The organism is Ruegeria sp. CDSC042, from assembly GCF_059610745.1.
In genome coordinates this window covers 1-54,204 of record NZ_JBXWOF010000009.1, presented here as the reverse complement: position 1 = coordinate 54,204, position 54,204 = coordinate 1, and the positions used below count along the sequence as shown (strand labels likewise).

The following is a 54,204-nucleotide window of genomic DNA, read 5'->3' as shown; positions in this document are numbered from 1 at the left end:
GATTGTAGAAGACACCCTGTCGTAGCAGGTCGAACATCGACCGCATCATATGCAGCATGACCACGTTGTGACTGGCCTCAATGATGGCCATGTGGAACTGCGCATCCAGATGGGCCTCTTCCTCGGCCGCATTGCGGGCATGGGCGGCTTCCATCTTGTCAAAGATCGCCTGTACGACTTTCAGGTCGCTTTCCGACCCCAGTCTTGCCGCGCGTTCTGCTGCAAGCCCTTCCATGTCCCGGCGGAAGGACAGATAGTCGAAAACCGCCTCGTCATGGCTGCTGAACAACCGGATCAGAGCCGGTGAAAAAGCCGAGCCTAAGACTTCGGCAACATAGATTCCTGACCCCGCCTTGGCTGTCAGCAAACCCTGATGCTGAAGATCAGAAATCGCTTCGCGCAGTGAGGGGCGTGAAACGCCCAGACGGTCGGCCAGTTCCCGTTCTGCAGGCAAACGTTCTCCGGGGCGCAGGATCCCGCGCAGAATCAGCAACTCGATTTGTTTGACCACCGCAATGGACAGCTTTTCAGTTTGGATCTTTTGGAAGGGCATGGCGGCGCGTTTTCGAAATTGGTCAATTCATATGACCACGTATCCGGGCCTGGTTCAAGCAGGGGGTGGAGTTGAATTTAGGTCAGCAATATTGACATTATAAAATTTGCACCTAGGGTGGGTCGCAACAGGGCAGGAGGAGGCCAAGGATGACCCAGAATCTGTTTGCAACGCGGGCGTCCCGGATGAAAGCATCGGAAATCCGCGAGTTGTTGAAACTTCTTGATAAGCCGGGCATCATCTCCTTCGCGGGCGGCATCCCAGACCCAAACTTGTTTCCCACCGAGGCCTTTGCCCAAGCGTGTCAGGCCGCTTTGAGTGCTGGGCCGCAGGCGCTGCAATATTCAGTCAGCGAGGGCTATGTTCCATTGCGCGAATGGCTTGTGCAGCATATGCGCGAGATCGGCGTCGATTGTAGTGCCGATAACATCCTGATCACCTCGGGATCGCAACAGGCCTTGGATTATCTGGGCAAGCTCTATTTGTCGCCGGGGGATACTGCGTTGATCGGCTGGCCGACCTATCTGGGGGCGATCAACGCCTTTGATGCCTACGAGCCCCGGTTCGACCGTCTTATGCTTAATGGCAATAGAGGTGCCTCCGAATATTCCGAAGCCGCAGGCGAGGGCGCGGTCAAATTCGCTTATCTGTCGCCTGATTTCGCAAATCCAACCGGTGAGACCGTTGACCTGCGTGGTCGAGAATACCTGCTGGATCTTGCCGATGATCTGAATATAGCGGTGATCGAGGACGGCGCCTATCAGGCTCTGCGCTATGAAGGAGATGCCATCCCTCCGGTTTTGGCGTTAGAACAGGCGCGAAAAGGGTCGATCGAGGCCTGCCGTACGATCTATTGCGGTAGCTTCTCGAAAACGCTGTCTCCCGGTTTGCGCGTTGGCTGGGTGGTGGCCGCCAAGCCCATTATCTCGCAACTGGTATTGGTCAAGCAGGCGGCGGATTTGCATTCGCCCACGTTGAACCAGATGGCGGTTGAGCAGGTTGCCCGCGCGCATTTTGACACGCACATCCCGCTTTTGCGCCAGACTTATGGTGCCAGGCGCGATGCTATGCTGGATGCGTTACAACAGAACATGCCCGATGGCGTTCAGTGGACGCATCCCCAGGGTGGTATGTTCATCTGGGTGACTCTGCCTACTGGTATGAACGGGGCAGACCTGCTGGCCCGTGCGCTCGACACAGTGAAACTGGCCTTTGTACCGGGTCGGGCCTTTTTCGCAGATGGCTCGGGCGCCAATACGATCCGGTTGAGTTTCTCGAACTCGGATGAGGATACGATCCGCGAAGGTATTCGCCGCTTGGGAATCGTACTTAGGGCCTGAGCGAAGGAAAGGTTCTGTTAACCAGTTTTGGCAATGATGCGGATATGATCCGGATTTTGTCTTTTCTGATGCTGGCTGCATGTTCGGCCGGGACCCCCCACTTTCGCGATGTTCATGCGACGCGTATCGCTGTGAATGGCAGCGTATTTGATGTTCGCTTGCGCGGAGATCTGGCTGAAGCCGTTCGGGTCAATTCGCAATACGCTCCGCGTCTTGGCCCGATCCGCGAACGAGCGGCCATGGCGATGGCTCAGGTCTCGGGGTGCCCGATACTGGATGTCCTGGGCGACGCGGCCGTGACCGTTGGGGTTTTGGGTTGTGACCGCGCAATGGGCAAGCGGTTGCTGCTGACGGCGGTTTCGGTCCCGAATTACGAATGCATTGATACCGGGCTGTTTCATGACCTTGGTGACGGTGACGGCTATCAGGTCTTTGAGTGTACAGCCTACTGAATCGCGCTTTTTCTTGCGGATTTAGGCAAGATGTTGTGGATAAGTGGGCCATATATCCCATATCCTGCGCGACTCCGTTGACTCACCCCCAATCCGTTGCGCAGACTTCAAAGGTATAGGAATCACGGGACCCATTGCCTTTGCGCTTTAGCAAACTCAAACTCACCGGCTTCAAAAGCTTTGTTGATCCGACCGATCTGATTATCGCGGATGGGTTGACCGGTGTTGTGGGCCCTAATGGTTGTGGCAAATCCAATCTGCTGGAAGCTCTGCGTTGGGTGATGGGGGAAAACCGACCCAAATCCATGCGCGGTGGCGCGATGGAAGATGTGATTTTCGCCGGGGCCGCCACGCGGCCGGCCCGCAATTTTGCCGAAGTTGTGCTGACCATGGACAACTCCGAGCGGCTCGCGCCCTCGGGTTTCAATGACAGCGACCAGCTTGAGATTGTCCGCCGCATCACCCGAGATGTCGGCAGCGCCTATAAGACCAATGGCAAGGATGTGCGGGCGCGTGATGTGCAGATGTTGTTCGCCGACGCGTCAACGGGTGCACATTCTCCGGCGCTGGTCGGACAGAACCGCATTGCCGAACTGATTAACGCCAAACCCCGCTCTCGCCGCCGCATTCTGGAAGAGGCGGCCGGAATTTCGGGCCTCTATCAGCGCCGACACGAGGCCGAGTTGAAGCTGAAGGGTACCGAGGCCAACCTGACCCGTGTGGATGACGTGCTGGAACAACTGGGCGGACAGCTGGCGCAGCTGGCCCGTCAGGCGCGTCAGGCCGCCCGCTATCGCGAAATCGGAGAGCAGCTGCGCCAAGCCGAAGGCATGTTGCTCTATCGTCGCTGGAAAGAGGCCGACATGGCCCGCCAGCAGGCCGAGGAAAAGCTGCGCGAACGCCTGACCGAGGCGTCGCGCGCCGAAGCTGATGCACGCTCTGCCGTCGCAAGTCGGGCGGAAATCGAAGAAACCCTGCCACCCCTGCGCGAGGAAGAGGCCATTGCCGCCGCCGTCCTGCAGCGCCAACAGGTGCAGCGGGATCAGTTGTCGGATCAGGAAACCCGCGCCCGTCAGACGATTGAGACATTGACCAATCGCATTCAGCAGCTTGGCAACGATATCGAGCGCGAGGCCGGGCTGAACCGCGATGCGGGACAGATGATCGAACGGCTGGAATGGGAAGCTCGTGAATTGGCCAAGGCTGCCGATGGCCACGACGAAAAAGTCGCCGAGGCCGCCGAGGTCGCGCGCGAAGCGGCCTCTGTCCTGCAAGACCGCGAAGACCACTTGTCACAAGAGACTGAGGATATGGCGCGTCTGGTTGCGCGCCACCAGTCCGGCCAGCGATTGGTCGACGACAGCCGCAAAACGCTGGCCAGGTCGGAAGGTGAAGAGGAAAAGGCCCGCGCAGCGGTGGATGAGGCGAAAACAGCCCTGACCCGCGCCGCCGAGGCATTTGAGGCCGCGCAAGAAGGTGAAGAAGAGGCTCGCGAGGCCTCTGAAGCCGCCGAAGAGGCACTGGCCGCCGCTGACGAGTTACGCAATGAAACCCAGGGCCGCGAGGCCGAGGCGCGTGCGAAAAGATCCGAAGCTGAAGGTGAGCTGGGTGCGATCCGCGCCGAGACCACAGCTCTGGCCAAGCTGGTTGAACGGGATACCGCAGAAGGCGGGCAGGTGCTCGACATGCTGCGCGTGGAACCGGGCTATGAAAAGGCGTTGGGTGCTGCGCTTGCCGATGATCTGAGGGCGCCGTTGGTCGAGGGCGACGGGCCATCAGGCTGGGTTCCGGTGGCGGGTTACGATGCCGATCAATCGCTGCCCGATGGGGCCGAACCACTGGCCTTGCATGTATCCGGTCCTGATCGCCTCAGCCGCCGGATCGCGCAGATTGGTTTGGTCGATGCGGATCAGGGCGCGCGGTTGCAGGCATCGTTGAAGCCGGGCCAAAGGTTGGTGTCGCGTTCCGGCGATCTGTGGCGGTGGGACGGGTTCCGTGCCTGGGCCGAGGATGCGCCAAGTGCGGCCGCCCTGCGGCTTGAACAGCTCAACAAACTTGAGGCACTGAAACAGGAACTGGCCCGGACCGAGGCGCAGGCCGACGGGGCCCGCGCCGCGCACGAGACGCTGTCGCAACAACTGGCCGACGTGACCGAGGCTGACCGCCGCGCCCGCGAGGCACGCCGCGCCGCCGATCAGCGCATGGCTGAAACCGCGCGTCTGCTCAGCAGGGCCGAGGCCGATCGCAATCTGGCGCAGGGCAGGCTGGAAACGCTGGCGCTTGCCGTTGATCGCCACAAAGAGGATGCGATGTCCGCCCGCGCCCAACTGCGCGAGGCCGAGGGCGCCTTAACCGGTCTGGGCAATCTCGACAATGCCCGCGCGCAGGTCGAAGACATCAAACAGACGGTCGAGGCGGCGCGGATCACGATGCTGACTCACCGCTCGTCCCATGACGAGCTGCGCCGCGAGGGCGAGGCCCGTACCCGCCGTACACAAGAGGTCACCAAAGACCTCAGCGGTTGGCGGCACCGCCTGGACAGCGCCGAAAAGCGGATCTCGGAACTGGCCGAGCGCAAGGAAAGTTCCGAGGAAGAGCTATCCGAAGCGATGGCTGCTCCGGGCGAAATCGCCGAGGCGCGTGAAGAGTTGAACGAATTGATCGAAACTGCCGAAGCCCGCCGGGCCGAGGCCGCCGACAAGCTGGCTGCCGCCGAGTCCCGCCAGCGAGAGATTGTGCTGGCTGAGCGCGAAGCGGAACGTCTGGCTTCGGAGGCGCGCGAAAGCCGCGCCGCCGCTGAGGCGCGCTGTGATGCAGCCAAAGAGGCCGTATCGGCAGCGGCCGAGCGTATCGCTGAGGATCAACAGCTAACCCCGAACCAGTTGCTGAATCAGCTGGATGTGAATCCCGACCAGATGCCGGCTGCCGATGCTCTTGAGGCCGAGGTCAACCGCCACAAACGCCAGCGAGATGCGATGGGCGCGGTAAACCTGCGTGCCGAAGAGGACAGCAAAGAGGTTCAGGAAGAATTCGACACGCTGAACGGCGAAAAGGCCGATCTCGAAGAGGCGATCAAAGCGCTGCGCAGCGGCATCTCCAGCCTCAACCGCGAAGGACGCGAACGGCTACTGACCGCGTTTGAACAGGTGAATTCGAACTTCGCCATGTTGTTCAAGCATCTCTTTGGCGGTGGCGAGGCCAATCTGGTCATGGTCGAAAGCGACGACCCGCTGGATGCCGGCCTTGAAATCATGTGCCAGCCGCCGGGCAAGAAATTGTCGACGCTCAGCCTGCTTTCGGGTGGTGAACAGACCCTGACCGCGACGGCCCTGATCTTTGGCGTCTTTCTGGCGAACCCGGCTCCGATCTGTGTTCTGGACGAGGTCGATGCTCCGCTGGATGATGCCAACGTGACCCGGTTCTGCGACCTTCTGGACGAGATGTGCCGCCAGACCGACACACGGTTCCTGATCATTACCCACCACGCGGTGACCATGGCGCGGATGGATCGTCTGTTCGGCGTCACCATGCAAGAACAGGGTGTCAGCCAGCTGGTCTCGGTTGATCTGAAGAAAGCCGAACAGATGGTCGCCTGACCTCTCACTGCAACGTTATGAGCGGTTTCGTAAGAATTGGGTTAGGCTGCTGCCATGACCCGTTTCCTGATCATCGCCCTACTGACTGCTACCCCTTTAGGGGCCGCGGAATGGACGACCAAGCCCGATGACGTCCCTCTGACCCAACAAGAGTTGACGGCGCTGGCGGGTCGGACGCTGACCTTTTATGATGACGGGCAGTCGCGATACTCGGCTGGCGGGGCCTATTCCTATACCTATGCCAGCGGAGAATCCGCGTTCGGAACCTATTCCATCGCGGAGGATGGCAGTATCTGCGTGCAATACAGAAACGGGTTCGGTCGATGTGATCTTTATGTCCTGAGTGCTGGACGCCTGATCCTGATCACGGAAAAGGGAGAGCGTTTCCCGGTACGGCCCGAGTGACATTCAAGAAACCGGGCAACTGTTGAAATTGATCTGAATATTTGGATTTTTGGTGGTCATTTAATCGTAATATTTCAAAATTAGATGGAGATCAGGGGCGAATTCTCACCCCGCGTTGTTGTAATTTCCCGTATCAACAACGGATCAAAAGAGGCGGGTCGATGTGCAGATTTCTGGCTTGGGCGGGTGCGAAACGGTTTCTGGACGAACTTGTTATGGACCAGGAACAGTCGCTGGTGCATCAAAGCAGAAATGCCCTGATTGGCAAAACGCCGATCAACGCGGATGGTTTTGGGTTGGCCTGGTATTCCGGGCGCGAAACGCCTTGTTTTTACAAAGACACCAACCCGGCTTGGTCGGATGCCAACCTGAAACAGTTGACCCATCACACGAAATCGCACCTGTTCCTGGCGCATGTACGTGCCTCAACAGGGACTGCCACGTCGCGGAACAACTGCCATCCCTTTGGCTGTGGTAAGTGGAGCTTTATGCATAACGGGCAGGCCGGCGGCCATGACCGTATCCGCCAACAGCTTGACGGGATGATACCTAGCCACCTGTACGATCATCGCCTTGGCGCAACTGAAAGCGAGGCGATTTTTCTGATTGCCCATGGCGAAGGGTTGGACGCCGAACCCATCGCCGCGATGGAGCGTGCGGTGCACCGTGTCGAGGTGCTTGCCCGCGCTAAAGGAAGCCTACCCCATATGCGCTTTGCCGCCTGCTGGTCCGATGGAGATCGCCTGTTTGCTGCGCGCTATGCCTCGGACCGTTTCGCACCCAGCCTGCATTACAGGCCCTGCGATGATGGGATCATTATCGCGTCTGAGCCGCTGGATGCGAAGAATGGCGATTGGGCCGAGATCCCGGCAAATACCGCCATCGAAACACGCGGCGATAGGCTGCAGATGCATGTGTTTGAGCCGAACGGGCGATCTTTGGACGCCGAAGTCGCCTAGATCGCCGTATCGAAGAGCGACTAGAGCCGGTTCAACAACTCAGCCGTTGGCCAGGCATCCGCAGGCAGGCCTAGTCGTGCTTGCTCTGACTGTACAGCCGCGCGGGTCCCTGCGCCCAGAATCCCGTCGATCTTGCCCACATTATGGCCGCGCGCCTGCAGCTTGCTTTGCAGCTGCTTCATCTGTGCACCCGATAAGCCTTGGGCCGCGTTGCCCGCGTCATAGACCTGTGCCCCTTCAAGCCGGGTGCCGAAATAGGCTGCGGTCAGCACATAGACAAAGCTCTGGTTCCATTCGAAATACACATCAAAATTTGGATAGGCCAGAAAGGCAGGCCCGTTATGCCCTTGCGGTAGGATCAGCGAGGCGGGCAGGTTGGTGAGGGACCCGTTGCGTGCCTGAACGCCCATCGCCTGCCAGTCAGAAACCGAACGCGGTTTGCCCGGGCCCGATAGCGACCAATCCATCCGTGCGGGTACGGTGACCTCTTGCAGCCAAGGCTGCCCCGGTTGCCAGCCCAGATGCGACAGCATCTTGGCGCCCGACATAAGCGCATCGGGCGCAGAGGTCTTTAGCGAAACCTTGCCGTCACCATCGCCATCGACCCCGTTTTCCAGAATGTCTCGGGGCAGCATCTGCACCATTCCAATCTCGCCAGCCCAAGCACCTGACGTGCGGGCCGGGTCGAAATTTCCCCGGCTGTACAGCTCAATCGCAGCGAACACCTGAGGCCGGAACAATTCTGGACGACGGCAATCATGCGCCAGCGTCACCAGCGCGTTGCGGGTGTTGAAATCCCCCTGAAACGCCCCGTAATCCGTTTCGAACGCCCAAAATGCCAACAGCACCCCGCGCGAGACACCATATTGTTGCTCGATCCGGTCAAACACCGCGTCGTATTTGCGCGACATGGCCTGACCCCGGTCGATCCGGTTTTGAGAAATCAGGTGTCGCGAAAAATCAATGAACGGTTTCTGGAACACGCCCTGTGCCCGGTCGGCTTTCAATACCGCGTTGTCTTGTTGCACACCTTTGAAGAAGGCATTGACGGTGGATTTGTCAAAGCCTTGCTGAACGGCCTCGGCCTTCAACCCCTTCACGAAGGAATTGAAACCCCCGCCACATTGGGCAAGCGCAGGTGAAGCAAACAAGGCGGCGGCAACAAGGCCGGAAAGAAAACGCATGGACAGGTCCGTCAGATTATGAAGCTGACCCCAACCCACACTGACACGAGGCCAAGCGCAAGCCCCCATATCCTCCAAAGCATGTCACATGCGCGGAAAACCTCTGGCGCGCCGATGTCGCGTGGGGCCTCGCCGTTGACCCAGGCCAGATCACGGAGCTTTCCGTCATAACTGCGCGGCCCGGCAAGGGCCACGCTCAGCGCGCGTGCCATTGCCGCCTCGGGCCAGCCAGCGTTGGGAGAGATATGGCGGCGCGCATCGCCGACCATCTCGCCCCATCTGGCCCATTGGTTTGACAAGATGACGATCAACAGAAAGGTCAGTCGCGCGGGGATCAGGTTGAGGACATCATCCAACCGCGCAGCTGCCCATCCGAAATCACGGTATTTATCCGTGCGATAGCCGACCATGCTGTCGGCGGTATTGATCGCCTTGTAGACCAGAAGCCCTGGCAGGCCACCCACCAGAAACCAGAAGGCCGGCGCGATGACTCCGTCGCTGAGGTTTTCAGCCGCGCTCTCGATCGCGGATCGGGCGACCTGTGCTTCAGTCATGTCCTTGGTGTCACGTGACACGATCATGGCGACCTTCGCGCGCCCATCGACCAACGAGGTCTGCAAACCCTCGCCAACAGCGCGGACATGTTCCACCAGCGATTTTTGTGCCAACAGCACAGCGCAGATGATGGTGCCGATGATCGGGCCAAGCAAAGACAGAAGCCCCCCAAGCCCAGCGGCACCTGCGACCAGCAGCGCGGCAACAGCTATGCCCTTGAGGCGACGGTACGAGCCATGGTTCAGGCGGTCGTCAAGCCACCCGATGAGTTTACCAATCATAACGGCGGGGTGCCGGACGCGCGACCACAGCCAATCCGGCTCGCCCAGTGCAGCATCCAGACACATGGCGCAGACTAAGATAAAGGCGGTGCTCACAGGGCCGCCTCAAGCCGCGCCCAGCCATCTGCCGGTGGCAGGCCAAGGCGTAGATAGGTTTGCGAATAGGGGAATACACGACTCCAGATATGAGCGCGGGCCAGACGGTCTTGCCAGGCGCTGGCGTCGTCGACCTGATAGAGCCGGAACAGGCTGGTGCCGCCAATCAGCTGCGCGCCTTTCTGCGTTACCATCCGATCCATCCGGGCGGCATCGGCCGCCAAAAGCAGGCGGGTCTCGTCAGCCCAGGCCGTGTCGTGCAGCGCTTGCTCTCCGATCCGCAAGGCGGGACCTGAGACCGCCCAAGGCCCGGTCAGATCGTTCAAACGTGCGATCAGACCGGAGCGTGCGATGGCAAATCCCAGCCGAACCCCCGCCAGCCCCCAGAACTTGCCAAAGCTTTTTAGCACGATAACACCGGGCCGGTCGGCAAGATGGATCAGCGAGGCATCGGGCGTGACGTCGCAAAAGCTCTCGTCGATAATCGTCAGGGGGGCATCCACATCGTTCACGCTCCAGATGCGCCCATCTGGGTTGTTGGGGTGCACGATCACGCGCGCCTCGACTGTGCCGGAGTTCTGTAGCGTCCAGCCCTGCGCGGCAAAGGCGGCGGCATGTTCGTTATAGGTCGGAGTGGTAATCTGAACCCGGCCGGTTGCAGCCAGCGCAGGAATGCGGGCGATCAGAGCAGATGCGCCGGGTGCAGGCAGGATCTCTGCTCCCTCGGGAACTGACCAGAAACTGCGGGCCGCATCGGCCAGCCGTTCAAATGCGCCATGGTCGGGCAATTCCATCCAATCCGATGGGGTGAGCCCGGCAACCTCGTATGGAACCGGATTGATTCCGGTGGATAGGTCGATCCAATCGGTTCGCTTACCGCCATAGACAGACATGGCCCCATCCAGCCCACCGCCATGGTCCCGGGCGGCCCGCGGATTCAAATCTCTGTTTTCGCGCGCCATCGGGCCCCTCGCCGGAATCACCAAAATTTGCTTGTTTCAAGCGGATTTCTGCCGGTTTTACAAGCAAATCCGCGTGATCAGAGGTGTGCTCAGGCCTGGTTAACACTTTGTTAATGAATTCGCGTGAACACAAACCTTAGGGGTCGGCACCACTCACCAATATAAGTGCCGAGGTTGTTGATGATGAATGTACTGATTGTTGAGAGTAACCCTGATTTAGGTCGGGTCTGGAAAAGGCATCTTGAGCGACAGGGTGCCGAGGTCACGCTTGTGACCGGGCAAGAGGATGCGATCCTTGCCCTTTATGGTGCCGAATTTGAGATCATCGTGATGGATCTGGTGCTGGAAACCGGTAGCGCCTTGGCCGTGGCTGACTTTGCCAGCTATCGCAGGCCCGAGGCCCGGGTGATCTTCGTGACCAACACCACTTTCTTTTCGGATGGCTCGATCTTTGCCCATAGCCCGAATGCCTGCGCTTATGTGCAAAGCGGCACGCCGCCAGAGGATCTGGCGGCGATGGTTGAGCATTACGCCGCGGGGCGCTGATCGCGCCCATGGGGCTCCAGATAGTTCAGGATCGGGTTCGTCGGGATGATCCGGTGCGGGTTAATGCTCTCATGGCTGTAGTGATAGTGGCGCACGATATGGTTTAAATTCACGGTCCGCGCAACACCCGGCCACTGGTACAGCTCGCGGGTATAGGCCCACAGGTTGGGATAGTCGATCAGACGCCGCCGGTTGCATTTGAAATGCAGATGGTAGACCGGGTCGAACCGGATCAGCGTGGTGAACAACCGCCAGTCGGCCTCGGTGATGCGGTCGCCCATCAGATAGCGGCTGGTGGACAGCCGGTCTTCGAGCCAGTCCAGCGTGTCAAAGAGCGGGCCAACGGCTGCGTCATATGCCGCCTGGCTGGTGGCAAAGCCGGATTTGTAGACTCCGTTATTGATGTCGGAATAGATGCGGGCATTGACCTGTTCGATTTCGTCACGCATTGCCTCGGGCCAGTAATCATCGGTGTTCCCGGTGATCCCGTCAAAGGCCGAGTTGAACATCCGAATGATTTCCGAACTTTCGTTCGAGACGATGGTTTCCTGTTCCTTGTCCCACAGGATTGGAACGGTTACGCGCCCCGAATAGGTCGGGTCAGCCTTGGTATAGATTTGGTGGGCATAGTCCATTCCGTACAGTACGTCGCCCGCCGCCCCGTGTTCGTCGGTTGCAAATGTCCATCCCTTGGTCAGCATGTCTGGGTGTACGACCGAAACCGGGATCAGATCGGACAGCTCTTTCAGTTCGCGGAAAATCAGTGTCCTGTGGGCCCAGGGGCAGGCATGGCTGACATAAAGGTGATACCGGTCGGGCTCGGCATTGAAACCATCTTTGCCAGAGGGGCCGGCACTGCCATCGGCGGTCAACCAGTTGCGAAACTGCGCCGCGCTACGCTTGAAGGCGCCGCCTGTGGATTTGGTATCATACCACGTGTCATGCCATTTGCCGTCGACCAATAGGCCCATGCTTGGATCCTCCGTAATGCGGTTTCCCGGAACATACGCTTTGAAGGGGACCGATCCTATGCGAGCCGCCGCGCATTGTGCCTGCGTTTTCGCACAGGTTGGAATGGGATTTCCGTGCAACAGGTTTGGATTCGACCGCGTTGAGTGATCGGCTTCACTGGATTTTTACAGTCTACGTTCCAAAATAGAGTCCGCTGCGGGGGAGTTTTGATATGAGTACCTATGTTTCCAAAGAAATCAGCGCCGAATTGGATGCTGCGCGAATCGCGAGTCTGAAGAAAACCAGCCGACTTCGTGTCGAATTGGGTGACAATACCTACAAAATTCTCCGATTGTGGAAGGATGGCTTCACCGTAGAGGCCGCGACCACGCCTCGATTGCGCGGTTTGGTCGATATCTACGATGGCGCGCGTCACTTATATCAATGCCTGATCATTGCCGATGAATGTGAGGCAGGCGAAATGCGTTATGAATTCAAGCGCAGCACGGCCGCCTCCGACAAGGCCCCATTGGATTTCTATCGATCTCCGGACGCGCCCATCGCGCTGCTTGGAAACAAGGACTAGGCTTTTGCCCATCGGGTCTGCCGATGGGCATCCCGCTATTGCAGATCGGAAAACGCGTGTTTCAGCCGTTTGCTGGCCTCTTCAACACGCCCGCGTTGCGTCGCAAGATTGAACCGCTCGAATGTCTCTCCGCCCGCACCAAAGCCGGGGCCGGGCGAGGTGGCGATTTTTGCATCCTCGCGCAGACGCCGGGTAAATTCTGCGTGGTCCATTCCGGTGCCCGAGAAATCAATCCAAGCCAGATAGGTTGCCTGTAAGGGCATTGACCACAGGCCAGGGATTTCTGCGATTGCAGCGTCAAAGATTTTTCGGTTGCTATCAAGATGGGCGATCTGTTCATCCACCCAAGCGGCCCCTTCAGGCGAATAGGCAGCGGTGATCATTGCGACTCCCAATGCGCTGGGATCATAATCCAGTGTCTGGATTCGGCGACGCATCGCGGCGCGCAGGTGCGGGTCGGGAATGATCATATTCCCCGTCCGTTGACCTGCGATGTTGAAGGTCTTGGACGCTGCCGTCAGTGTCACCGTCCAAGGCCGCGCAACCGGCGCGGCGACATCCATCGGAACAAAGGTCGTGCCGGGATAGACCAGATCGTGGTGAATCTCGTCCGATACCAGAATAAGGCTGTTCCGTTCCGCAAATGCCGCGACTGCGCGCAATTCTTCTGGCGTCCAGACCCGGCCCGAGGGGTTCTGAGGCGAGCACCACAAAAGCATCTTCTCGGTTCCGTCCAGCCGCGATTGCGCGTCTTCCAGATCAAGGCCATAGCCGTCGCCGTCGCGCATCAAGGGGCATTCCACCACGCGCCGACCCGACTTGTTCACCTTATGTGCAAACTCATGGTAGACGGGTGTAAAGATGACCACTCCGTCGCCCGGACTGGTCCAGACATCGAGGCAGAGGGCAATCGCATTTCCCAGACCCTGCGACGTCAGAATCCAATCAGAATCGATCTCCCACCCGTGGCGGTTCTTCATCCACCATTGGATGGAATTCAGGTAGTCCGGGTGCATCCAGGAATATCCGAAAACACCGTGATCCGCCGCGTTACGCACAGCGTCGATCACACAAGGCGCCGTAGAATAGTCGGAATCGGCCGTCCACATTGCCAGACTGTCATCTGGCGAAAGGCCATACAGCTTTTCAAGCTTGTCCCATTTCGAACTGTTAGTGCCGCGGCGGTCGATCAGGTCGTTGAATGTCATATCTGCTCCATCTGTCCGGATGAAAGCTAGCCGCAAATTCGGCAGGTGCAAGGGGGGCGTTGCGGCTTAGGGCGTGATGGCCTAAATCAACCTCATGAAACGCAATATACTGATCCATCCCGACCCCCGCCTGAAAAAGATCTGCTCTCCCGTAGTGGATCTGACGGACGAATTGCGCCAGCTGGCTGATGACATGCTTGAGACGATGTATGATGCGCCTGGTATCGGGCTGGCAGCGCCTCAGATTGGGATGCTGGACCGGCTGATCGTTATGGACTGTGTCAAGGAAGAGGGCGAGGCTCCACGCCCGCTGATTATGTTCAACCCCGAAGTGGTCGCATCGTCGGACGAGACGAATGTCTATGAAGAAGGTTGTCTTTCGATCCCCGAACAATTCGCCGAAGTCACGCGCCCAAAGGTCGTGGACGTGGCTTGGATCGATCGTGATGGTAACGCGCAGCGGGAAACATTCGATGGCCTTTGGGCAACCTGTGTCCAGCATGAGATTGACCACCTGAACGGGAAGCTGTTCATCGATTATCTTAAGCCTATGAAACGCCAGATGATCACCCGAAAAATGCAAAAGCTGAAACGCGAGCAGGCGCGCGAATGACCGTTCGTACCTGCCTGCCATGGCCTGATAAGCGTCTGCGGACTAAAGCCGAAGATATCACCGAAATTACTGACGAGGTTCGTGCCATCTGGGATGACATGATCGACACAATGGAGGCGATGCCCGGCGTCGGCCTTGCCGCACCGCAGATCGGCGTGATGCTCCGGCTGGCGGTGGTCGATGGCTCGACCGAGAGGGGGCGGGCTGTGCGGCTGGCAAACCCTGAGATCCTGCACAGATCCGTCGAATTGCGCGAGCATGAAGAAGCCAGCCCAAACTTGCCTGGCGTGTCGGCCAATGTGAAACGTCCCCGGGCTGTGACGGTAAAGTTTCTCAACGAAAAAGGCATCATCGACCGCCGTGACTTTGTCGGGATCGAAGCCACCAGCGTGCAGCACCAGATCGACCATCTAAACGGGCAGATGTATTTCGACAGGCTCAGCAAGGTCAAACGAGACATACTGCTGCGCAAAGCTAAAAAGCTGGGGTAGGCATGCGGCTGATCTTTTTGGGGACACCCGATTTCTCGGTTCCGGTGCTGGACGCGCTGATTGATGCGGGGCATGAGGTTGCCGCCGTCTACTGCCAGCCTCCGCGCCCAGCGGGCAGAGGCAAAAAGGATCGTCCAACCCCCGTTCATGCTCGGGCCGAGGCATTGGGACTGACCGTTCGGCATCCGGTCTCATTGAAATCAGCGGAAGAACAGGACGCCTTTGCCGCGTTGAATGCGGATGTGGCTGTCGTCGTGGCCTATGGTCTGTTGTTGCCACAACCGATTCTGGATTCGCCTACGCAGGGATGTCTGAACATTCATGCAAGCCTGTTGCCGCGCTGGCGGGGGGCTGCGCCGATCCATCGGGCGATCATGGCGGGTGATGCGCAAACCGGTATTTGCATCATGCAGATGGAGGCTGGTCTGGATACCGGGCCAGTCCTGTTGCGGCGGGCCACCGACATTGGTGCGCAGGAGACCACAGGGCAGTTGCATGACCGGCTGTCTGAAATGGGCGCTTCTCTGATCGTCGAGGCACTGTCCAAACTGCCGAACCTGACGCCCGAGCCTCAACCCGACGTCGGCGTGACCTATGCCGCCAAGATCGACAAGGCTGAGGCGCGTGTTGACTGGGCCAGACCCGCGGTCGAAATTGACCGTCAGATCCGTGGCCTGTCCCCCTTTCCCGGCGCCTGGACCGAGATGAATGGCGAGCGGATCAAGCTGCTTGGTTCCAAATTGGCCGAGGGGCAGGGTGTTGCAGGAGAGGTTCTTGACGACCAACTGAAGGTTGCCTGTGACGATGACGCGATTGAGCTACTGCGCTTGCAACGGGCGGGTAAAGGGGCGCAGGATAGGGAAACTTTTCTGCGGGGGTGGCCGATTGCCGTTGGTACCCGCCTGTCATCGGAGTAGGCCACCATGTTCATGATCCTGATGGGGACTGTCGTTATTGCTGGGATTGTCGGCTATCTGTCCGAGAAATCCGGCTTTACCCATAATGGCATTCTGCAGTCGATCATCATCTGCGTAGGCGGTGCATTCCTGTTCTATTTCGTGCGCATCATGTTTGGGATCAGCTTTGGCCCGCCCGGTCTGGATGCAGTGCTGTCCTCGATCGGGGCGCTGATCATCGTTCCGACCCATTGGAGGAAGTGACATGCCCGTCATCGCCCTGATCGTCATCGGCGCCGCTGCGGGTTTTCTGGCCACCCGCCTGATGCGGATCGAGGCGGATATTCCCACCACCATGCTGATCGGTATCATTGGTGCCTTGGTTGGTGGGTTTCTTCTGCGGGCATTGGTCACGATGATGGGCTGGCTGTCCGGGTTTGTCGGCGCTGTGCTGGGGGCGCTTCTGGTGATCTGGATCTGGCAGACCTATAAGCGCCGCTAAGCCTTGGTCAAGGGCGACTGCGTGGCGGGCGGCTTTTGTAGACCGGCAGTCTCCAGCCGAACAGCAGCGATCCTGCCCGCAATGCCCAGCAGATCAGGGCGCATGCGGCAAGCACGGTCAGCTCCTCGAACCCCATCCGGTTGGCAATAACGGCCGCTACCGAGCCTGCAAGGGCGCAGGACACATAAAGCTCACCCTGTTTCAGCACCAGCGGAACCTCGTTGCAGACCACGTCCCGCATCAGGCCGCCAAAGCATCCGGTGGTGACACCCATCAACACCACGATCGTGCCGGATTGGTCCAAGGATAATGCGACGCCCGTGCCGGCAGCGACCGCGATGGACAGGGCGAAACTGTCCAACCAAACCAGCCAGTTATATCGGCTTTCGACCAGATGGGCTGTAAAGAACACAAGCACCGCCGCACTGCAGGCCATCAGGACATAGCTGGGCTGGCCAACCCAGAACACCGGATTCCGATCCAACAGCAGGTCACGCACCGTGCCGCCGCCAACGGCAGTCAGGCAGGCGATAAAGGCAAACCCTACAAGATCAAGCTGCGCGCGACTGGCGACCAATGCGCCGGTCAGCGCAAAAACCAGAACCGAGGCATAATCGAGCAGGTCCAAACCGTTCATGGCTGCGTCTTCTTGGGCTTGAACGGGGCCATGCCTGCACGGGCCAGTTCGTCGGCTTTTTCGTTTTCCGGGTGACCCGCGTGGCCCTTGACCCATTCCCAGGTCACATCATGACGCACCTGCGCCTCATCCAGCCGTTGCCACAGGTCGACATTCTTGACCGGTTTTTTGTTCGAGGTTTTCCAGCCGTTCTTTTTCCAACCGAATATCCAGCCGGTGACGCCGTTTTTCACATAGGCGCTGTCAGTGATTACGGTGATTTTCGAGGCACGTTCGAGCGTTTCAAGCGCGCTGATTGCGGCCAGAAGTTCCATTCGGTTGTTGGTGGTTTCAGCTTCGCCGCCGCTCAGTTCACGCTGTTTCAGGACGGTGTCGCCGTCCATTGCACGTAGCAACACACCCCAGCCACCCGGGCCTGGATTACCGGAACAAGCACCGTCAGTATAGGCAAACAGCTCAGGCATGGGCCAGCACCAGAATGAAGCCATCGTAAGAACCCGCCAGACCTTTGCCGATCCCGGTCCTAATCCCGTCGATGGTAAAGCCGGCATCTGCCAGGGCCTCCTCGATCTCGGTCTGCGAGAAGTAGCTATAATAGCGATCCAGATGATCGCGATGTTCGCCCGTGCCCAGTTTGAGGCCCAGGAAAAAAACGCCCTGCGGTTTCAGCGCCCGGTGGATGGCCGCCAAATGGCGTGGGAAATCCTTGCGGGGCGCGTGCAGCAGCGAGAAGCTGGCGTAGATGCCGTCATATGCGGCCACTTCGGTCACGTCGTCGAAAGTACCCAGATGCGCGTCCACGCCATTGGCGCGCGCATAGTCAACAAAAGCGGGCGTCGCATCCAGCGCATGCACGCTCAGGCCCTGGCGTAGAAAGAACGCGCTGTCTGACCCGGGGCCCGAGCCCAGATCCAACACATGCCCCTTACCGACGGCATCGACAAATTCCTGACGCGATGTCAGCTGCTCCGGTGGTAGAGGAACCTTGAGGTATTCGGCCACGTTGTTGGTATAGGCGTTGATGGTTTTGGGATCGCTCACAGATAGACTCCGACGGCAAGGCAGGCCAATACGACTGCGGTCAGCAAAATGCGCAACCGCATCCACCAGACCGGTGTTAGCCGCCAATACGAAAAGATGGCATCCAACACCAGTAGCCCGCCAAACCCCCACATTAGATTTGTGCCAGTGCTGACAGGCCCGCTGCCGGTTTTCAGAAAGGCCCACAGGGCGGGTAATGTGGACAGCGCATAACAGGTCGCGGCCTTGCTGCCAGAGGTTTTACTGGAAAACCCCCACAGCACGCCGGACATGAAGCTGAGGATGATCGCCCCATAATACAACTGGATATACGGACCGACAAAACGTGCGCCCAGTGCCTGTCGGCCCCAGTCGTTCAGATCGTCGTTCAGATAGGTCAGAGCGCCCCAGATGAAGGGGATCAGCCCGGCCAACCCCAGAAACAGCGGCGCCCTTGGTATGCCGCTCATGCGGGTTGGCGCAGGACGCGCGGGACTTTGAATTCGACATTCTCGGTCGCTGTTTCGACCATCTCGACCGTCACATCATAATGCTGGCGGAACGCATCGATAACTTCGTTGATCAGAACCTCGGGGGCAGAAGCGCCTGCTGTCAGAGCGACCGAAGAGATACCTTCGAGGGCGCGCCAATCGATATCGGTCGCGCGCTGCACCAGTTGGGCATAGCTGCATCCCGCGCGTGCCGCGACCTCGACCAAACGGCGCGAGTTAGATGAATTCGGCGCCCCCACAACCAGCAGGGCATCGGACTTCCGGGCCACAACCTTGACTGCTTCTTGCCGGTTGGTTGTGGCGTAACAGATATCTTCTTTGTGAGGGCCGACGATAGATGGAAACCGGGTCCGAAGCGCTGCAATGATATCCTTTGTATCGTCAACCGACAGGGTCGTCTGAGTGACAAAGGCCAGTTTGTCAGGGTCGCGGACCTGGACGTCTGCAACGTCTGCAACCGTTTCGACCAGCAAAACCTCTCCTTCCGGTAGCTGTCCCATCGTTCCGATAGTTTCGGGATGGCCCTTATGTCCGATCATGATCATCTGCAGCCCGGCTTCGGCGTGGCGCTGTGCTTCGACATGGACTTTGGAGACCAGCGGGCAGGTGGCGTCGACATAGACCATCTGGCGCTGCGCCGCCGTCGCGGGTACCGATTTGGGAACCCCGTGCGCCGAGAATATCACTGGCCGATCGTCGGGGCAGTCTTCCAGTTCATCGACAAAGATCGCACCTTTGGCACGCAGTCCATCGACCACGAATTTGTTATGGACAATCTCGTGCCGAACATAGACCGGGGCACCCCATTTCTGCAGCGCCATCTCGACAATCTTTATGGCCCTGTCGACACCAGCACAGAACCCGCGCGGGGCGGCGAGATAGAGGGTCAGGGGGGGCTTGGTCATGTCGCGTTCTCCTTACCGACACAGGTAAGTCTTTTCACGGCCATGGTCCAGTCAGGACAATGTCATTGATCCGACATGGTTCAATGCTAGCCAATAGGTGTTTTCAGCACCTGATCTTTGTTTAAAAAGCGCGGCCAGGGTTTCCCCTGACCGCGCTAATTTTCAACCGAGTTTGCTTTGGGGCCAGTTACTACCCGCCTGCGGCAACGGTGCGCGGTTCCATCGGCATTTCGCGCGGCGGACGACCGATCACGTCGCGGAGATCTTCCAGCTCGATGAAGTTGTCGGCCTGGCGGCGCAATTCGTCCGAGATCATGGGTGGCTGGCTGCGGATGGTCGACACCACAGAAACGCGTACCCCCTGACGTTGCAGGCTTGCGATCAGCGGGCGGAAATCTCCGTCGCCGGAAAACAGCACGATATGGTCTACACGTGGTGCAAGCTCCATGGCATCGACGGTCAGTTCGATATCCATGTTACCTTTGACTTTCCGACGCCCCATGCTGTCGGTGTATTCTTTTGCCGGTTTCGTAACCATGGTGAAGCCATTGTAATGCAGCCAATCAACCAGTGGACGGATGGGCGAATACTCGTCATTTTCAAGTAGCGCTGTGTAATAGAAAGCTCTGAGCATCTTACCGCGGCGCATGAATTCCTGGCGCAGCAGTTTATAGTCAATGTCAAACCCCAGTGCTTTTGCGGCTGCATAAAGATTCGAGCCGTCGATGAACAGCGCTAGCCGTTCGTCTTTATAAAACATAAATAGGTCCTTCCGGTACAAATCAGCGCGCTGCGTGTTACGTGAGTGAGTCTTGGGAAAATACAGCGCATTGATATCTCCATAATTAGGGGTTTTATGGTGTATCGCAAGTATGCAATTCGCCGAATATAGGGAGTAGGATGCGCAAAACCACCTCAAAAGCAGTGCTTGCCCTCGGTGCAAATCTCAAAGTGAGAGGTTTTGAGCCCCATCTGACGCTACGGCATGCCATTGACGCGATTTTGCGCCAGGGGCTGTTGATTCGGGCAGAAAGCCGCTTTTATGCGACCCCTTGTTTTCCTGCAGGCGCGGGGCCGGACTATGTGAATGCGGCCGTGTTGATCGAGACTGAAAGGTCACCCTTTGAGTTGCTGCAAATATTGCATGGAATTGAACATGATTACGGGCGCGAGAGGATTCAGCGCTGGGGAATGCGGACGTTGGATCTGGACCTGGTCTGTTACGATGATCTGGTTCTGCCCGACCGCGAGGTTTTTCAAAGCTGGTTATCGCTGCCGCCCGAAGATCAGAAACAGCAGGCGCCGGATCAGTTGATCCTGCCGCACCCAAGGGTACAGGATCGTGCGTTTGTGCTTGTTCCCATGGCGGATGTTGCCCCGAACTGGAGGCATCCAATACTGGATCAGACCGTCAGGGAAATGCTTGCGGGGCTTCCTTCAGGCGATATTGCGGCAGTTACCCCGTTATGATTGGTGCATTTGCAGCATTTCCTGCTTGTCAAGGCAGGGATTCGCCCTTAGATAAACCTCTTCCTGACATGGATTCAGTAACGGAGAGCGCCCCATGGCCCGCGTGACGGTTGAAGATTGCGTAGACAAGGTTCCGAACCGGTTTGAACTGGTGATGCTTGCCGCCCATCGTGCGCGCGAGATTTCCGCCGGTGGTCCGATCACCGTTGACCGTGACAACGACAAAAACCCGGTTGTTTCTCTGCGTGAGATCGCTGACGAGACTCAAAGCGCTGACGAGCTGCGCGAGCGGCTGATCGAGGCCAACCAGACCCAAATCGAGGTCGACGAGCCCGAAGAAGACCAGATGGCGCTGCTGATGGGTGCGGAAACAGACAAGCCTGCGGATGACGACATGTCCGAAGAAAAGCTGCTGCGCGCTCTGATGGAGGCTCAAGGCCAGGGGTAATCCCCACAAATGAAGGTGCGGACCGGATGATTTCTGCTGAAGACCTGATTGCGCTGGTCCGCAACTACAATCCAAAAACGAATGCAGACCGCATTGCCAAGGCGTATGAGTTCGGCAAGCAGATGCATGATGGGCAATTCCGCCATTCTGGCGAGCCCTATTTCACCCACCCTGTTGCCGTTGCCGCCATCCTGACCGAACAGCGTCTGGATGATGCGACTATTATCACGGCGCTGCTGCACGATACGATCGAAGACACCAAGGCCAATTACGGCAAAGTGTCTGAGCTGTTTGGCGAAGAAGTCGCCAAGCTGGTTGATGGGGTCACCAAACTGACAAACCTTCAGCTGTCCAGCCGCGAAACCAAACAGGCCGAGAACTTCCGCAAGCTGTTTATGGCGATGTCCAAGGATTTGCGGGTCATTCTGGTCAAGCTGGCAGACCGTCTGCACAATATGCGCACAATCAAGGCGATGCGGCCCGAAAAGCAGATCGTCAAAGCGCGCGAGACGATGGATATCTACGCGCCGCTTGCAGGCCGTATGGGTATGCAATGGATGCGGGAAGAGCTGGAAGACCTCGCCTTCCGCGTTCTCAACTCTGAAGGCCGACAGTCCATCATCCGCCGCTTCATCACGCTGCAGCGCGAAACGGGTGACGTGATCCACCGGATCACCGGCGACATGCGGCACGAACTTGAAAAGGCCGGGATTGAAGCCGAGGTTTTTGGCCGTGCCAAGAAACCCTATTCGATTTGGCGTAAGATGCAGGAAAAGGACCAGGGGTTCTCGCGTCTGTCCGACATTTACGGGTTCCGCATCATTACGCAAAGCGAAGAAGACTGCTATCGAACCCTTGGCGCGATCCACCAGCGTTGGCGCGCCGTGCCGGGGCGGTTCAAGGATTATATCAGTCAGCCGAAATCGAACGGTTATCGGTCGATCCACACCACCGTTTCAGGCCGTGACGGCAAGCGGGTCGAGGTTCAGATCCGCACCCGTCAGATGCATGATGTCGCCGAAACCGGCGTGGCCGCGCACTGGTCCTATCGGGATGGCGTGCGTTCGGAAAACCCCTTTGCCGTCGACCCGGCTAAGTGGATCGCCAACCTGACTGAACAATTCGACAGCGAAGAGGATCACGAGGATTTCCTCGAGGCAGTCAAGCTCGAGATGTATTCGGACCAGGTCTTTTGTTTCACGCCTAAGGGGGACGTGGTGAAACTGCCGCGTGGTGCGACGCCGATTGACTTTGCCTATGCCATCCACACGCGCATCGGGCACGCCTGTGTAGGGGCCAAGGTTGATGGTATTCGCGTGCCACTTTGGACCCGGATCAAAAACGGTCAGTCGGTGGATATCATAACAGCTGACGGTCAGACTCCCCAAGTCACGTGGTTGGAAATTGCCGTCACCGGCAAAGCCCGTACAGCCATTCGTCGCGCCCTGCGCGAGGTTGACCGAGAGCGGTTCATCAAGCTGGGCAAAGAACTCGCGCGATCGGGATTTGAACATGTCGGGCGCAAAGCGACCGACAAGGCGCTGGACACTGCTGCCAAGCATCTGCGCCTGAAAGACCGGCATGAGCTGCTGGCGCGCCTGGGCAGTGCAGAACTAACTGCCCATGATGTGGTCAGCGCCGTCTACCCGGAACTGACGCAGGATGATGGTGATGCCATTCCGATGCGCCGGGCCGTGATCGGTCTTGAGCCGGGGCAGAAGTTTGACCGCGCCCCTTGCTGCCAGCCATTGCCGGGTGAACGGATCGTCGGGATCACTTATCGCGGCAAAGGTGTTGTCGTGCATGCAATCGACTGCGATCGCCTGAGCGAATACGAGAGTGAGCCCAAACGCTGGGTCGATCTGCACTGGCACTCGGGAACTCACCCGGCTGTTTACGGGGCAACGATTGATGTTACGATTGGCAATGACGCAGGTGTGCTGGGTCGCATTTGTACATTGATCGGCGAGAAAAAGGCCAATATCTCGAACCTAGAATTTGTGGATCGCAAACCGGATTTTTACCGCCTGCTGGTCAACGTAGAACTGCGCGACCTTGAGCAGTTGCATTCGTTGATGTTGATGCTTGAGGCCGAAAGCGATGTCGCAGCGGTTGAACGTTTCAGAGACAGAGCTAAATCCGCAGTTGCGGCTGGCTGAGAAGGGGTGATCAGGAGTGGTATTCAAGCGCCGAGATCGACGCTCGCCTGTCCAGATCGCATCGGAATTCGTCTATCCTCGTGGTGGCTGGACCCGGGCCTTTCACTATGTGAAACACCGCGTCCGGCGATTGCCGGATTCACCTGAACGCATCGCCCGCGGGGTAGGGTTTGGAGTGTTTGCGGCCTTTACACCTTTTTACGGGCTGCATTTTGGCATTGCCGCCCTGGCTGCGCGATTGTTCAACGGCAATATGCTGGCTGCACTCAGCGGTACGTTTTTCGGAAACCCATTGACCTATGTGCCCATCGGGGTGGTTTGCCTTCAGACCGGGCATTTCCTGTTGGGCACCGAGTTTGAAGAGGGCGACACCCATGGGCTTATGGGGAAGTTTGCCAATGCGATCGGTGATCTCAAAGACAATCTGATTGCAGTATTCACCGACCGGGTGGCTGACTGGCACGGGCTGGGAATTTTCTACGACGAGGTTTTCTTTCCGTACCTGATTGGCGGCATTCTTCCCGGATTGCTGGCTGGGGTGGTTTGCTACTATCTCAGCCTGCCGCTGGTCCACACCTATCAGCAACGGCGTCGCGACAGGATCAAAAAGAAGTTTGAAGAAATCAAACGTCTGGCTGAATCCGAGGCTGCCGTTCCAGAGTCAAACCAACTAGGCTCGAGCCAGGATTTGGGAAAGGAATCAAAGGATGTCTGAGAACCGTTTGCGTCTCGGTGTGAATATCGACCATGTGGCCACAGTGCGGAATGCACGTGGTGGGGTCTATCCCGACCCTTTGCGCGCGGCCACGCTGGCCGAGCAAGCCGGTGCAGATGGCATTACTGCCCATCTGCGCGAAGATCGCAGGCATATTTCGGACGCAGATATTGACGGGTTGATGGAGGTTCTTTCGGTACCTCTGAATTTTGAAATGGCAGCCACGCCCGAGATGCAACAAATCGCTTTGCGCCATAAGCCGCACGCGGTCTGCATCGTCCCCGAAAAGCGCGAGGAACGGACTACCGAAGGCGGGCTGGAAGTCGCGCGCGAGGAAAACAAACTGGCCCATTTCATTGCACCTTTGCGTGATGCGGGCTGTCGCGTGTCGATCTTTATCGCCGCCGACCGTCGCCAGATCGAGGCCGCGCATCGCATCGGCGCCGAAGTGATCGAACTGCACACAGGCGCCTATTGTGACGCCCATGCCGAAGGCAAACTGGATGAGGCAGCGCAAGAGCTGGAAGGCCTGCGCGACATGTCCGCCTTTGCCCATTCGCTTGGCCTCGAAGTGCATGCCGGACATGGTCTGACATACGACACGGTCAAACCTGTCGCCGCTTTCCCCGAGGTGCGCGAGTTGAACATTGGTCACTTTCTGATTGGCGAATCGATCTTTTTGGGCATGACCCCCGCCATTCAGGAAATGCGCCGCCTGATGGATGAGGCGCGGGGATGATAACCGCGGGTTTCATAGCAATCTGGATCGCCTGGCTGATGGCCGGAGGCTCACCCGGTCCGGCAACCATGGGCATCGCCGGAACTGCAATGAACGAAGGCCGCCGCGCCGGTCTGGTCTTTGCACTGGGCATCTGTGCGGGGTCCGCTGCCTGGGGCATCGCCGCCGCGCTGGGCCTGTCGGCGATCATGCTGGCCAATGTCTGGGTGTTCGAAGTAATCCGCTATGTCGGTGTAGCCTATCTGGGCTGGCTGGCGCTCAAGGCCCTGAAACGGGCGCTGTCGTCGGATGAGATGGCGTTGGGCAACCCGGTCACCGGCTCGCTACGCACCATCTTTGCCAAAGGTGCGGCGATCCACCTGACCAACCCCAAGGCGATCCTCAGCTGGGGCTCGATCTATGCCATCGTTGCCCCGAATGACGCCAGCTTGTCGATGCTGCTTGGCTATTTCGGCCTACTTTACGCGGGCTCGCTGCTCATTTTCATCAGCTATGCATTCCTTTTCTCTTCCGAACGCACAGTCCGCGCCTACCGTCGCGCCCGCCGCTGGTTCGATTTTGCCTTTGCCGGGTTCTTTGGGGTGGCAAGTTACAAGATTTTGACGGTGCGGTTGTCGTAAACGTTAGCTCTTAGTTCACAAGCCGACGCTTCGGGCGTTGAATATGTATCTGGAACACAAAATCAGGATATCAGAGTTACCATGAAGAAGACCAATCTGGCGCTCTACACAGTATTGCTTTTCGGAATTCGAATGGCTTTCCCGGCTTTAGCGATCCTTATCGCGATGTTTCTAAATTACGAAATCGGATCATCCGGAATCTCGATAATCGCTCCAATGATTGCGGCAATGATTGTAGGCCAGCAATACGGAAACAGGTATGGTGAGTTGATACCGCAATCAGAAGTGACCAGATTTGCACGCAGGGCGATCTTTGTTGCAATTGCAGCAGAAGCTATCACGTCACTAGTGTGGGGATACTTGTTGATGGGTGCTGAGTTTATTCAGTTTCTTTCATCGGTTGCACAAGCTGACGGCAAAATCTTGATGGTCGCGGTAATTCTCTTTCTTTTTGTTCTCACTTATTTCGTGAATCGGTGGTGTGTGCAGATGGGCGCGAAGGGGGCGTTAAAGTCCAGATTAAGAAAAACACAACTCGGGAAATAACCTTTGATCCTAGGCATCGGCACAGACCTCGCAAACATAGACCGCATTCAAGGCACGCTCGACCGGTTTGGTGACCGGTTTCGCAACCGTGTTTTTACCGACATCGAACAGCGCAAGGCCGAACGCCGCCACGACACCGCGGGCACCTATGCCAAGCGCTGGGCCGCGAAAGAGGCGTGCTCCAAGGCGCTGGGCACCGGGCTTCGTATGGGGATTTCCTGGAAGGACATGGCTGTCACCAACCTTAAAACCGGCCAGCCAGTGATGCATGTGACCGGTTGGGCGGCGGAACGGCTCAACGATATGACCCCCGAGGGTCACGCGGCGATCATCCACGTCACCCTAACCGATGACCACCCCTGGGCGCAGGCCTTCGTGGTGATCGAGGCGCGCCCAATTCGCGAACGCAGCGCTCTGTCTTGACTAACCCCGCCGCGCCGCGCATGTAGCACCCCAACAAACCAAGGACCGGAGAGCAGTATGGCCGAGGACGTCAAAACCGGAAATCCCGTGTGGGAGACGATCAAAACCATCGTCTATGCGCTGTTGATCGCGGGCGTTTTCCGTACCCTGTTCTTTCAGCCGTTCTGGATTCCGTCAGGTTCGATGAAACAGACCTTATTGATCGGGGATTTCCTGTTCGTCAACAAAATGGCCTATGGATATTCCTATGCCTCTTGCCCCAGTCTGATTATTCCAAGCGTCGGCCTCAATATCGACGCCGAGGATGTTTGTGGCTGGATGCAAAGTGATGACAACACCCGTATTTGGGCCGGCGATCCCGAGCGCGGGGATGTGATCGTATTCCGTCATCCGGTAACGGGCCGCGATTATATCAAACGCCTGATTGGCCTGCCCGGCGATCGTATCCAGATCATCGAGGGCCAGATCATCCTGAACGGTACTCCGGTTCCGCAGCAACCCGATGGCGTCTTCACCGAGGTCGCGGCGCCGCAAGGTCCGCAAGGGTTGCGCCCGCGCTGTGAAAACGGCCCGGTTGGCCGTGGTGGCGTGTGTGAGAAATCCCGCATGATCGAAACCCTGCCCAACGGGGTGTCCTATGATGTGCTCAATATCGGTAATCAGGGGTCGGACAATACCGGCGTCTATACAGTGCCCGAAGGCGAATACTTCTTTATGGGCGATAACCGCGACAATTCCAGCGACAGCCGCCTGCCGCAATCGGCCGGGGGTGTCGGATATGTACCCTATGAAAACTTGATTGGTCGTGCAGATCGTATCATGTTCTCATCCGCTGGCCGGTCGATGCTGTTCTTCTGGACCTGGCGCGGAGACCGCTTCTTTAAGGCTGTGAATTGAAGCTTTCCGCCGAAATAAAGGCGTTTCAAAAACGTCTGGGGCATGAATTTGCCAACCCCGAGCTGCTGGTGCGTTCGCTGACCCATGGATCGGTTTCGTCCGCCACACGCCCGGACAACCAGCGGCTCGAATTTCTGGGTGATCGGGTGCTGGGTCTGGTGATGGCGACGGCCTTGCTGGAGGCGGACAAAAAAGCGAGCGAAGGTCAGCTTGCACCCCGGTTCAATGCGCTTGTACGCAAAGAGGCCTGTGCAGATGTGGCGCTGCAGATTGATTTGGGTGCTGTACTGAAACTGGGCCGATCTGAAATGCTGTCCGGAGGGCGGCGCAAACAAGCTTTGCTTGGCGACGCGATGGAGGCAGTCATTGCTGCGGTTTATCGCGACGCCGGGTTCGAGGTCGCCAGCGCCGTTATCCTAAAGCTCTGGGGTGATCGCATCCACGATGTCGAGGCCGACGCCCGTGACGCCAAAACGGCGCTTCAGGAATGGGCGCAGGCACGGGGCCAGAAACCGCCCAGCTATGTCGAAGTCAGACGCTCTGGCCCGGACCATGCGCCGGTCTTCACCATCGCTGCGCGTCTTCAGGACGGGGCAGAAGAGCAGGCAACAGCAGGGTCAAAGCGTCAGGCCGAACAGGCGGCCGCCAAGTCGTTGCTGGACCGTTTGCAGAATTAGTCTACCGGGTAAAAACAGTCTGTCTCCTGAGGGCTGGCCGGAAATGCCTATCGGTCGAACACGGGTCCTATCCGGTGATGGGTCGCCCACCATACCCCACCCAATGCCATCCAGATCGCATGTGCCAAAGCTGCAAATCGCTCTGGTCCGCTGCCTCTTTCTGCGATAGGGAGGCCCATCTGCAAACAGGATCAAACCCCAGATGACGACACGCGCCGGATTTATCGCCCTGATCGGAGAGCCCAACGCAGGCAAATCCACCCTTCTGAATCGCATGGTCGGGGCCAAGGTCTCGATCGTGACACATAAGGTTCAGACGACCCGAGCCCGCATCCGGGGCGTGGCGATGGAAGGTGATGCACAGTTGGTCTTTGTGGACACGCCGGGCCTTTTCAAACCGCGTCGCCGTCTGGATCGGGCAATGGTGGCCGCCGCATGGGGCGGGGCCGCGGATGCCGATGTGGTTGTCCTGATGGTCGAAGCGCATCGTGGCATCACCGAGGGCGTAGAGCGCATCCTTGAAGGTCTGAACGAGATCGGGCAGGGCCGCACCGTCGCGCTGGCCATCAACAAGATCGACAGGGTGCAGTCCGAAGTTCTGCTGGCCCTGACCAGCGATCTCAACTCCCGCTATTCTTTCGCCGAGACATTCATGATCTCGGCCGAGAAGGGCCATGGCGTTGACGATCTGCGAAAATGGTTGGCGGGCGAATTGCCCGAGAGCCCGTGGCTATATCCGGAAGACCAGATCGCTGATCTGCCGTTGCGTATGATCGCGGCTGAAATGACACGCGAAAAGCTGACCCTGCGGCTGCATCAGGAACTGCCCTATCAGCTGACCGTCGAGACCGAGAACTGGGAAGAGCGCAAGGACGGGTCGGCAAAGATCGACCAGATAATCTATGTCATGCGCGACGGACATAAAGGTATCGTTCTGGGCAAAAAGGGCGAGACCATCAAGGCCGTCAGCCAAGCGGCCCGGGCCGAGCTGGAAGAATTCCTTGATCGCAAGATCCACCTGTTCCTGCAGGTCAAAGTCCGGCCAAACTGGCTGGAGGAATCCGAGCGCTATTCGGAAATGGGTCTGGAATTCAAAGACGGAAACGCATGACGCGACTGACGGCAGACTTCTGGGTTCACGCCTATCTGGCACGGTTACGATTTCAGGAAATACCGGCCTTTGTTGTGGCCCATGGTGACGACACAGCCGGCGCGGTTTTGATCAAGCTCAACACGTTGGACGGTCAGGCCACAGCCTTCCAGCGCAGCTTTGATCTGATGAGCGGTGAGCGCAAGTGGGTTGAACTCTCCTCTGGTCCCGAGGTCGATGTGGACGAGGCTATCCAACGCCAGCGCAGCTTTGACCCTGACCTCTGGGTGATTGAGGTCGAAGACCGGCAGGGGCGCCATTTGCTGGGTGAGGACGGTCTGGATTAGCGGTAGTAGCACAGACGCGGTGCAGGCCTCTGCCAAAGTTATGTCATAGGTCTTGGTAAGATGGTCCATTTTCGCTATTCGTATGCGTATTTATCGGATGGTGCTGAAACGGGTTGTTGCGGCCTATGGCAAGGATAGAGGTCTTACGTTGGCTGAAACATTTGGTCAGAAGTTCATAAAGTCAAACCTTGGTCTTGTGATGAAGCACTTCGAGGGTTTCATGGTATTTGTCGGCATTTTAGGCCCGTTTGCCACCCTTCCACAGCTTGTGAAGCTCTTCTTTACCCACTCTCAACATGCGTCGGGCCAATCGCTGTTAACATGGTCGCTCTATGCGGCGTTGTCTTTGCTTTGGTTCATCTACGGTCTGATCGTCAAGAAGTTGCCCATCTATGTTGGCAACGGCATTTCTATGGTGCTGAACCTTCTTATGGTCCTGGGTATCCTGATCCACGCGGGGGTCACGTTCTGACAATAGGTCGACGATTTCCCGGTCTCTCTTGCAGTGGTCCCGGCTTTGCGTTCTTTTGCTCGGGCAGGACTGACCCCACAAGATTGGACACGCTTTGGACTGGCGCGACCACGGCATACTTCTGACCTCACGCCGCCATGGCGAAACGGCGGCAATTATCGAGGTCTTTACCGAAGGCCACGGTCGTCATGCCGGCGTCGTACGTGGTGGAACCAGCCGCAAGATCGCGCCGATCCTGCAGCCCGGGGCGCAATTAGATGTGCTTTGGCGCGCACGGCTCGAGGAGCATATCGGCACTTTTCAGGTCGAGCCCCTGCGGTCGCGGGCGGCGGCGGCGTTTTCGGGTAGGCTTGCGCTGGCCGGATTGAATGCGGTGGTGGCCCTGCTCTCGTTCTGTTTGCCTGAGCGCGAAGCGCATCCGCGCATCTATAAACAAACCGAACAGTTGATGGATCTGCTGGGTCAGGACGAAATTTGGGTGCTTGCCTATCTGCGGTGGGAATTGTCGCTGCTGGAAGAGCTGGGGTTTGGCCTTGACCTGACACGCTGTGCCGTGACGGGTGTAACAGAAGGTTTGGATTATGTTTCTCCGAAAACAGGTCGTGCGGTCAGCGTTGATGGGGCAGGGGACTGGGTGGATAGGTTGCTTCCCTTGCCACCTTGCCTGCGTGGCGTGGGCGACGCTCCGGATACCGAATTGGTGCAAGGATTGTTGACCACCGGACATTTTCTAGAGAATCATGTCGCTCCTTCGTTGGGGAACAACCCTCTGCCCGGCGCACGGGCGCGGTTTATTGATCAGATCAATCGGCAGCTTTGAACACCATTTCCTGCCCGTCCTCATTGCGCAATATCAGCAGGTTCCCTGATACTTCGGATTGGGTCATGGCAAGCAGGGCGGCGAAATAGATCCCTTCTGCCTCAAGCCCGGCACAGGCGGCACGGGTTGCTGTCAGGCCGGTCAGCTCAAACCATGGATAGGGCGCGTTAAGCCTGCCCGTGTAGCTGTTGCAGGGGGCGTTGCCCGCTACTTTGCCTTCTTCCGGAAATCGCAATAGGGCACTGGCATTGTAGGGCTGACCGTTGATCTCTTGCAGGGCCCATTCCCGGTCGGCAGCACCATAGGCTGCAACGGTTTCATCCTTCTGACATTGGAGTAATCCGGAAAGGGAAAGCAGCATTATGTAACGCAACATGGCAGAATTCCTGAAATCAGCGAAGAACAGTTTCCTGGGCTTGGACGCATTGTTTTGAACCGACTAGGTAAAGGATCGGATACAATGGTGACCGTTGACTTGCAAAACATCTTGGACATATTGAAAGCGAATAACGGGCCTTTCCTAAGATTTGGGCAGTTAGGTGGAATTTTTACACCGGTATATACGCCAGGTTTATTTGATTTTGACCTGATAGAATTGGAGCTTCGTAGTGAGCGGAAATGATGATGTTGGCATGGGGCGGATGCGACCTGTAACCAAGTTTTTTATGATTTTGATCTATGCCCTCTTTCTCTTCCTGCTGGTTGAACTGCTTTCGTATTTCACCGTGGTTTATGTGTATGACAACACGCTGGGCAATACGGCAGAGCGACATCTATACTCTTCGATCCGTGGTCACAAACTGAACCCAGACTATCAGCGAGGATTTGATACTGGCGGACAGCGTATCCATTCCGATCAAGGGTTCCGCCACGATACGCTGATTGAACAGCCAAAACCCGACGACACGTTCCGCATTTTTCTGATGGGTGGCTCAACTGCTTATGCCATCGGATCGCAGGGCAGTATTTATCCTGACCACCCAACGCTCGCCAATCAGGAAACGGTTGCGTATTTCCTGCAGCAGGACCTGCGCGAGCGGTTGGGCGATCAGATGCCCGGTGTGACGATTGAGGTGATCAACGCCGGAGTTGTTGCGTATCACAGTTTTCAACATGTGTTGTACCTGTACGAGACGCTATATGAGTACAGCCCGGACATGATTGTGTTTCTGGATGGCCACAATGATTTTTACAATGTTGGGGTCGATAATCCGGTCCAAAGTTATGCTTACTCGTCCGCACGCATGATTGACGCCTTGAATGATCGCAAACCCTTCTTTTCAGCCTATGCGTTCCTGCGGTACCCGGCGCAGTATTCCTATACCTTCAAACTGGCTTCGAAATTTACGCAAGGCTTGTTCGACCGCTATGAAATCCCCAAAAATATCACGTATGGGGATGTTACCGCCTTGCAAAGAGACTTTTCAGCAGAGCTTGCGCAGACTGCAAAGGTCGGATTTTTGCGCAATTACAAGCTGATCGAAACATTCGGCGACTACCACGGGTTTTGCTATCACGTCTTTTTGCAGCCTGAGGTCGTCTATGAGGACACCAATGTCCTAAGCGAGACCGACCGCGAAATCGCCCAGCTCACGCGGGATTGGTACAAGCCGGGACGCGAAGATCTGATGCATCGCGCGCGGGTCGATTTCCCTGCTTTGTTTGAAGAGGCCAATGTGCCTTTCACCGATATTGCCGAGATCGGCGGTCCCCTCCACAAAGACAAGGTGCTGTATGTCGATTACACGCATCTGACGCCCGAAGGGTCAAAGCTGGTGGCTGCGCGGATGCTGCCCGTGGTGGCGGAACGGATCAGCCAGTGTAAGACCCCGTCCTGACCTCAGTAGGGTTGCTCTCCGTTTAGCAAAGCGGTGCGCACCTCCATGCGGGTACGCCAGTTGTATCGCGTATCTTCGCGCGTTGGCGCCCATGTCAGCGCGCCACTGTTGCGCCATGGGTCAAGGATGATGCCTTCGAACATCGTGTCGCCCTTTGCGCTGATCACTGCGGAATGGTGGATGATCCTCAGCGGCGTTGGCGGTGATGTAGCCCAGTGCATTTCCAGGGTGCGGAAGTTTTCTGCCCTTAAACGGCTGGTCATCGCTTCGGCCCAGTCGTTGCACAGGCCGCGCTCACGAAATCCGTTAATGACCTTGGCGTTGTGGATGATGGCCGGGTCGGTGACCTGCCATTCTCGGGCCAGACGCTGCGAATAGGTATAGGCAATGGTGGCCGCCTTCTGTGCCTCGGCTGGATCAACCTTAGGGCCCATAGAACGGATGGCGAGCGCCAGCTCGTCTATGTCGTTCTGCGTTGCGGTCGGTTGAGGGGTGGCACAGCCGGCAAGGGCCAGTGCCGCAAGCGTGGCCAGAAGGACAAGAATGGATCGGGTCATGTGTTCGCCGCTGGTTCGTGATCAATCGCTGATCTACCGGGATAATCGACGCAGTGATAGGGGGAAGTTTGTGCTGCGGCTGGTCATGGTCGAGCGTGGACATGAGGGCAGGTATCAATAAAAATACTGGGAACAGAAGATTGTAGTATTGCGGGCAAAAAAAACCCGGCGCGTGCGCCGGGTCGAGTTGGGGAAACAGGATTGCCGTAACAGGTCAGCCCAGCAGACGCCGCGCGATCACCTGTGCCTGAATTTCGGCAGCCCCTTCAAAAATATTGAGAATTCGTGCGTCACACAGCACGCGACTGATCTTGTATTCCAGTGCAAAGCCGTTGCCTCCGTGGATCTGCAGGCCGTTATCGGCAGCAGCCCAGGCCACGCGGGCGCCCAGCAGCTTGGCCATCCCGGCCTCAAGATCGCAGCGATGACCGTTGTCTTTTTCCCAAGCTGAGAAATAGGTCAGCTGTCGTGCGATCATGATCTCGACCGCCATCATCGCCAGCTTGCCGGACACGCGGGGGAAGTTGATCAGCGACTTGCCGAACTGTTTGCGGTCCTGCGCATATTGCATGGCGATGTCCAGCGCGCTTTGGGCCACACCGATGGCGCGGGCTGCGGTCTGGATGCGGGCGGATTCGAAGGTTTCCATGAGCTGTTTAAAACCCTTGCCTTCTTCGCCACCCAAAAGGTTCTCACCCTTGACCTTGAAGCCATCAAAGCCCAGCTCGTATTCCTTCATGCCGCGGTAACCCAGCACTTCAATCTCACCGCCAGTCATGCCGGGGGTGGGGAAGGGGTTGTCGTCCGTGCCGGGCGTCTTTTCCGCCAGGAACATCGACAGGCCGCGATGATCGGAGGTGTCAGAGTTGGTGCGTGCCAGCAAAGTCATCACATGGGTTCGCGCCGCATGGGTGATCCAGGTCTTGTTGCCTGTGATTTCGTAATCACCATCCGCATTCTTGACCGCACGGGTGCGCAGGCTGCCCAGGTCCGAGCCCGTGTTGGGTTCGGTGAAAACAGCCGTCGGCAGAATCTCGGCGCTGGCGATCTTGGGCAACCACTGGGCTTTCTGCTCATCCGTTCCGCCGGCAATGATCAACTCGGCCGCAATCTCGGACCGGGTGCCCAGCGAACCGACGCCGATATAGCCGCGCGACAATTCTTCGGACACCACGCACATCGAGGCTTTGGACAGGCCAAACCCGCCGAATTCCTCGGGGATGGTCAGGCCAAAGACACCCATCTCGGCAAGTTCCTCGATGATCTCCATCGGGATCAGCTCATCCTTGAGGTGCCAATCATGGGCGTTTGGTTCGACTTTTTCCTGGGCATAGCGGCGGAACTGGTCGCGGATCATTTCCAGTTCTTCGTCCAAGCCCGACGTTCCGAACATCGTGGCACCGGCCTGTTCTTCCATCAGTTCAACCAAGCGACCGCGTGCGGCCTGTGAATTGGCCTGTGCCATCAGTGTCTGAACTTCGGCGCATTGGAAACCGGACAGCGCGTCCCAGCCCAGACCCATGTCCTGAAGACGCAAAATCTCACCCTGGTTCATTGGGATGCCGCCCGCGACCTGATGCAAGTATTCACCAAAGGCGATTTGGTGCAGCAGCTGTTCGATCTCGCCGAATTTGCCTTCTGCCTCCAAAGCATCGGCCCAGCGTTGCATTTGCTGCAGCGACTGGTTGTATGTCGCCAGCCATGCCAACCCATGAGCGGCGGTCTGATTGGCCTCGATCAGAGCGCCGGACACGCGACCATCTTCTGTCACCATCGCGCGAACCGACTCGCGGGCGCGTTCGAATACGGTCTCCACGGCGGGCAGAGCCGCACGTGTCAGCGTTAGAAGCTCGGGCAAAATCGCGGATGTAATCATCTGGGTCATATCCTGTCCGTCATGGGCCATGAATCAGCTTTCTCCTAAAGTCGTCTGGTCATATCATGCTGCACATGCAGCGCAACAAAAATACGAATTATGCGACTAAAAAGTTCTAAAGTTGCTTGATCATTTTTGCAGTGCAGCACCCGTCAGGAGTGATATCAGGGGGACATGACGTTGTTTTCTATGCTCTCTGCCCAAGAACTGCTGCTGGCCTGTGGGGTTGCCTTCATTGCCGGTTGGGTCAAAGGCATGGTCGGGTTTGCCATGCCAATGGTTCTGATCTCGGGGCTGAGCATGTTCCTTTCGCCGGATATGGCGATCGCGGGGCTTATCCTGCCAACCCTGGTGACAAATGGGGTGCAGGCATTGCGCGGGGGTGTTCCGGCCGCCGTGTCCTCGATCCGTCAGTTCCGTGTATTTCTGGTTGTCGGGTTGGTGTTTCTGCTGATTGGTGCTCAGTTGGTCAGCGCAGTGCCAGCATCAACTTTTTTGTTGATGATTGGCATCCCGGTGACAGTCTTTGCATTGATCCAAGTATTGGGGCTGCGTCTGAAATTGGCCAGCCCATCTGCCCGAATAGAGGCCATGATCGCCGCGGTTGCAGGCTTTGTCGGGGGGATGTCTGGAATTTGGGGACCACCAACCGTGGCCTATCTGACCGCCTTAAACACCCCGAAAGCGGTGCAGATGCGGGTGCAGGGGGTCATCTATGGTTTGGGGGCGTTGGGCTTGCTGTTCGCGCATATGGGCTCCGGGATTTTCCGCGCCGAAACCGCGCCGTTCTCGGCTGCTCTGGTGCTACCGGGGCTGGCGGGCATGTGGGTAGGGTTGCAACTGCAGTCGCGCATAGATCAGGCGCTGTTTCGCAAGATCACCCTGTTCGTGCTGCTTATCGCAGGGCTGAACCTGTTGCGACGCGGGCTGATGGGCTAGGCACGCCGATCTATCGCGCGCAGCGTGAAATAAAGCCCCAGCATCAGAAAGAACAGGCCCGAGATATCGCCGATCAGGAAGGCGATATATTCCAGCCCACCGCTGCCAAAAGCCAGATTGGTCAGTACGGACACCAATATTGACGTGACGATCCCGACCCCCATGACGCAGGACCAACATGGTTTGCGGTCCGGGTGGGGGAACAGATCGAAGCCGATCCATTTGCATAGGTAAAATACAGCAGGAACGGTTGTGACGGCGATTGCTATGGCGGCCAGACGGTTGGGCAGGAAGACGTCGCTTCCGCCGAGAAAGGCAAAGACAAGAAAGACACCGGGCAAGAGCGCAAAAATCGCCCGCCACCCCAACAACCAAGCAGAGAGCACACGCACACCATGCGGGAGAAACAGCAAGCTGGCCTTGCTGGGATATTCGGGGAAGAATACGTTCTGCAGTGGCATCAGAACCTCGAACGTAAGGAACGAGGCAATCACGTAGGTCAGTGAGGCAAAGAACGTTTCAGAGGCCCATCTGCGCACGGCGGTCAGCCAGCAATGCGCAGATCAAACGCTTTATTACTTAGGCGCATGCACAACATACCGTCCACGGTTCGCGCTACCGCTTTGTGACAAATACCCCTTCTGCACCAGCGACTTCAGCGCACGAAAAAAGGTCGGGCGCGAGACGCTTTGCACAAGCGTGTGTTCAATCAACCCAAATGTCCGAACTTCCTGGTCAGCTTTGGACAGTTCTTCGGCGGCGTAATAGATATCGCGCTCTACCGGTGAGAGTTGTTCCAGCCCCAGCGTGCGCTCCATGCTTTGCATCAGTTTGCGCAGTTCGGTCAGTTTCAAGATTTCAGTCATTTCGTTACCTGTCGTTTCCCATGTCACGCGCTGCGACAAAGCAGCGGTATGAGACGAACTGAAATCTGAATGTTCAGAAAGTCTCATATTGACACTCATCCCCATTGGCATACACTTGCTATCTGATTAGGTTTCTCAATTCGCGAATGTGAGTGCGCGGCTGAGTTACCCAAGGTATTTTTAAACAACGCCCGGCGCGATTGCGTCGGGCGAATTTATCTTAATGACATCATTGGATAGCTTAAACCGGCAAATCGGGCAACGAATTTGTAAGGACACCTTACGTTAGACGTATAAGGACGATTGCCAACAGATGTGCTGTCCGAAAAAAAGGGGAGAGGTTGGCCCCCTTTTGCAACATTAACCGATTGCTACGGCTTTGATGTCTTCGTCGATGAAAGGCAGATACTGCTCAAAGTTTTCAGCAAACATCTGAACCAGCTTCTCAGCCTGTTTATCGAAAGCGGCCTGGTCGTCCCAGGTGCGACGCGGATCCAGCAGAACTTCGGCGACACCGGGGACGGAAACCGGCACGTCAAAGCCAAAATTCGCATCCTTGCGGAATTCCGCATCCCGAAGCGATCCATCCAGAGCGGCAGTCAGCAAACCGCGGGTCGCACGGATCGGCATCCGGCTGCCAACGCCATAGGCGCCGCCAGTCCAGCCGGTATTCACCAGCCAGCAGGTCGCGCCGTGCTGGGCGATCTTGTCGCGCAGCAGGTTGCCATAGACTTCTGGGCGACGCGGCATGAACGGCGCGCCAAAGCATGTCGAGAATGTGGGTTGGGGCTCGGTCACGCCGCGCTCTGTGCCAGCAACCTTCGAGGTGAAGCCCGACAGGAAGTGGTACATCGCCTGAGCCGGGGTCAGCCGCGCAATCGGGGGCAGAACACCAAACGCGTCACAAGTCAGCATGATGATGTTCTTCGGATGCCCGCCCAACGCGCTTTTCGAGGCATTGGAGATATACTCGAGCGGATAGGCGCAACGCATGTTTGCGGTCAGCGAGTCATCTTCGAAATCCAGCTCCTTGGTCTCGGGATCGAAAACCATATTCTCGATCACGGTGCCGAATTTGCTGGTGGTTGCATAGATCTCGGGTTCGGCCTCGGCGTTCAGGTTGATCGTCTTGGCATAGCACCCGCCCTCGAAGTTGAAAGTGCCACGGTCTGACCATCCATGTTCGTCATCGCCAATCAAGGTGCGGGCCGGATCAGCGGACAGGGTGGTCTTGCCAGTTCCCGAGAGGCCAAAGAAGACTGCGGTATCAACGGGATTGCCGACCGCGTGGTTCGCCGAGCAATGCATCGGCATCACGCCTTTTTCGGGCAGCATGTAATTCAGCAGGGTGAAGACGGACTTCTTGTTTTCGCCGGCATATTCTGTGCCGCCGATCAGAATCAATTTGCGGTCGAAGTTCAGTGCGATCACTGTCTCGCTACGGCAGTTGTGCTTGGCCGGATCAGCCTGGAAGCTGGGACAGTTGATGATTGTGAAATCCGCGATGAACTCATCCAGGTCTTCACGATCGGGGCGGCGCAGCAAGTGACGGATGAACAGATTATGCCATGCCAGTTCGGTGACCATGCGCACGTTGATCGAAAAAGCGGGGTCGGCGCCACCGACCAGATCCTGCACAAAATAGTCACGACCCTTCATGTGCTCGATCATATCGGCATAAAGCGTTTCGAAACCCTCGGGACTCATCTCGGCGTTGTTTTCCCACCAGATCGAATCGGCGACACTGTCGGTGCGGACAACATGTTTGTCCTTGGGAGAACGGCCAGTGAACTTGCCGGTACTGACAAGAAAAGCTCCGCCATTGCCAAGTGTACCTTCACCCCGCTTGAGGGCTTCTTCAATCAGTGCCGGTTCCATGAAGTTGTAATAGACATTGCCCAGACCCTCGATGCCCTGATCTTCGAGGCGGAATTGCGGGTTCACCCGTCCAGATGTCATGTGTGTCTTCTCCTGTGGCGGCGCGGCGGCAGATTGGCCAAGGTGCGCTCTTGGGGCAGTGTACCGGGAGAACCGGCGATTGGGCGGGTCTTATCATGGTCGTTTAGGGCGTGAACAGGACGGTTTGGCGCAGTTAGCGCAACCAAGTTCAGGTTTAGCGCCACCATGTTTTTTCTGCCGGAAATACAGACACTTTTCGAAGACCATTAACGGCTTTTTTGCCGCATGTGTGTGACAACAATCGCACGATTCGTAGATGGCGATTGATTCGCGGCCATAAAAACGACAAAAATGCCCTACAAATAAGCGAATTGTTTCGTATGAGAGCAGGAATAGGGGTTAACCCGATGTCAAAGATTGCACTGGTGGATGACGACAGGAACATTCTGACGTCCGTATCCATGACGCTCGAAGCCGAGGGTTTCGAGGTAGAAACGTATAACGACGGGCAGGCTGCTCTGGATGCGTTTAACAAGAAGCTGCCCGATATGGCAGTGCTGGATATCAAGATGCCGCGTATGGATGGCATGGATTTGTTGCAGCGACTGCGGCAGAAGACTCAGATGCCGGTGATCTTTCTTACTTCGAAAGATGACGAGATCGACGAAGTTCTGGGTTTGCGTATGGGTGCTGATGATTATGTCAAAAAGCCCTTTTCGCAACGGTTGCTGGTAGAACGGATACGGGCCTTGCTGCGCCGTCAGGAAGCGACCTCGGGTGATCCCGTGGCTGCCAACACAGGCGACGCCAAGGTGATGGAACGGGGCGAATTGCGGATGGACCCCTTGCGCCACGCGGTGAGCTGGAAGGGATCGGATGTCTCTTTGACAGTGACCGAGTTCCTGCTGCTGCAGGCCTTGGCGCAGCGTCCGGGATTTGTCAAAAGCCGCGATCAGCTGATGGATGTTGCCTATGACGATCAGGTCTATGTAGATGACCGCACGATCGACAGCCACATCAAGCGTCTGCGCAAAAAGATGCGCGCTGCTGATCCGGAGTTTTCGGCCATCGAAACGTTGTATGGTATTGGGTATCGGTACAACGAAGAATAAGCGTGGCCTAAGTTAAGGGGTTACTGGGTCTCGTGCGCGATACTGAGCAAGAAAACGAGTTACGCGACGGTGACGTCGTTCTTGGGGATGACTGGGTCATCCCCCAGAGCGACGATTCCGCCGAACTCAGGGCCACACGCGGCCGCCGCAATCTGTTTTCTCTGCGGGGCTCGCCTCTGGCGCGCAAGATCATCACATTCAACATGATTGCATTGGTGATTCTGGTCACCGGATTGCTATATCTGGATAATTCGCGAGAAGAACAGGTGCAGCAGACCGCCCGGAACTTGGTTGGTGATGCGCAGTTGGTCAGCAACGTATTTGAAACCCAGCTGCGACAGAATGTGACTGGCATTACCCGCGACGCGGCCATCCTGGATGTCAAAGATACGTTGGCTGGTCTCAGCCTGCCGGTCGGCGGTGAAGTCTTTGTTTACGATGCTCGTGGGACGCTGATTGGTTGGACGCGCGGCGCGCCTGCGGTCTCAGAGATGCCGGTCATGCTGCGCTCAGAAGCTGATGCGCAGACTGGAAGCACACTGATCAGTGATGCCTTGAACGCGGTCTGGACCGGGCTGTCCAAAGTGTTCAAACAAGATGAAACCAGCGAAGCGCCAACCTTGGCCCAACGCGTTCAGGCCATCATTCCACAGGCGCTGACCGGGCATATTCAGGTTCAGGCGGTTCAGGATGACGCAGGCGAAACGGTTATCGTTGCTGCGGCCCCGATCCAACTGGATGGAAAGCCCGTTGGCGCAGTTGCCATGGCCGGTCCCGCCGGAGAAATCGACGCATTGGCCCGCCGTGATCAAGAGCGGATCCTGCGCATGTTCGTCGTGGCGCTTTTGGTTTCCGTTGGCTTGAGCCTTGTTCTCGCCTCGACCATCGCCAACCCGCTGGCCGATCTGGCATCCGCCGCCGAGATGGGCAAAGACCGCGGTGCGGGGGTCAACCCGGGCCGCATCCGCATCCCCGATCTGAGCGCGCGACCGGACGAAATCGGACGACTCAGCCGAGCTTTGCGCGGCATGGTTACAGCGCTGTACAACCGGATTGATGCAAACGAACAATTCGCGGCAGATGTGGCGCATGAGATCAAAAACCCCCTAGCCAGCCTTCAATCCGCTGTGGGCACGTTGCGCATGGTTAAAAGAGACGACCAGCGCGATAAGCTGATGGGTGTGATCGAACATGATGTCCGTCGGCTGGATCGTCTGGTCAGCGACATTTCGAACGCCTCGCGCCTGGACGCCGAACTGGTCAAGGAGGAAGAGCAGCCATTTGATTTGTTGAACCTGATCGGAAACCTCGGTCAGTATCTGGGCGAGGATGCGCGCGCCAAGGGAATCGATTACATCACTGATCTGCCGCCCGAACCAATCACCGTGACCGGGCTTGAGGCGCGATTGGCGCAGGTGTTCGTAAACCTGATCACCAATGCGATTTCCTTCTGCGAAGAAAGCGATGCCATACGTGTGTGGGTACGCCGGCGCGAGGATCGGGTTCTGGTCGTTGTAGAAGACACCGGCCCAGGCATCCCCGAGCAAGCCCTGACCAAAGTGTTCAAACGGTTCTATTCCCAACGTCCCGTTGAGCATTTCGGCAATAACTCGGGGTTGGGTCTGGCGATCTCGAAACAGATTGTCGAGGCGCATGGCGGGGTGATTTGGGCCGAGAATATCCGCCCGACCGAAGCGGACATAACATCGGACCCTCAGGGCGCGCGATTTGTCGTGGGCCTGCCGGTTTGACGCGGTGAGCACGTCCGCACTCTCCTCTGTTGAACACAAAGATACTGCCATCGTTCACGCCTCTTGCGTCGCGGTAGCAGACCGTGCTGTTTTGATCGTGGGACCTTCGGGCACCGGGAAGTCAGCGCTGTCTTTGCAGATGATGGCGTTGGGGGCCGATCTGGTCGCGGACGATCGGGTTCGGTTGTATATGGATGGCAATCTCGCCCTGGCAGAGGCGGCTCCAAATATCGGTGGACTGATCGAGGCAAGAGGTCTTGGCCTGTTACGGGCAGTCTCGGTTGGGCCGGTGCCGGTTGGCTTTGTGGTGGACATGGCGCAAGAAGAACCCGAGCGCCTGCCAGAACCCCGTTCAATTCTTATCTTGAGGCAAACTGTTCCCTTGCTTCGGGGCGCTGGCGTCTCCAATTTACCAGCAGCGCTCTTGCTACTGATGAAAAACGGGTGCGCAGACCCGGAATGGCCCAATCAATGACGACCCAAAGACGCATCGTACTTGTCACCGGCCCATCCGGCGCAGGCCGGTCCACCGCAATCCGTGTGTTAGAGGATCTGGGGTTCGAGGCCATCGACAACCTTCCCATGGGTCTTTTGCTGCGTCTATTAGACGGGCCAAGAACCGACCGTCCCATGGCGCTGGGTATTGATGCACGCAACCGCGATTTTTCCACGATTGGCGTCATCGAATTGCTGGCCAAGCTTCGGTGGATGGAACAGGTTGACCTGACCACGCTTTATCTCGATTGCAGCGATGAAATCCTGCTGCGCCGGTATTCGGAAACCCGCAGACGTCACCCGGTGTCTGCGGATGCCAGCCCTGAAACCGGAGTGCGCCAGGAAAAAGAGTCGCTGGCCCCAATTCGTGAACTCGCAGATACGTTGATCGACACCACGCCACTGAATGTTCACCAACTGCGCGAAGAGGTAGAGCGTTGGTTTGCACCTCAGGGTGGGCGGCATCTGGCGGTAACCATCGAATCATTTTCCTATAAGCGTGGTTTGCCTCGCGGATTGGATATGGTCTTTGACTGCCGTTTTCTCACCAACCCGTACTGGCGTCCCGAGCTTCGGGCCGAAGATGGTCGCAATTCGGATGTGGCGAGCTATATTCAAACCGACGCGAACTATGCGCCTTTCTTCGAAAGGGTGGTTGACCTGCTGACTTTGTTGTTGCCCGCCTACCGGGCCGAGGGCAAAGCCTACCTGTCCGTGGCCTTTGGCTGTACCGGAGGGCAACACAGATCGGTTGCAATGGCCGAAGCGGTTGCAAAGGCCCTTGCAGAGGGGGGGCAGCAAGTGGCAATTAGGCATCGCGAAATGGAAAGACGATCGTTGAATGTGAGGCCGGATTGATCGGGATCGTACTCGTAGCACATGGTGGGCTGGCCAAAGAATATTTGGCCGCGATGCAGCATGTGGTCGGCAATCAGCCCGGCCTGGCCGCGATCTCGATCGAGGCCGATCATGATCGCGAAGCGAAGCAATCGGAAATCTGTGCGGCCGCCGACAGTGTTGATGTTGGTGACGGTGTTGTCGTCGTGACCGATCTGTTTGGCGGAAGCCCGTCGAATCTCAGCCTGCGTGCCTGCGCGCCGCAGGATCGCCGTATCCTTTACGGCGCAAATCTTCCCATGTTGATAAAACTGGCTAAATCCCGCCACCTGCCGATTGGCGAAGCCGTGCGGCAGGCAATGGAAGCTGGACGTAAGTATATCAATGCGCAAAATGTGACGTTTGACGAGAACCGGACAGATAAAGAATGACCACCCGAAGCTTGAAAATTATCAATGAAAAGGGCCTGCATGCCCGCGCCTCGGCCAAGCTGGTCGAGTTGGTAGAAGGGTTCGACGCTCAGGCCGAGGTGTCGAAAGACGGGCTTTCCGCATCCGGCGACAGCATTATGGGTCTTTTGATGTTGGCAGCGTCTCGCGGAACGACTATTGACGTCGAGACGTCCGGACCGGATGCTGAGGCGTTGGCTGATGCGTTGGAGACTCTGGTGAACGACAAGTTCGGAGAAGGTTTCTGACCGCACCCGCCGTGATACGAAGAACGGGATAACCAGGAATTGGCGGAAACAACGCACGAGACCAAGACAGGCCCGGTGGTGGATGGGACCAAGGACCAGGGCGAGATCTATGATCGTAAGACCCTGACCTACGCAAACTCGTTCGACGACCCTTGGACTGCAACAGCGATCCGCACCATTGAATGGTGTACGGGTAAGTTGACCATTTTGGGTATGGTTAACAAGTTCGAGAAGCAGAATGAACAATTCCGCGGCCAACGGTTCTGGGCAGGTGCGCTTAATATAATGGGCATCGACCTGACCACGCCAGAGGAACAGATCGCGCGTATTCCGAAAACGGGGCCCGTGGTCGTCGTAGCCAACCATCCCCATGGCATGGTCGACGGCATGATTTTGGCAGAGCTGATCGGCAGGGTCCGCAGCGACTATCGGATCTTGACCCGTTCGGTTCTGACTGGTTTGGACGAGGCGGCGACGTCGTTCATGATTCCGGTGCCCTTCCCGCACGATCCCGAGGCACAGGCCAAGATGCTTGAGATGCGCGGCAATGCGATGGAGCATCTGAAAAACGGGGGCGTTGTGGCCTTGTTCCCTTCAGGCGTCGTGATGTCTTCGGATGACTGGTTCGGGCCGGTGATCGAGCGTGAGTGGAACGTGTTCACGGCCAAAATGATCCGTCGATCCGGCGCGCAGGTCCTGCCGATCTTTTTCCCTGGCAGGAATTCGCGTGCCTACCAGATCGCCAACAAGCTTTCTGCGATTCTGCGCCAGGGTTTGTTGCTGCACGAGATCGTTCGATCCTGTCACAAACCGCAATCCCCGGTGATCGGAGAACCGATCTCGGATGAGGATATGCAGCTGCTGGAGCGAGATCCGCGCGGCTTTATGGCTTGGCTCAGAAAGCACACGCTGGGTCTGGGGCAGGCAACCAAGCTCTGACCTGCAATTTCACCTGATCAGGACAATCTCGGTGGCTGCGCCCGGATGAATTCCGGGCGGTGGCCTTTACCGGGTCGGCACTGGGGCCTCGCCCCGATAGTCATAAAAACCACGCTGCGTTTTACGTCCCAGCCAGCCCGCTTCGACATATTTCGTTAACAGCGGACAAGGGCGATATTTGGTATCGGCCAATCCATCATGCAGCACGTTCATAATGGCCAAACAGGTGTCTAGGCCGATAAAGTCAGCCAGTTCTAGCGGTCCCATCGGGTGGTTTGCGCCCAATTTCATCGATTGGTCAATCGACTGAACATTCCCCACGCCTTCATACAGGGTGTATACGGCCTCGTTGATCATCGGCATCAGGATGCGGTTGACAATGAAAGCCGGGAAATCTTCGGCGCTGGCGGCGGTTTTGCCCAGGCGGTCTACAACGGCCTTACAGGCAGCAAATGTTGGTTGATCCGTAGCAATGCCCCGGATCAGTTCAACCAGTTGCATCACCGGAACTGGGTTCATGAAGTGAAAACCCATAAAGCGTTCGGGCCGGTCTGTTCGGCTCGCCAGACGTGTGATCGAAATAGATGACGTATTTGACGTCAGGATTGTATGCGGTTGCAGATGTGGCAGCAAACTTTCGAAAATGGCTTGTTTGACGGTCTCACGCTCGGTTGCGGCCTCGATCACCAGGTCAGTCTGGCCCAGCTGTGGCAGCTCCATTGTAGTCGTGATGCGTTTCAGCGCGGATTGCATCTCCTCATCCGAAATTTTTCCGCGCGATGCCTGGCGCGCCATATTTCCTTCAATCGTCGCCATGGCGCTGTTCAGCGCGTCCTGGCTAACGTCGTTCAGCAGAACGTCATATTCCGCCAAAGCCAGTACGTGGGCGATACCATTGCCCATTTGGCCTGCGCCAATCACTCCGACTGATTTTACATCCATTTTTTGATGCCTCTGTGCCACGGGGTAGGATGACACTATCGGCAGATCGGGGCGGGCGGCAAGGGGATCAGACCGTTCGACTTTGCTTCAAATGCGCACATTAGGAGATTCTCAAGACTTGCGGCTGCAAGATGGCATCCGGGTGAAAATTGGGTGAGTGATATGAGCTATCATCAAGCTGGCTCGGGGCGACTCGAGCATGACGTGTGCCAATACGGTGAGTCACGATTGTGGTTTCGTGGGCCAATGCGTTCGCTGGAGACGTCATTTGTGGCCTGCGCAGGTGGGACCGAAACATTCGGGCGATTCGTCGAGCAGCCATTCGCCGCAGTTCTCGAAGAGAGGTTGGACAGGCGATGCCTGAATTTCGGAAGTCTTTTTTGCGGCGTAGATGCGCTGTGCGATGACACGGAGTTGAAGGGTTTACTGAACCAAGCAGAGCTCTGCGTGGTGCAGCTTAGCGACATATTGGGGCAGTCCAATCGATTCTACCGGGTTCATCCCCGACGCAACGACCGTTTTCTGGCTCCAACAGAGGATCTGAAATCTCTCTATCCCGAGATCGACTTTGCTGATGTCCATTTCGTACATCACCTGATGATTTTGTTGCAGGGCCGCAATGATGCGCGGTTCGAGGTAATCGCAGAAGAGCTGCGACGGAATTGGATCGACCGCATTGGGGGGCTTGTTGAGGCGCTTGAGGCGCCTGTTGTCTTGTTGAATTTGCAGGTCCTGCGTGAGGCAGAAAGTGATCAGCCCAAGCACGGTGCTGATATTCGGATCACGCCACAGATGATCGAGGCCCTGCGCCCTCTCAGCGCCGAGATCGTTGAGGTGACGGTCAGCGTGTCGGGGCAGTCCGATGAGCTTGAAGATATGCTGTTTGGAACACTGCAACAGCCCATGGCGGAATATATGATAGGTCCTGCGGCACACAGGTCGATTGCTGACGCCTTGGTCGGTCCGATCAGAAACCTGCAATGAAAAGGGCCCGCCGATGGCGGGCCCAATGCAAGATTCTTCGTGGAAAAGTCTAGCCCGTTGATCAGCCGAGTTTCTCGGTCAGTTCCGGAACGGCCTGGAACAGGTCGGCGACCAGACCGTAATCGGCAACCTGGAAGATCGGCGCTTCTTCGTCTTTGTTGATCGCCACGATGATTTTCGAGTCTTTCATACCTGCCAGATGCTGAATCGCACCCGAGATGCCGACAGCGACATACAGATCCGGGGCAACAACCTTGCCGGTCTGACCCACCTGCCAATCGTTCGGAGCATAGCCCGAGTCGACTGCGGCGCGCGATGCGCCTACTGCGGCCCCCAGCTTGTCAGCGAGACCTTCGATCAGCTTGAAGTCCTCTTCAGAACCGACACCACGGCCACCCGACACAACAACGCCAGCCGAAGTCAGCTCGGGGCGGTCGCTTGTGGCTACCTTGTCTTCGACCCAGGACGATAGACCGGGGTTCTCGCCGACCGAGATGGTTTCAACGGCTGCCGAGCCATCTTCGCCCGCAGCATCAAAACTTGCGGTTCGGAAAGTGACGACTTTTTTGGCGTCCACAGATTTGACGGTCTGGATCGCGTTGCCCGCATAGATTGGGCGTTCGAAGGTCGAGCCGTCGACGACACCGGACGCGTCCGAGATGACCATGACGTCCAGCAGCGCGGCAACGCGCGGCATAACGTTCTTGGCATCGGTGGTGGCGGGGGCAACGATGTGCTCATAACCATCAGCCAGACCTACGATCAGCGCAGCAGTGGATTCCGCCAGGCGATGGCCCAGCGATTCGTCCTCGGCGACCAGAACCTTTGAGACGCCGGTGATCTTGGCGGCAGCTTCACCGGCAGCAGCAGCGGAACCGCCTGCGGCCAGAACGGTTACATCACCCAGTGCCTTTGCTGCGTTTACAGCTTTGGCGGTTGCGTCCAGCGCCAGTTCACCATTGTTGACTTCGGCGAGAAGAAGAACAGCCATTACACAGCCCCCGCTTCTTTGAGTTTCGCGACAAGCTCGTCTACCGAGCCGACGATGATGCCAGCGGCACGTGCCTGTGGTTCTTCGGTTTTGACGACTTCCAGGCGCGGCGAGACGTCGACGCCGTAATCGGCGGCGGTTTTCTCGTCCAGCGGCTTTTTCTTCGCCTTCATGATGTTGGGCAGCGACGCGTAACGGGGCTCGTTCAGGCGCAGGTCCACGGTCACGATTGTCGGCATTTTGACGCTGATGGTTTGCATGCCACCATCGACTTCGCGAGTGATCTTTGCGCTGTCGCCGTCGATGTCGATGTCGGACGCAAAAGTGCCTTGTGACCAGCCCAAAAGAGCTGACAACATCTGACCAGTTGCATTCATGTCGTTGTCGATAGACTGCTTGCCGCACAGAACGATACCGGGCTGCTCTTCCTCGACCACTTTGGCCAGGATCTTGGCAACGGCCAGGGGTTCGATGTCCTGATGGACATCATCTGCAGCAATGACCAGGATGGCACGGTCCGCGCCCATGGCCAGCGCAGTGCGCAGTGTTTCCTGGGCTTGTTTTACGCCGATAGAAACAACGACGACTTCGTCTGCCTTGCCGGCTTCTTTCAGACGGATTGCCTCTTCGACAGAAATTTCGTCGAACGGGTTCATCGACATTTTGACATTGGCGAGATCGACACCGCTGCCATCCGCTTTGACGCGAACTTTAACGTTATAGTCAATCACGCGTTTGACAGGCACGAGTACCTTCATTTTGCGCTAGCTCCTCACAAAAAACGGCAAGCCGCGTCGCGACTCCACCAATGTTCATGAGGGCTTGAATAGCGATTCAATTCAGGCGGCAACAGGGCAAAATCGTCACGTCATCTGCAACGGACGTCGCGTTTTGCTATTTTTGACGTGACCAAGCACCACACACCCACCCAAAAAGCCAGGAAGCTATCGGTTTGCACCCGCCCGTCGGGCCGGGGCTTCGCCCTTCCGGTCGCCGCCGCGTCCACTGGACGCAACGCCGCTTTCAGCGGTTCGCGCCCGGAACCCAAAGAACATCTTGGGTTCCGTTTTCATTGGCACAACGGGCTGCGACGAAGAACCAGTCGCTCAGACGGTTCAGGTACTTGACTGCGGTTTCGTTGACCGGCTCCATGTTGGTCAGCTCAACCGCAAGCCGTTCGGCCCGGCGAGATACGGTTCGACATACATGCAGATGCGCCGCAAGACGCGAGCCACCGGGCAGGATGAAACTGCGCAGCGGTTCCAAGGCTTCGTTCATCGAGTCGATTTCAACCTCGAGCCGGTCAATCTGCGAGGGCACGATGCGCAGAGGCGGATAGTCTGCTTCGGCATCCTTTTCCATATCGGGACGACAGAAATCTGCGCCCAGATCAAATAAGTCATTCTGAATGCGGGCGAGTGCAGCTTCGACATCCCCATCTGCCTCGGTCCGGGCGACGCCGACAAAGGCGTTCAACTCGTCCACGGTGCCATAAGCGGTCACGCGGCCCGAGTATTTGGCAACGCGTTCGCCATTGCCGAGAGCGGTTTTGCCATCATCACCGGTGCGGGTGTAAATCTTGTTCAATACGACCATTTACTGACCTCCCTGACCGCGCAGCCAGACGTAAAGCACGATCAGAATCACGGCGATGAACTGAAACAGGATACGCAGGCGCATATACTTGTTGCTTTTCAGTGCCGCGTCCCTGCCGCTTTTGCCAAAATTCGAGATGCCAAGCGCCAATACGACGACAACCGCCGCCATGGCCAAAAGCAAAATGACCATCATTAGGTCCATGAGTACACCGTCCGCGTTTCTGTTTGCCTAGGGCTATCATCTAGCCCCGTGCGTGCCAAAAGCGAACGGGTTATTTCGCCTCAGACCCCTGCAAGGATGCGGTCAATCGCACGTGTCGACAGGATGCGGCGCAAACAACCGGCGATAAATGTAGGTGTTGTCACATAGTATCGGGGGCGCGGGCGCTTGGATTCTACGGCGTGGGCCAGCTTGGACGTTACCGCTGATGCGGGCAGTTCAAACCGATCCGGCCCCGACGATTCATACAGTCTTTTCAACAAAGAGGACTCATAACGCTCGCGCAGGGCCGAGTTTTGCCAGTTGATGAACCGCTCGAAGAACGGGATTGAGTTTTCGCGGATTTTAGATGTGATCGGGCCGGGTTCGATCAAAATGACCTTGATCCCCGTATCAGCCAGTTCCAGGCGCAGTGTATCCGTCAGCCCTTCGATTGCATATTTCGTGGCCACATAGGCGCCGCGCCACGGATAGGCCACCAGACCCAGCACCGAAGAGTTCTGAACGATTCGCCCGTGTCCTTGACTGCGCATAATCGGGATGACCTGCCTGGTCAGTTCGTGCCAGCCAAAGAAGTTCGCCTCGAAAATCTGACGCAGGCCTTCGGTCGGCAGGTCCTCGACCGCGCCGGGCAGGCCATGTGCGCCATTGTTGAACAGCGCGTCCAGGGTGCCTCCGGTGGCCTCCAACACTTCGTTCAATCCCGAGGATATGCTGGCCGTGTCGGTATAATCAATGCACGGGCTTTCAAACCCCTGCGCCCGCAACCGGTCGCAATCGCGCTGTTGTTTGCACGAGGCAAACACGCGCCAACCCCGCGCGCGCATCCCATGCGCCGCATCCAGTCCGATGCCCGATGAGCAGCCAGTAATTAGAATGGTTTTCTGCATGATTTTCCCGATTCTGAACCAGCCCCAAGCTAGGGTGCACAGAGTATGGGGACAATCATTGCTCCACGTCAGTCTGGTGTTTTTCTGACCAAAGAGGTCGAAATCCACCCCACCTGTTGCTGCGGCAACACGCGCAGTCGCAACCATCCGGTGCCCGAGTCACTTAGCACCTCGACCTTCTGGCCGATGCGAGCTTTGCCAACAATCGGGTAGATCGTTCCAGGGCCGTCACGCATGTTCACGCGGGTCCCGGAGATTTCCCGGATATCTTTCCTGGGTTCAGGCTGGGCGGCGGGTTCAGGCTGCACGTCCTTGGTGATTTGCTTCAGGCCAGTTACACCGTCTTCCAGAGACGCAAGCGTGATGCTGGCAGTCTGATCGTCAAACACCGAAAGCGCGTTGAAAGTGTCCAGACTGGCGGGTTCTGCGACAATCGCTGCGACTGCTGGCTGGGGATCAATCGGGCGCTCGCGCACGACCGGCGAGCGCATAGCGACATTTGTCACAAGCTCTTTTGCCGGAGACGGTGCTACGGTTTTGGGGGCCGCTTTCGAGGCGACTCGCACAGGCTGTTCCGACCGCACACCGCGCGGCTCGAAATTAGGCCCGCCACTCATGACGTAAAAGCACCAGCCAAGTGCAGCGAAACTCATTACAATCAGGCGCGTCATGGCGCATCCCCCGGTCGATCAATCAAAACAAAAAAAGGCAGCAGACTAATGTCAGACATCCTAGCATAATTCGCGACCCAAGTCGAAAAACGGGGGAAATCGGGGGGTTGCCTCCCCCTGTTGCAAAAAGCGCCACTTGTCCCCAGTAAAATATGTCTTGCTTGCTTTACCCGCGCGCCCTTGCGTCGTATCACATCATCTATGAATGATACGATCGACGACCCCAATATGGTGGCCCCCGAAAACGGGGGCGAAGTAGCCGAACCGCTGCGCCGCGCGATTGGTGAACGTTATCTGACCTATGCGCTGTCCACCATCATGCACCGGGCCTTGCCCGATGCACGGGATGGTTTGAAGCCGGTGCATCGGCGAATCCTCTATGCGATGCGCGAGTTGCGACTCAGTGCAACGGGCGGGTTCCGTAAGTCGGCGAAAATCTCGGGCGATGTGATGGGTAACTATCACCCGCACGGCGATGCCGCGATTTATGACGCGATGGCGCGTTTGGCGCAGGATTTCAATGTGCGCTATCCGCTGGTCGACGGGCAGGGGAATTTCGGCAATATCGACGGCGATAACCCGGCGGCCTCTCGTTATACCGAGGCTCGGATGACCATCGTGGCCGAGGCTCTGCTTGAGGGTCTAAACGAGGATGCTGTCGATTTCCGTGACAACTATGACGGCACGCTGACCGAACCGGTGGTTCTGCCCGCGCAATTTCCGAATCTGCTGGCCAATGGCTCCAGCGGTATTGCGGTGGGCATGGCGACGAATATCCCGCCACATAACATCTCGGAACTGTGTGACGCCTGTTTGCATCTGATCAAGACGCCGGATGCGCGCGACGATACGCTTCTGAACTACGTGCCCGGACCGGATTTCCCAACCGGCGGCGTAATCGTTGAACCGCCTGCGAATATCGCGCAGGCCTATCGCACCGGGCGCGGGTCATTCCGCCTGCGCTGTAAGTTCGAGGTCGAGGATCTGGGCCGCGGTCAGTGGCAGATCGTCGTCACCGAGATTCCCTATCAGGTTCAGAAATCGAAGCTGATCGAAAAGATCGCCGAGCTGATTCAGACCAAGAAAATCCCGATCCTTGGCGACGTTCGTGACGAATCCGCCGATGACATCCGCCTGATCCTTGAGCCGCGTTCCAAGAATGTGGACCCCGAGGTTCTGATGGGCATGCTCTATCGCAACTCGGACCTTGAGGTGCGGTTCAGCCTGAACATGAACGTGCTGATCGACGGGGTGACACCCAAAGTCTGCTCGATGAAAGAAGTGCTTCGCGCCTTCCTTGATCACCGGCAAGAGGTTCTGCTGCGCCGGTCGCGCCACCGGATGGCCAAGATCGACCATCGGCTGGAGGTGTTGGAGGGCTTTATCGTTGCCTTCCTGAATCTTGACCGCGTGATCGACATTATCCGCTATGACGATGACCCCAAGGCTGCGCTGATGCGCGAAGACTGGGGCATCGACCATGTCCGCGCCACCAATGAGGCCGACTATGTCTCGCCCACACGGGGCGAGGGCGAGCTGTCCGAGGTCCAGGTCGACGCAATTCTTAACATGCGTCTGCGCAGCTTGCGTCGTCTGGAAGAGATGGAGCTGGTTCGCGAACGCGATGAGCTGATGTTGGAACGTGCCAATCTCGAAGATCTTCTAGCCGACGAAAGCCTGCAATGGGCCAGCATCGCCGAGCAGTTGAAAGAGACCAAGAAAACGTTCGGCAAGGATTATGAGGGCGGCGCGCGTCGCACCCAGTTTGCCGAAGCCGGTCAGGTCGAAGAGGTCCCGCTTGAGGCGATGATCGACCGCGAACCGATCACGGTTGTCTGCTCTCAGATGGGCTGGATTCGCGCCATGACCGGCCATATCGACCTGAACCGCGAGTTGAAGTTCAAGGATGGCGATGGGCCACGGTTTATCTTCCATGCGGAAACCACCGATCGGCTGCTGGTCTTTGCCTCGAACGGTCGATTCTATACGATCAGCGCCGCGAATCTGCCCGGCGGTCGGGGTATGGGCGAGCCGCTGCGCCTGATGGTCGACCTGCCGAATGAGGCGCAGATAATCGACATCCTGATCCACAAACCGGGGCGCAAGCTGCTGGTGGCCTCGGATGCGGGTAACGGCTTCACCGTGCCCGAGGATGACGTGCTGGCACAGACCCGAAACGGCAAACAGGTGCTGAACGTTAAAGGCGACGAAACAGCGATTATCTGTAAGGCGATCGAAGGTGACCACGTTGCAGTGGTTTCTCAGAACGGCAAGTTTCTGGTCTTCCCGACCGAGGAACTGCCTGAAATGACCCGCGGCAAGGGCGTTCGCCTGCAGAAATACAATATGGCGCGCGGGCGGCAGGGGACGCTGGAATTGGACGGCGGGCTGTCAGATATCACCACCTTCAACTGGGAAGAGGGCCTGAAATGGTCCATGGGTGGCGACAAGACCCGGCACGAGGCAGATCTTTCGCAATGGCTGGCCAAGCGTGCCAGCGTCGGGAAAAAGCCGCCATACGGCTTCCCGCGTGATTTTAAATTCTCCTGATCAGGCCCGGTCACAGAGGATTTATGCCGATACGGCTTGGCACAAGCCGTATCGGTGCGTTAGATCAAAGAAAAACAGGCCTATCGAGACGAGACATGTTGCGCATTTTGACACTGATCACCGGATTGGCCCTGATGGGCGCCTGCACCCAAACGCAGGTTTACGAAGAGCCTGAGTCGCTGGGCGAATTCAAGTTGCGGGTAAACTATGCCTTTGCCGATAAGGCGGTGCAGGGGCCGGTAAGCCGGGATGCGACGCCCGACGAATGGACTGCGGCCATTCAAAACGCGGTGGACATCCGCCTTGGGCGCTATACGGGCGCTCAGGAATACGACATCGGCATCAGCCTCGAGGGCTACATGCTGGCCCCTCCCGGAATTCCGGTGATCTACAACCCCAAGAGCACTGCGATTGTTCTGGTCAACGTTTATGACGTGAACAAGAAAGAGTTTCTTGCCAAAGGTAAGCAATTCCAGGTGCTGGAAGACACAACCGGCGGCAGTGCCCTGAAAGGGTCGGGTCATGAACGGACGAAACAAGAGCAAATGAGCGGGCTGGCTCTGAAAGTTGCGGACCGAGTCGAAGAATGGTTGGCCGAGGAACATTTGGAAAACGGTTGGTTCGACCGGCGTCCCGAACTGATCCAGCCACTCGATTCAGGTGAAGCAACGCAAAATCCGGCTTAAAGAACGGCATTTCCCGCAGGATGTGCTTGATTTTCTCATTTGAACCCAATATCTCGCGCGCGCAGATGTAACCACGGGACCAAGGGTCCCCCAAAGCACAAAAGGGCGCCTGAGGAATGGCAAAGGAAAAGTTTGAGCGTAATAAGCCGCACGTCAACATTGGCACGATTGGGCACGTTGACCACGGCAAGAC

General features: G+C 57.4%; 63 protein-coding genes (1 of these 63 only partly in view). 38 read left to right on the top strand and 25 right to left on the bottom strand.

Translation table 11 applies throughout. The features are described 5' to 3' along the window. Nucleotides 1–553, bottom strand: the 5' portion of a protein-coding gene (locus AC2FHX_RS16630; protein WP_142639185.1) for an FCD domain-containing protein. The gene continues 218 nt to the left of window position 1, outside the view; the window shows 553 of its 771 coding nt (coding positions 1–553); it begins with the start codon at nt 551–553; the stop codon falls past the left edge of the window. Between the two features lie 149 nt (nt 554–702). Between AC2FHX_RS16630 and AC2FHX_RS16625 the strand changes: the two genes are divergently transcribed. The 5 genes from AC2FHX_RS16625 to AC2FHX_RS16605 all read left to right on the top strand — a co-directional run bounded on the left by AC2FHX_RS16625 (nt 703) and on the right by AC2FHX_RS16605 (nt 7,305). Further along, nucleotides 703–1,893 carry an aminotransferase-like domain-containing protein gene (locus tag AC2FHX_RS16625; RefSeq protein WP_496702951.1) on the top strand — a complete coding sequence of 397 codons (1,191 nt, stop codon included), beginning with the start codon at nt 703–705 and terminating at the stop codon, nt 1,891–1,893. A 44-nt stretch (nt 1,894–1,937) separates the two neighbouring features. Further along, the gene (locus AC2FHX_RS16620; RefSeq protein ID WP_496702953.1) at nt 1,938–2,345 is read left to right on the top strand and encodes a hypothetical protein; all 408 of its coding nucleotides are present in this window, start codon (nt 1,938–1,940) and stop codon (nt 2,343–2,345) included. A 140-nt stretch (nt 2,346–2,485) separates the two neighbouring features. After that, nucleotides 2,486–5,941 carry a chromosome segregation SMC family protein gene (locus AC2FHX_RS16615; RefSeq protein WP_496702955.1) on the top strand — a complete coding sequence of 1,152 codons (3,456 nt, stop codon included), beginning with the start codon at nt 2,486–2,488 and terminating at the stop codon, nt 5,939–5,941. 54 nt (nt 5,942–5,995) lie between these two features. Then, entirely contained in the window at nt 5,996–6,346 is a 351-nt protein-coding gene (locus AC2FHX_RS16610) for a hypothetical protein (RefSeq protein ID WP_281973514.1), read from the top strand. Between the two features lie 161 nt (nt 6,347–6,507). Next, a complete protein-coding gene (locus AC2FHX_RS16605) occupies nt 6,508–7,305 on the top strand; it encodes a class II glutamine amidotransferase (RefSeq protein WP_271951405.1) in 798 nt (265 codons plus the stop codon). Between the two features lie 20 nt (nt 7,306–7,325). On the opposite strand, the gene AC2FHX_RS16600 is transcribed toward AC2FHX_RS16605, so the two are convergent. Genes AC2FHX_RS16600 through AC2FHX_RS16590 form a run of 3 tightly spaced genes read right to left on the bottom strand, consistent with a single transcriptional unit; the run spans nt 7,326 to nt 10,383 of the window. Beyond that, nucleotides 7,326–8,489, bottom strand: a complete 1,164-nt coding sequence (locus tag AC2FHX_RS16600; protein WP_496702957.1) for a lytic murein transglycosylase — start codon at nt 8,487–8,489, stop codon at nt 7,326–7,328. Nucleotides 8,490–8,500: 11 nt separating this feature from the next. Next, a complete protein-coding gene (gene cbiB, locus AC2FHX_RS16595) occupies nt 8,501–9,421 on the bottom strand; it encodes an adenosylcobinamide-phosphate synthase CbiB (protein WP_496702959.1) in 921 nt (306 codons plus the stop codon). Then, nucleotides 9,418–10,383 carry a threonine-phosphate decarboxylase gene (locus AC2FHX_RS16590; RefSeq protein ID WP_496692187.1) on the bottom strand — a complete coding sequence of 322 codons (966 nt, stop codon included), beginning with the start codon at nt 10,381–10,383 and terminating at the stop codon, nt 9,418–9,420. Before AC2FHX_RS16590 ends, cbiB begins: the two co-directional genes overlap by 4 nt. 183 nt (nt 10,384–10,566) lie before the next feature. Here AC2FHX_RS16590 and AC2FHX_RS16585 point away from each other — a divergent pair, with 183 nt between their 5' ends. Further along, nucleotides 10,567–10,929: a response regulator transcription factor gene (locus tag AC2FHX_RS16585; protein ID WP_142639202.1), complete on the top strand. Its 363-nt coding sequence runs from the start codon at nt 10,567–10,569 to the stop codon at nt 10,927–10,929. On the opposite strand, the gene AC2FHX_RS16580 is transcribed toward AC2FHX_RS16585, so the two are convergent. Next, nucleotides 10,911–11,900, bottom strand: coding sequence for a glutathione S-transferase family protein (locus AC2FHX_RS16580; protein ID WP_496698449.1), 990 nt, complete (start codon nt 11,898–11,900; stop codon nt 10,911–10,913). The two genes, AC2FHX_RS16585 and AC2FHX_RS16580, sit on opposite strands and share 19 nt — an antisense overlap. A gap of 212 nt (nt 11,901–12,112) precedes the next feature. On the opposite strand from AC2FHX_RS16580, the gene AC2FHX_RS16575 reads away from it, so the two are divergent. Continuing rightward, complete coding sequence (locus tag AC2FHX_RS16575; protein WP_142639206.1) at nt 12,113–12,466, top strand: hypothetical protein; 354 nt, start codon at nt 12,113–12,115, stop codon at nt 12,464–12,466. Nucleotides 12,467–12,501: 35 nt separating this feature from the next. Here the strand turns inward: AC2FHX_RS16575 and AC2FHX_RS16570 are convergent, their stop codons facing one another. Then, the gene (locus AC2FHX_RS16570; protein ID WP_496702961.1) at nt 12,502–13,674 is read right to left on the bottom strand and encodes a MalY/PatB family protein; all 1,173 of its coding nucleotides are present in this window, start codon (nt 13,672–13,674) and stop codon (nt 12,502–12,504) included. A 94-nt stretch (nt 13,675–13,768) separates the two neighbouring features. On the opposite strand from AC2FHX_RS16570, the gene def (AC2FHX_RS16565) reads away from it, so the two are divergent. From def (AC2FHX_RS16565) to AC2FHX_RS16545, 5 genes are read left to right on the top strand one after another with little or no spacing between them, the layout of a single operon-like run. Then, nucleotides 13,769–14,287 (top strand): peptide deformylase, encoded by a 519-nt coding sequence (gene def, locus AC2FHX_RS16565; protein WP_271951383.1) that lies wholly within the window; start codon nt 13,769–13,771, stop codon nt 14,285–14,287. Then, nucleotides 14,284–14,778 carry a peptide deformylase gene (def, locus tag AC2FHX_RS16560; protein ID WP_142639212.1) on the top strand — a complete coding sequence of 165 codons (495 nt, stop codon included), beginning with the start codon at nt 14,284–14,286 and terminating at the stop codon, nt 14,776–14,778. The genes def (AC2FHX_RS16565) and def (AC2FHX_RS16560) overlap by 4 nt, the downstream gene beginning before the upstream one ends. Before the next feature lie 2 nt (nt 14,779–14,780). Continuing rightward, a complete protein-coding gene (fmt, locus tag AC2FHX_RS16555; RefSeq protein ID WP_496702964.1) occupies nt 14,781–15,695 on the top strand; it encodes a methionyl-tRNA formyltransferase in 915 nt (304 codons plus the stop codon). A 6-nt stretch (nt 15,696–15,701) separates the two neighbouring features. Next, nucleotides 15,702–15,938, top strand: coding sequence for a hypothetical protein (locus AC2FHX_RS16550; protein ID WP_282022238.1), 237 nt, complete (start codon nt 15,702–15,704; stop codon nt 15,936–15,938). Between the two features lies 1 nt (nt 15,939). After that, on the top strand, nt 15,940–16,176 hold the full coding sequence (locus tag AC2FHX_RS16545; RefSeq protein WP_282022239.1) for a GlsB/YeaQ/YmgE family stress response membrane protein: 237 nt from the start codon (nt 15,940–15,942) through the stop codon (nt 16,174–16,176). 7 nt (nt 16,177–16,183) lie between these two features. Here AC2FHX_RS16545 and AC2FHX_RS16540 read toward each other — a convergent pair whose 3' ends face one another. The 6 genes from AC2FHX_RS16540 to AC2FHX_RS16515 all read right to left on the bottom strand — a co-directional run bounded on the left by AC2FHX_RS16540 (nt 16,184) and on the right by AC2FHX_RS16515 (nt 20,010). Continuing rightward, nucleotides 16,184–16,813 (bottom strand): trimeric intracellular cation channel family protein, encoded by a 630-nt coding sequence (locus tag AC2FHX_RS16540; RefSeq protein ID WP_496702966.1) that lies wholly within the window; start codon nt 16,811–16,813, stop codon nt 16,184–16,186. Further along, the gene (gene rnhA / locus AC2FHX_RS16535; RefSeq protein WP_496692195.1) at nt 16,810–17,277 is read right to left on the bottom strand and encodes a ribonuclease HI; all 468 of its coding nucleotides are present in this window, start codon (nt 17,275–17,277) and stop codon (nt 16,810–16,812) included. Before rnhA ends, AC2FHX_RS16540 begins: the two co-directional genes overlap by 4 nt. Next, nucleotides 17,270–17,854, bottom strand: coding sequence for a class I SAM-dependent DNA methyltransferase (locus AC2FHX_RS16530; protein ID WP_496702968.1), 585 nt, complete (start codon nt 17,852–17,854; stop codon nt 17,270–17,272). The genes rnhA and AC2FHX_RS16530 overlap by 8 nt, the downstream gene beginning before the upstream one ends. Further along, nucleotides 17,851–18,303 carry a DUF3429 domain-containing protein gene (locus AC2FHX_RS16525; RefSeq protein ID WP_282022242.1) on the bottom strand — a complete coding sequence of 151 codons (453 nt, stop codon included), beginning with the start codon at nt 18,301–18,303 and terminating at the stop codon, nt 17,851–17,853. The genes AC2FHX_RS16530 and AC2FHX_RS16525 overlap by 4 nt, the downstream gene beginning before the upstream one ends. Next, on the bottom strand, nt 18,300–19,250 hold the full coding sequence (ispH, locus tag AC2FHX_RS16520; RefSeq protein ID WP_496698438.1) for a 4-hydroxy-3-methylbut-2-enyl diphosphate reductase: 951 nt from the start codon (nt 19,248–19,250) through the stop codon (nt 18,300–18,302). Before ispH ends, AC2FHX_RS16525 begins: the two co-directional genes overlap by 4 nt. 190 nt (nt 19,251–19,440) lie before the next feature. Further along, the gene (locus AC2FHX_RS16515; RefSeq protein WP_142639223.1) at nt 19,441–20,010 is read right to left on the bottom strand and encodes a LabA-like NYN domain-containing protein; all 570 of its coding nucleotides are present in this window, start codon (nt 20,008–20,010) and stop codon (nt 19,441–19,443) included. A 140-nt stretch (nt 20,011–20,150) separates the two neighbouring features. Between AC2FHX_RS16515 and folK the strand changes: the two genes are divergently transcribed. The 14 genes from folK (at nt 20,151) to recO (ending at nt 30,673) form a co-directional block, all read left to right on the top strand. Further along, nucleotides 20,151–20,720 carry a 2-amino-4-hydroxy-6-hydroxymethyldihydropteridine diphosphokinase gene (folK, locus tag AC2FHX_RS16510; protein WP_496702970.1) on the top strand — a complete coding sequence of 190 codons (570 nt, stop codon included), beginning with the start codon at nt 20,151–20,153 and terminating at the stop codon, nt 20,718–20,720. 94 nt (nt 20,721–20,814) lie between these two features. After that, nucleotides 20,815–21,168, top strand: coding sequence for a DNA-directed RNA polymerase subunit omega (rpoZ, locus tag AC2FHX_RS16505; protein WP_142639234.1), 354 nt, complete (start codon nt 20,815–20,817; stop codon nt 21,166–21,168). A 26-nt stretch (nt 21,169–21,194) separates the two neighbouring features. Next, nucleotides 21,195–23,327 (top strand): RelA/SpoT family protein, encoded by a 2,133-nt coding sequence (locus AC2FHX_RS16500; protein ID WP_142639236.1) that lies wholly within the window; start codon nt 21,195–21,197, stop codon nt 23,325–23,327. A 16-nt stretch (nt 23,328–23,343) separates the two neighbouring features. Beyond that, entirely contained in the window at nt 23,344–24,042 is a 699-nt protein-coding gene (locus tag AC2FHX_RS16495) for a DUF2062 domain-containing protein (protein ID WP_142639238.1), read from the top strand. Then, nucleotides 24,035–24,781: a pyridoxine 5'-phosphate synthase gene (locus tag AC2FHX_RS16490; protein WP_142639241.1), complete on the top strand. Its 747-nt coding sequence runs from the start codon at nt 24,035–24,037 to the stop codon at nt 24,779–24,781. Before AC2FHX_RS16495 ends, AC2FHX_RS16490 begins: the two co-directional genes overlap by 8 nt. Continuing rightward, on the top strand, nt 24,778–25,401 hold the full coding sequence (locus tag AC2FHX_RS16485; protein ID WP_496702972.1) for a LysE family translocator: 624 nt from the start codon (nt 24,778–24,780) through the stop codon (nt 25,399–25,401). The genes AC2FHX_RS16490 and AC2FHX_RS16485 overlap by 4 nt, the downstream gene beginning before the upstream one ends. 81 nt (nt 25,402–25,482) lie before the next feature. Beyond that, on the top strand, nt 25,483–25,947 hold the full coding sequence (locus AC2FHX_RS16480; protein ID WP_281973501.1) for an ABZJ_00895 family protein: 465 nt from the start codon (nt 25,483–25,485) through the stop codon (nt 25,945–25,947). 3 nt (nt 25,948–25,950) lie between these two features. Then, a complete protein-coding gene (acpS, locus tag AC2FHX_RS16475) occupies nt 25,951–26,370 on the top strand; it encodes a holo-ACP synthase (RefSeq protein WP_271951349.1) in 420 nt (139 codons plus the stop codon). A 57-nt stretch (nt 26,371–26,427) separates the two neighbouring features. Next, nucleotides 26,428–27,267: a signal peptidase I gene (gene lepB / locus AC2FHX_RS16470; RefSeq protein WP_271951346.1), complete on the top strand. Its 840-nt coding sequence runs from the start codon at nt 26,428–26,430 to the stop codon at nt 27,265–27,267. Next, nucleotides 27,264–27,944, top strand: coding sequence for a ribonuclease III (rnc, locus tag AC2FHX_RS16465; protein WP_271951343.1), 681 nt, complete (start codon nt 27,264–27,266; stop codon nt 27,942–27,944). Before lepB ends, rnc begins: the two co-directional genes overlap by 4 nt. Nucleotides 27,945–28,146: 202 nt before the next feature. After that, complete coding sequence (era, locus tag AC2FHX_RS16460; protein WP_496690318.1) at nt 28,147–29,055, top strand: GTPase Era; 909 nt, start codon at nt 28,147–28,149, stop codon at nt 29,053–29,055. Then, nucleotides 29,052–29,381 (top strand): DUF1491 family protein, encoded by a 330-nt coding sequence (locus tag AC2FHX_RS16455; RefSeq protein WP_142639253.1) that lies wholly within the window; start codon nt 29,052–29,054, stop codon nt 29,379–29,381. Before era ends, AC2FHX_RS16455 begins: the two co-directional genes overlap by 4 nt. 82 nt (nt 29,382–29,463) lie before the next feature. Beyond that, entirely contained in the window at nt 29,464–29,853 is a 390-nt protein-coding gene (locus tag AC2FHX_RS16450) for a SemiSWEET transporter (RefSeq protein ID WP_246097298.1), read from the top strand. 94 nt (nt 29,854–29,947) lie between these two features. Next, nucleotides 29,948–30,673: a DNA repair protein RecO gene (gene recO / locus AC2FHX_RS16445; protein WP_142639255.1), complete on the top strand. Its 726-nt coding sequence runs from the start codon at nt 29,948–29,950 to the stop codon at nt 30,671–30,673. Here the strand turns inward: recO and AC2FHX_RS16440 are convergent. After that, entirely contained in the window at nt 30,657–31,049 is a 393-nt protein-coding gene (locus AC2FHX_RS16440; protein WP_496678789.1) for an META domain-containing protein, read from the bottom strand. The genes recO and AC2FHX_RS16440 overlap by 17 nt on opposite strands. 232 nt (nt 31,050–31,281) lie before the next feature. Between AC2FHX_RS16440 and AC2FHX_RS16435 the strand changes: the two genes are divergently transcribed. Next, nucleotides 31,282–32,511, top strand: coding sequence for an SGNH/GDSL hydrolase family protein (locus AC2FHX_RS16435; protein WP_496678791.1), 1,230 nt, complete (start codon nt 31,282–31,284; stop codon nt 32,509–32,511). Between the two features lie 2 nt (nt 32,512–32,513). Here the strand turns inward: AC2FHX_RS16435 and AC2FHX_RS16430 are convergent, their stop codons facing one another. Continuing rightward, a complete protein-coding gene (locus AC2FHX_RS16430; protein ID WP_496702976.1) occupies nt 32,514–33,068 on the bottom strand; it encodes a hypothetical protein in 555 nt (184 codons plus the stop codon). Between the two features lie 214 nt (nt 33,069–33,282). Next, nucleotides 33,283–34,974 (bottom strand): acyl-CoA dehydrogenase family protein, encoded by a 1,692-nt coding sequence (locus AC2FHX_RS16425; RefSeq protein ID WP_496692202.1) that lies wholly within the window; start codon nt 34,972–34,974, stop codon nt 33,283–33,285. A 144-nt stretch (nt 34,975–35,118) separates the two neighbouring features. Between AC2FHX_RS16425 and AC2FHX_RS16420 the strand changes: the two genes are divergently transcribed. Further along, on the top strand, nt 35,119–35,883 hold the full coding sequence (locus tag AC2FHX_RS16420; RefSeq protein WP_496702978.1) for a sulfite exporter TauE/SafE family protein: 765 nt from the start codon (nt 35,119–35,121) through the stop codon (nt 35,881–35,883). On the opposite strand, the gene AC2FHX_RS16415 is transcribed toward AC2FHX_RS16420, so the two are convergent. From AC2FHX_RS16415 to AC2FHX_RS16405, 3 genes are all read right to left on the bottom strand, one after another. After that, nucleotides 35,880–36,422: a hypothetical protein gene (locus AC2FHX_RS16415; protein ID WP_496702980.1), complete on the bottom strand. Its 543-nt coding sequence runs from the start codon at nt 36,420–36,422 to the stop codon at nt 35,880–35,882. The genes AC2FHX_RS16420 and AC2FHX_RS16415 overlap by 4 nt on opposite strands. 36 nt (nt 36,423–36,458) lie before the next feature. After that, nucleotides 36,459–36,836 (bottom strand): hypothetical protein, encoded by a 378-nt coding sequence (locus tag AC2FHX_RS16410; protein ID WP_246097302.1) that lies wholly within the window; start codon nt 36,834–36,836, stop codon nt 36,459–36,461. A gap of 273 nt (nt 36,837–37,109) precedes the next feature. Beyond that, nucleotides 37,110–38,708, bottom strand: coding sequence for a phosphoenolpyruvate carboxykinase (locus AC2FHX_RS16405; RefSeq protein WP_496692205.1), 1,599 nt, complete (start codon nt 38,706–38,708; stop codon nt 37,110–37,112). A 347-nt stretch (nt 38,709–39,055) separates the two neighbouring features. Here AC2FHX_RS16405 and AC2FHX_RS16400 point away from each other — a divergent pair, with 347 nt between their 5' ends. Genes AC2FHX_RS16400 through AC2FHX_RS16370 form a run of 7 tightly spaced genes read left to right on the top strand, consistent with a single transcriptional unit; the run spans nt 39,056 to nt 44,479 of the window. Continuing rightward, entirely contained in the window at nt 39,056–39,760 is a 705-nt protein-coding gene (locus AC2FHX_RS16400) for a response regulator transcription factor (protein ID WP_142639269.1), read from the top strand. A 32-nt stretch (nt 39,761–39,792) separates the two neighbouring features. Further along, the gene (locus tag AC2FHX_RS16395; protein WP_496690310.1) at nt 39,793–41,511 is read left to right on the top strand and encodes a sensor histidine kinase; all 1,719 of its coding nucleotides are present in this window, start codon (nt 39,793–39,795) and stop codon (nt 41,509–41,511) included. 4 nt (nt 41,512–41,515) lie between these two features. Next, nucleotides 41,516–41,986 carry an HPr kinase/phosphorylase gene (locus AC2FHX_RS16390; protein WP_496690309.1) on the top strand — a complete coding sequence of 157 codons (471 nt, stop codon included), beginning with the start codon at nt 41,516–41,518 and terminating at the stop codon, nt 41,984–41,986. Beyond that, nucleotides 41,971–42,864 (top strand): RNase adapter RapZ, encoded by an 894-nt coding sequence (rapZ, locus tag AC2FHX_RS16385; protein ID WP_496730944.1) that lies wholly within the window; start codon nt 41,971–41,973, stop codon nt 42,862–42,864. The genes AC2FHX_RS16390 and rapZ overlap by 16 nt, the downstream gene beginning before the upstream one ends. Further along, complete coding sequence (locus AC2FHX_RS16380; RefSeq protein WP_142639275.1) at nt 42,861–43,274, top strand: PTS sugar transporter subunit IIA; 414 nt, start codon at nt 42,861–42,863, stop codon at nt 43,272–43,274. The genes rapZ and AC2FHX_RS16380 overlap by 4 nt, the downstream gene beginning before the upstream one ends. After that, the gene (locus AC2FHX_RS16375) at nt 43,271–43,540 is read left to right on the top strand and encodes an HPr family phosphocarrier protein (protein ID WP_142639277.1); all 270 of its coding nucleotides are present in this window, start codon (nt 43,271–43,273) and stop codon (nt 43,538–43,540) included. Before AC2FHX_RS16380 ends, AC2FHX_RS16375 begins: the two co-directional genes overlap by 4 nt. Nucleotides 43,541–43,579: 39 nt before the next feature. After that, nucleotides 43,580–44,479, top strand: a complete 900-nt coding sequence (locus AC2FHX_RS16370; RefSeq protein WP_496702985.1) for a lysophospholipid acyltransferase family protein — start codon at nt 43,580–43,582, stop codon at nt 44,477–44,479. A gap of 66 nt (nt 44,480–44,545) precedes the next feature. On the opposite strand, the gene AC2FHX_RS16365 is transcribed toward AC2FHX_RS16370, so the two are convergent. Further along, nucleotides 44,546–45,421: a 3-hydroxybutyryl-CoA dehydrogenase gene (locus AC2FHX_RS16365; protein WP_142639281.1), complete on the bottom strand. Its 876-nt coding sequence runs from the start codon at nt 45,419–45,421 to the stop codon at nt 44,546–44,548. Between the two features lie 162 nt (nt 45,422–45,583). On the opposite strand from AC2FHX_RS16365, the gene AC2FHX_RS16360 reads away from it, so the two are divergent. Continuing rightward, on the top strand, nt 45,584–46,405 hold the full coding sequence (locus AC2FHX_RS16360; RefSeq protein WP_496702987.1) for a DUF6473 family protein: 822 nt from the start codon (nt 45,584–45,586) through the stop codon (nt 46,403–46,405). 61 nt (nt 46,406–46,466) lie between these two features. Here AC2FHX_RS16360 and AC2FHX_RS16355 read toward each other — a convergent pair whose 3' ends face one another. The 6 genes from AC2FHX_RS16355 to AC2FHX_RS16330 all read right to left on the bottom strand — a co-directional run bounded on the left by AC2FHX_RS16355 (nt 46,467) and on the right by AC2FHX_RS16330 (nt 50,775). Continuing rightward, the gene (locus AC2FHX_RS16355; protein ID WP_142639283.1) at nt 46,467–47,396 is read right to left on the bottom strand and encodes an electron transfer flavoprotein subunit alpha/FixB family protein; all 930 of its coding nucleotides are present in this window, start codon (nt 47,394–47,396) and stop codon (nt 46,467–46,469) included. Continuing rightward, entirely contained in the window at nt 47,396–48,154 is a 759-nt protein-coding gene (locus AC2FHX_RS16350) for an electron transfer flavoprotein subunit beta/FixA family protein (protein ID WP_271951297.1), read from the bottom strand. The genes AC2FHX_RS16355 and AC2FHX_RS16350 overlap by 1 nt, the downstream gene beginning before the upstream one ends. A 265-nt stretch (nt 48,155–48,419) precedes the next feature. After that, nucleotides 48,420–48,992: a cob(I)yrinic acid a,c-diamide adenosyltransferase gene (locus AC2FHX_RS16345; RefSeq protein WP_496702989.1), complete on the bottom strand. Its 573-nt coding sequence runs from the start codon at nt 48,990–48,992 to the stop codon at nt 48,420–48,422. After that, nucleotides 48,993–49,196, bottom strand: a complete 204-nt coding sequence (locus AC2FHX_RS16340) for a twin transmembrane helix small protein (protein ID WP_142639289.1) — start codon at nt 49,194–49,196, stop codon at nt 48,993–48,995. 80 nt (nt 49,197–49,276) lie between these two features. Next, the gene (locus AC2FHX_RS16335) at nt 49,277–50,104 is read right to left on the bottom strand and encodes an SDR family NAD(P)-dependent oxidoreductase (protein ID WP_496702991.1); all 828 of its coding nucleotides are present in this window, start codon (nt 50,102–50,104) and stop codon (nt 49,277–49,279) included. 68 nt (nt 50,105–50,172) lie between these two features. Further along, nucleotides 50,173–50,775: an SH3 domain-containing protein gene (locus AC2FHX_RS16330; protein WP_246097307.1), complete on the bottom strand. Its 603-nt coding sequence runs from the start codon at nt 50,773–50,775 to the stop codon at nt 50,173–50,175. 201 nt (nt 50,776–50,976) lie between these two features. Here AC2FHX_RS16330 and parC point away from each other — a divergent pair, with 201 nt between their 5' ends. Continuing rightward, on the top strand, nt 50,977–53,325 hold the full coding sequence (parC, locus tag AC2FHX_RS16325) for a DNA topoisomerase IV subunit A (RefSeq protein WP_496702993.1): 2,349 nt from the start codon (nt 50,977–50,979) through the stop codon (nt 53,323–53,325). Nucleotides 53,326–53,420: 95 nt separating this feature from the next. Further along, nucleotides 53,421–54,011 (top strand): hypothetical protein, encoded by a 591-nt coding sequence (locus AC2FHX_RS16320; protein WP_496678806.1) that lies wholly within the window; start codon nt 53,421–53,423, stop codon nt 54,009–54,011. Nucleotides 54,012–54,204 lie beyond the last annotated feature (193 nt).

Excerpts from the sequence above, each read along its gene's own strand:
- def (WP_271951383.1), top strand. The coding sequence starts at position 13,769 with ATGAAACGCAATATACTGATCCATCCCGACCCCCGCCTGAAAAAGATC.
- fmt (WP_496702964.1), top strand. The coding sequence starts at position 14,781 with ATGCGGCTGATCTTTTTGGGGACACCCGATTTCTCGGTTCCGGTGCTG.
- AC2FHX_RS16425 (WP_496692202.1), bottom strand. The coding sequence starts at position 34,974 with ATGGCCCATGACGGACAGGATATGACCCAGATGATTACATCCGCGATT.
- AC2FHX_RS16480 (WP_281973501.1), top strand. The coding sequence starts at position 25,483 with ATGAAGAAGACCAATCTGGCGCTCTACACAGTATTGCTTTTCGGAATT.
- AC2FHX_RS16500 (WP_142639236.1), top strand. The coding sequence starts at position 21,195 with ATGATTTCTGCTGAAGACCTGATTGCGCTGGTCCGCAACTACAATCCA.
- AC2FHX_RS16580 (WP_496698449.1), bottom strand. The coding sequence starts at position 11,900 with ATGGGCCTATTGGTCGACGGCAAATGGCATGACACGTGGTATGATACC.
- AC2FHX_RS16605 (WP_271951405.1), top strand. The coding sequence starts at position 6,508 with ATGTGCAGATTTCTGGCTTGGGCGGGTGCGAAACGGTTTCTGGACGAA.
- AC2FHX_RS16335 (WP_496702991.1), bottom strand. The coding sequence starts at position 50,104 with ATGCAGAAAACCATTCTAATTACTGGCTGCTCATCGGGCATCGGACTG.
- folK (WP_496702970.1), top strand. The coding sequence starts at position 20,151 with ATGCGCAAAACCACCTCAAAAGCAGTGCTTGCCCTCGGTGCAAATCTC.
- AC2FHX_RS16550 (WP_282022238.1), top strand. The coding sequence starts at position 15,702 with ATGTTCATGATCCTGATGGGGACTGTCGTTATTGCTGGGATTGTCGGC.
- AC2FHX_RS16375 (WP_142639277.1), top strand. The coding sequence starts at position 43,271 with ATGACCACCCGAAGCTTGAAAATTATCAATGAAAAGGGCCTGCATGCC.
- AC2FHX_RS16345 (WP_496702989.1), bottom strand. The coding sequence starts at position 48,992 with ATGGTCGTATTGAACAAGATTTACACCCGCACCGGTGATGATGGCAAA.
- ispH (WP_496698438.1), bottom strand. The coding sequence starts at position 19,250 with ATGACCAAGCCCCCCCTGACCCTCTATCTCGCCGCCCCGCGCGGGTTC.
- rpoZ (WP_142639234.1), top strand. The coding sequence starts at position 20,815 with ATGGCCCGCGTGACGGTTGAAGATTGCGTAGACAAGGTTCCGAACCGG.
- AC2FHX_RS16625 (WP_496702951.1), top strand. The coding sequence starts at position 703 with ATGACCCAGAATCTGTTTGCAACGCGGGCGTCCCGGATGAAAGCATCG.
- rnhA (WP_496692195.1), bottom strand. The coding sequence starts at position 17,277 with ATGCCTGAGCTGTTTGCCTATACTGACGGTGCTTGTTCCGGTAATCCA.
- AC2FHX_RS16420 (WP_496702978.1), top strand. The coding sequence starts at position 35,119 with ATGACGTTGTTTTCTATGCTCTCTGCCCAAGAACTGCTGCTGGCCTGT.
- AC2FHX_RS16350 (WP_271951297.1), bottom strand. The coding sequence starts at position 48,154 with ATGAAGGTACTCGTGCCTGTCAAACGCGTGATTGACTATAACGTTAAA.
- AC2FHX_RS16365 (WP_142639281.1), bottom strand. The coding sequence starts at position 45,421 with ATGGATGTAAAATCAGTCGGAGTGATTGGCGCAGGCCAAATGGGCAAT.
- AC2FHX_RS16490 (WP_142639241.1), top strand. The coding sequence starts at position 24,035 with ATGTCTGAGAACCGTTTGCGTCTCGGTGTGAATATCGACCATGTGGCC.
- AC2FHX_RS16440 (WP_496678789.1), bottom strand. The coding sequence starts at position 31,049 with ATGTTGCGTTACATAATGCTGCTTTCCCTTTCCGGATTACTCCAATGT.
- AC2FHX_RS16355 (WP_142639283.1), bottom strand. The coding sequence starts at position 47,396 with ATGGCTGTTCTTCTTCTCGCCGAAGTCAACAATGGTGAACTGGCGCTG.
- AC2FHX_RS16340 (WP_142639289.1), bottom strand. The coding sequence starts at position 49,196 with ATGGACCTAATGATGGTCATTTTGCTTTTGGCCATGGCGGCGGTTGTC.
- AC2FHX_RS16400 (WP_142639269.1), top strand. The coding sequence starts at position 39,056 with ATGTCAAAGATTGCACTGGTGGATGACGACAGGAACATTCTGACGTCC.
- AC2FHX_RS16600 (WP_496702957.1), bottom strand. The coding sequence starts at position 8,489 with ATGCGTTTTCTTTCCGGCCTTGTTGCCGCCGCCTTGTTTGCTTCACCT.
- AC2FHX_RS16320 (WP_496678806.1), top strand. The coding sequence starts at position 53,421 with ATGTTGCGCATTTTGACACTGATCACCGGATTGGCCCTGATGGGCGCC.
- AC2FHX_RS16410 (WP_246097302.1), bottom strand. The coding sequence starts at position 36,836 with ATGAGACTTTCTGAACATTCAGATTTCAGTTCGTCTCATACCGCTGCT.
- era (WP_496690318.1), top strand. The coding sequence starts at position 28,147 with ATGACGACACGCGCCGGATTTATCGCCCTGATCGGAGAGCCCAACGCA.
- AC2FHX_RS16540 (WP_496702966.1), bottom strand. The coding sequence starts at position 16,813 with ATGAACGGTTTGGACCTGCTCGATTATGCCTCGGTTCTGGTTTTTGCG.
- AC2FHX_RS16450 (WP_246097298.1), top strand. The coding sequence starts at position 29,464 with ATGCGTATTTATCGGATGGTGCTGAAACGGGTTGTTGCGGCCTATGGC.
- lepB (WP_271951346.1), top strand. The coding sequence starts at position 26,428 with ATGGCCGAGGACGTCAAAACCGGAAATCCCGTGTGGGAGACGATCAAA.
- parC (WP_496702993.1), top strand. The coding sequence starts at position 50,977 with ATGAATGATACGATCGACGACCCCAATATGGTGGCCCCCGAAAACGGG.
- AC2FHX_RS16455 (WP_142639253.1), top strand. The coding sequence starts at position 29,052 with ATGACGCGACTGACGGCAGACTTCTGGGTTCACGCCTATCTGGCACGG.
- AC2FHX_RS16570 (WP_496702961.1), bottom strand. The coding sequence starts at position 13,674 with ATGACATTCAACGACCTGATCGACCGCCGCGGCACTAACAGTTCGAAA.
- def (WP_142639212.1), top strand. The coding sequence starts at position 14,284 with ATGACCGTTCGTACCTGCCTGCCATGGCCTGATAAGCGTCTGCGGACT.
- AC2FHX_RS16405 (WP_496692205.1), bottom strand. The coding sequence starts at position 38,708 with ATGACATCTGGACGGGTGAACCCGCAATTCCGCCTCGAAGATCAGGGC.
- AC2FHX_RS16620 (WP_496702953.1), top strand. The coding sequence starts at position 1,938 with ATGATCCGGATTTTGTCTTTTCTGATGCTGGCTGCATGTTCGGCCGGG.
- AC2FHX_RS16485 (WP_496702972.1), top strand. The coding sequence starts at position 24,778 with ATGATAACCGCGGGTTTCATAGCAATCTGGATCGCCTGGCTGATGGCC.
- AC2FHX_RS16575 (WP_142639206.1), top strand. The coding sequence starts at position 12,113 with ATGAGTACCTATGTTTCCAAAGAAATCAGCGCCGAATTGGATGCTGCG.
- AC2FHX_RS16515 (WP_142639223.1), bottom strand. The coding sequence starts at position 20,010 with ATGTTTTATAAAGACGAACGGCTAGCGCTGTTCATCGACGGCTCGAAT.
- AC2FHX_RS16585 (WP_142639202.1), top strand. The coding sequence starts at position 10,567 with ATGAATGTACTGATTGTTGAGAGTAACCCTGATTTAGGTCGGGTCTGG.
- AC2FHX_RS16360 (WP_496702987.1), top strand. The coding sequence starts at position 45,584 with ATGAGCTATCATCAAGCTGGCTCGGGGCGACTCGAGCATGACGTGTGC.
- AC2FHX_RS16330 (WP_246097307.1), bottom strand. The coding sequence starts at position 50,775 with ATGACGCGCCTGATTGTAATGAGTTTCGCTGCACTTGGCTGGTGCTTT.
- AC2FHX_RS16545 (WP_282022239.1), top strand. The coding sequence starts at position 15,940 with ATGCCCGTCATCGCCCTGATCGTCATCGGCGCCGCTGCGGGTTTTCTG.
- AC2FHX_RS16430 (WP_496702976.1), bottom strand. The coding sequence starts at position 33,068 with ATGACCCGATCCATTCTTGTCCTTCTGGCCACGCTTGCGGCACTGGCC.
- AC2FHX_RS16525 (WP_282022242.1), bottom strand. The coding sequence starts at position 18,303 with ATGAGCGGCATACCAAGGGCGCCGCTGTTTCTGGGGTTGGCCGGGCTG.
- rapZ (WP_496730944.1), top strand. The coding sequence starts at position 41,971 with ATGGCCCAATCAATGACGACCCAAAGACGCATCGTACTTGTCACCGGC.
- AC2FHX_RS16610 (WP_281973514.1), top strand. The coding sequence starts at position 5,996 with ATGACCCGTTTCCTGATCATCGCCCTACTGACTGCTACCCCTTTAGGG.
- AC2FHX_RS16590 (WP_496692187.1), bottom strand. The coding sequence starts at position 10,383 with ATGGCGCGCGAAAACAGAGATTTGAATCCGCGGGCCGCCCGGGACCAT.